The sequence below is a fragment of the Pseudomonas sp. NBRC 111123 genome, assembly GCF_001320205.1.
Taxonomy (GTDB): Bacteria; Pseudomonadota; Gammaproteobacteria; order Pseudomonadales; family Pseudomonadaceae; genus Aquipseudomonas; species Aquipseudomonas putida_J.
Genome location: NZ_BCAZ01000002.1, coordinates 56,145 through 112,390 on the forward strand (window position 1 = coordinate 56,145; position 56,246 = coordinate 112,390).

54 protein-coding genes (2 of these 54 cut by a window edge) are annotated in these 56,246 nt (G+C 61.9%); 26 read left to right on the plus strand and 28 right to left on the minus strand.

The genetic code is table 11. The features are described 5' to 3' along the window. Window positions 1-39, minus strand: partial view of a rubredoxin gene (locus APH27_RS01470; RefSeq protein ID WP_027917042.1) — the start only. It extends 129 nt beyond the left edge of the window; only the first 39 of its 168 coding nucleotides appear in the window; its start codon is at window positions 37-39; its stop codon lies off the left edge, out of view. A gap of 113 nt (window positions 40-152) precedes the next feature. On the opposite strand from APH27_RS01470, the gene APH27_RS01475 reads away from it, so the two are divergent. Then, complete coding sequence (locus APH27_RS01475; protein ID WP_060483806.1) at window positions 153-710, plus strand: chorismate lyase; 558 nt, start codon at window positions 153-155, stop codon at window positions 708-710. Continuing rightward, window positions 710-1,600, plus strand: a complete 891-nt coding sequence (gene ubiA, locus APH27_RS01480) for a 4-hydroxybenzoate octaprenyltransferase (protein WP_027917044.1) — start codon at window positions 710-712, stop codon at window positions 1,598-1,600. The genes APH27_RS01475 and ubiA overlap by 1 nt, the downstream gene beginning before the upstream one ends. Before the next feature lie 103 nt (window positions 1,601-1,703). On the opposite strand, the gene APH27_RS01485 is transcribed toward ubiA, so the two are convergent. After that, entirely contained in the window at window positions 1,704-2,072 is a 369-nt protein-coding gene (locus tag APH27_RS01485; RefSeq protein WP_027917045.1) for a hypothetical protein, read from the minus strand. 174 nt (window positions 2,073-2,246) lie between these two features. Here APH27_RS01485 and phoB point away from each other — a divergent pair, with 174 nt between their 5' ends. The 3 genes from phoB (at window position 2,247) to APH27_RS01500 (ending at window position 5,857) form a co-directional block, all read left to right on the plus strand. Further along, a complete protein-coding gene (gene phoB / locus APH27_RS01490) occupies window positions 2,247-2,936 on the plus strand; it encodes a phosphate regulon transcriptional regulator PhoB (RefSeq protein ID WP_003253341.1) in 690 nt (229 codons plus the stop codon). Window positions 2,937-2,981: 45 nt separating this feature from the next. Beyond that, entirely contained in the window at window positions 2,982-4,289 is a 1,308-nt protein-coding gene (gene phoR, locus APH27_RS01495) for a phosphate regulon sensor histidine kinase PhoR (RefSeq protein ID WP_060483807.1), read from the plus strand. A 227-nt stretch (window positions 4,290-4,516) separates the two neighbouring features. After that, window positions 4,517-5,857 carry a hemolysin family protein gene (locus APH27_RS01500; protein WP_027917047.1) on the plus strand — a complete coding sequence of 447 codons (1,341 nt, stop codon included), beginning with the start codon at window positions 4,517-4,519 and terminating at the stop codon, window positions 5,855-5,857. A gap of 2 nt (window positions 5,858-5,859) precedes the next feature. Here the strand turns inward: APH27_RS01500 and APH27_RS01505 are convergent, their stop codons facing one another. From APH27_RS01505 to APH27_RS01540, 8 genes are all read right to left on the minus strand, one after another. Continuing rightward, on the minus strand, window positions 5,860-6,762 hold the full coding sequence (locus APH27_RS01505) for a peptidoglycan DD-metalloendopeptidase family protein (RefSeq protein WP_060483808.1): 903 nt from the start codon (window positions 6,760-6,762) through the stop codon (window positions 5,860-5,862). A gap of 215 nt (window positions 6,763-6,977) precedes the next feature. Beyond that, entirely contained in the window at window positions 6,978-7,877 is a 900-nt protein-coding gene (locus APH27_RS01510; protein ID WP_027917049.1) for a response regulator, read from the minus strand. 164 nt (window positions 7,878-8,041) lie between these two features. After that, the gene (gene phoU, locus APH27_RS01515) at window positions 8,042-8,812 is read right to left on the minus strand and encodes a phosphate signaling complex protein PhoU (protein ID WP_027917050.1); all 771 of its coding nucleotides are present in this window, start codon (window positions 8,810-8,812) and stop codon (window positions 8,042-8,044) included. A 139-nt stretch (window positions 8,813-8,951) separates the two neighbouring features. After that, window positions 8,952-9,785, minus strand: coding sequence for a phosphate ABC transporter ATP-binding protein PstB (gene pstB, locus APH27_RS01520; protein WP_027917051.1), 834 nt, complete (start codon window positions 9,783-9,785; stop codon window positions 8,952-8,954). 73 nt (window positions 9,786-9,858) lie between these two features. Continuing rightward, window positions 9,859-11,529, minus strand: coding sequence for a phosphate ABC transporter permease PstA (gene pstA, locus APH27_RS01525; protein WP_060483809.1), 1,671 nt, complete (start codon window positions 11,527-11,529; stop codon window positions 9,859-9,861). A 17-nt stretch (window positions 11,530-11,546) separates the two neighbouring features. Then, window positions 11,547-13,835 carry an ABC transporter permease subunit gene (locus tag APH27_RS01530; protein ID WP_060483810.1) on the minus strand — a complete coding sequence of 763 codons (2,289 nt, stop codon included), beginning with the start codon at window positions 13,833-13,835 and terminating at the stop codon, window positions 11,547-11,549. Between the two features lie 139 nt (window positions 13,836-13,974). Further along, entirely contained in the window at window positions 13,975-14,973 is a 999-nt protein-coding gene (locus tag APH27_RS01535; RefSeq protein ID WP_027917054.1) for a phosphate ABC transporter substrate-binding protein PstS, read from the minus strand. 235 nt (window positions 14,974-15,208) lie between these two features. Continuing rightward, window positions 15,209-16,498 (minus strand): MFS transporter, encoded by a 1,290-nt coding sequence (locus tag APH27_RS01540; RefSeq protein ID WP_060483811.1) that lies wholly within the window; start codon window positions 16,496-16,498, stop codon window positions 15,209-15,211. Between the two features lie 359 nt (window positions 16,499-16,857). Between APH27_RS01540 and APH27_RS01545 the strand changes: the two genes are divergently transcribed. Together APH27_RS01545 and APH27_RS01550 are read left to right on the plus strand one after the other, a co-directional pair. Next, on the plus strand, window positions 16,858-17,256 hold the full coding sequence (locus tag APH27_RS01545; RefSeq protein WP_027917060.1) for an acyl-CoA thioesterase: 399 nt from the start codon (window positions 16,858-16,860) through the stop codon (window positions 17,254-17,256). 72 nt (window positions 17,257-17,328) lie between these two features. Beyond that, window positions 17,329-18,225, plus strand: a complete 897-nt coding sequence (locus tag APH27_RS01550) for a D-hexose-6-phosphate mutarotase (protein WP_060483812.1) — start codon at window positions 17,329-17,331, stop codon at window positions 18,223-18,225. Between the two features lie 123 nt (window positions 18,226-18,348). Here the strand turns inward: APH27_RS01550 and APH27_RS01555 are convergent, their stop codons facing one another. The 4 genes from APH27_RS01555 to purE form a co-directional block, all read right to left on the minus strand. Further along, window positions 18,349-18,882, minus strand: coding sequence for a DUF3299 domain-containing protein (locus APH27_RS01555; protein ID WP_027917062.1), 534 nt, complete (start codon window positions 18,880-18,882; stop codon window positions 18,349-18,351). A 49-nt stretch (window positions 18,883-18,931) separates the two neighbouring features. Next, on the minus strand, window positions 18,932-19,177 hold the full coding sequence (locus APH27_RS01560; RefSeq protein ID WP_027917063.1) for a GlsB/YeaQ/YmgE family stress response membrane protein: 246 nt from the start codon (window positions 19,175-19,177) through the stop codon (window positions 18,932-18,934). Window positions 19,178-19,286: 109 nt separating this feature from the next. Then, window positions 19,287-20,369 (minus strand): 5-(carboxyamino)imidazole ribonucleotide synthase, encoded by a 1,083-nt coding sequence (locus APH27_RS01565; protein ID WP_027917064.1) that lies wholly within the window; start codon window positions 20,367-20,369, stop codon window positions 19,287-19,289. A gap of 10 nt (window positions 20,370-20,379) precedes the next feature. Then, entirely contained in the window at window positions 20,380-20,871 is a 492-nt protein-coding gene (gene purE, locus APH27_RS01570) for a 5-(carboxyamino)imidazole ribonucleotide mutase (RefSeq protein WP_003253304.1), read from the minus strand. 274 nt (window positions 20,872-21,145) lie between these two features. Here purE and APH27_RS01575 point away from each other — a divergent pair, with 274 nt between their 5' ends. Continuing rightward, window positions 21,146-21,775 carry a hypothetical protein gene (locus APH27_RS01575; RefSeq protein WP_027917065.1) on the plus strand — a complete coding sequence of 210 codons (630 nt, stop codon included), beginning with the start codon at window positions 21,146-21,148 and terminating at the stop codon, window positions 21,773-21,775. Here APH27_RS01575 and APH27_RS01580 read toward each other — a convergent pair. After that, the gene (locus tag APH27_RS01580) at window positions 21,767-22,684 is read right to left on the minus strand and encodes a LysR substrate-binding domain-containing protein (RefSeq protein ID WP_027917066.1); all 918 of its coding nucleotides are present in this window, start codon (window positions 22,682-22,684) and stop codon (window positions 21,767-21,769) included. The genes APH27_RS01575 and APH27_RS01580 overlap by 9 nt on opposite strands. 182 nt (window positions 22,685-22,866) lie before the next feature. On the opposite strand from APH27_RS01580, the gene aspA reads away from it, so the two are divergent. The 4 genes from aspA (at window position 22,867) to APH27_RS01600 (ending at window position 27,908) form a co-directional block, all read left to right on the plus strand. Then, window positions 22,867-24,291 (plus strand): aspartate ammonia-lyase, encoded by a 1,425-nt coding sequence (gene aspA / locus APH27_RS01585; RefSeq protein ID WP_060483879.1) that lies wholly within the window; start codon window positions 22,867-22,869, stop codon window positions 24,289-24,291. A 262-nt stretch (window positions 24,292-24,553) separates the two neighbouring features. Continuing rightward, the gene (locus APH27_RS01590; RefSeq protein WP_060483813.1) at window positions 24,554-25,546 is read left to right on the plus strand and encodes an AraC family transcriptional regulator; all 993 of its coding nucleotides are present in this window, start codon (window positions 24,554-24,556) and stop codon (window positions 25,544-25,546) included. A 215-nt stretch (window positions 25,547-25,761) separates the two neighbouring features. After that, a complete protein-coding gene (locus APH27_RS01595) occupies window positions 25,762-26,805 on the plus strand; it encodes a histone deacetylase family protein (RefSeq protein ID WP_027917069.1) in 1,044 nt (347 codons plus the stop codon). Next, entirely contained in the window at window positions 26,805-27,908 is a 1,104-nt protein-coding gene (locus APH27_RS01600; RefSeq protein ID WP_027917070.1) for a polyamine ABC transporter substrate-binding protein, read from the plus strand. The genes APH27_RS01595 and APH27_RS01600 overlap by 1 nt, the downstream gene beginning before the upstream one ends. A gap of 61 nt (window positions 27,909-27,969) precedes the next feature. Here the strand turns inward: APH27_RS01600 and APH27_RS01605 are convergent, their stop codons facing one another. Continuing rightward, window positions 27,970-29,508: a PLP-dependent aminotransferase family protein gene (locus APH27_RS01605; protein WP_060483814.1), complete on the minus strand. Its 1,539-nt coding sequence runs from the start codon at window positions 29,506-29,508 to the stop codon at window positions 27,970-27,972. A gap of 90 nt (window positions 29,509-29,598) precedes the next feature. On the opposite strand from APH27_RS01605, the gene APH27_RS01610 reads away from it, so the two are divergent. From APH27_RS01610 to APH27_RS01620, 3 genes are read left to right on the plus strand one after another with little or no spacing between them, the layout of a single operon-like run. Then, on the plus strand, window positions 29,599-30,228 hold the full coding sequence (locus APH27_RS01610; protein ID WP_027917072.1) for an FMN-binding negative transcriptional regulator: 630 nt from the start codon (window positions 29,599-29,601) through the stop codon (window positions 30,226-30,228). Window positions 30,229-30,239: 11 nt separating this feature from the next. Then, entirely contained in the window at window positions 30,240-30,686 is a 447-nt protein-coding gene (locus APH27_RS01615) for a GNAT family N-acetyltransferase (RefSeq protein ID WP_060483815.1), read from the plus strand. A 7-nt stretch (window positions 30,687-30,693) separates the two neighbouring features. After that, window positions 30,694-31,365: a GNAT family N-acetyltransferase gene (locus tag APH27_RS01620; protein WP_027917074.1), complete on the plus strand. Its 672-nt coding sequence runs from the start codon at window positions 30,694-30,696 to the stop codon at window positions 31,363-31,365. Between the two features lie 167 nt (window positions 31,366-31,532). On the opposite strand, the gene oadA is transcribed toward APH27_RS01620, so the two are convergent. Continuing rightward, window positions 31,533-33,341: a sodium-extruding oxaloacetate decarboxylase subunit alpha gene (oadA, locus tag APH27_RS01625; RefSeq protein WP_060483816.1), complete on the minus strand. Its 1,809-nt coding sequence runs from the start codon at window positions 33,339-33,341 to the stop codon at window positions 31,533-31,535. A gap of 11 nt (window positions 33,342-33,352) precedes the next feature. Beyond that, a complete protein-coding gene (locus tag APH27_RS01630; protein ID WP_027917076.1) occupies window positions 33,353-34,768 on the minus strand; it encodes an acetyl-CoA carboxylase biotin carboxylase subunit in 1,416 nt (471 codons plus the stop codon). Between the two features lie 204 nt (window positions 34,769-34,972). Between APH27_RS01630 and APH27_RS01635 the strand changes: the two genes are divergently transcribed. Next, a complete protein-coding gene (locus tag APH27_RS01635; protein WP_177326668.1) occupies window positions 34,973-35,920 on the plus strand; it encodes a LysR family transcriptional regulator in 948 nt (315 codons plus the stop codon). On the opposite strand, the gene APH27_RS26735 is transcribed toward APH27_RS01635, so the two are convergent. Continuing rightward, entirely contained in the window at window positions 35,862-36,080 is a 219-nt protein-coding gene (locus APH27_RS26735; RefSeq protein ID WP_082434957.1) for a PA3496 family putative envelope integrity protein, read from the minus strand. The two genes, APH27_RS01635 and APH27_RS26735, sit on opposite strands and share 59 nt — an antisense overlap. A 190-nt stretch (window positions 36,081-36,270) precedes the next feature. Then, window positions 36,271-37,137 carry a transcriptional regulator HexR gene (gene hexR / locus APH27_RS01640; RefSeq protein WP_027917078.1) on the minus strand — a complete coding sequence of 289 codons (867 nt, stop codon included), beginning with the start codon at window positions 37,135-37,137 and terminating at the stop codon, window positions 36,271-36,273. Window positions 37,138-37,240: 103 nt separating this feature from the next. Between hexR and zwf the strand changes: the two genes are divergently transcribed. Then, complete coding sequence (gene zwf, locus APH27_RS01645) at window positions 37,241-38,683, plus strand: glucose-6-phosphate dehydrogenase (protein ID WP_027917079.1); 1,443 nt, start codon at window positions 37,241-37,243, stop codon at window positions 38,681-38,683. Between the two features lie 12 nt (window positions 38,684-38,695). Here zwf and APH27_RS01650 read toward each other — a convergent pair whose 3' ends face one another. Further along, window positions 38,696-41,056, minus strand: coding sequence for a bifunctional diguanylate cyclase/phosphodiesterase (locus APH27_RS01650; protein ID WP_060483817.1), 2,361 nt, complete (start codon window positions 41,054-41,056; stop codon window positions 38,696-38,698). Window positions 41,057-41,275: 219 nt separating this feature from the next. Here APH27_RS01650 and APH27_RS01655 point away from each other — a divergent pair, with 219 nt between their 5' ends. The 4 genes from APH27_RS01655 to APH27_RS01670 all read left to right on the plus strand — a co-directional run bounded on the left by APH27_RS01655 (window position 41,276) and on the right by APH27_RS01670 (window position 45,439). Next, the gene (locus APH27_RS01655) at window positions 41,276-41,593 is read left to right on the plus strand and encodes a hypothetical protein (protein WP_060483880.1); all 318 of its coding nucleotides are present in this window, start codon (window positions 41,276-41,278) and stop codon (window positions 41,591-41,593) included. 142 nt (window positions 41,594-41,735) lie between these two features. Continuing rightward, the gene (gene uvrD / locus APH27_RS01660) at window positions 41,736-43,922 is read left to right on the plus strand and encodes a DNA helicase II (protein ID WP_027917082.1); all 2,187 of its coding nucleotides are present in this window, start codon (window positions 41,736-41,738) and stop codon (window positions 43,920-43,922) included. Window positions 43,923-44,062: 140 nt separating this feature from the next. Next, the gene (locus APH27_RS01665) at window positions 44,063-44,917 is read left to right on the plus strand and encodes a Tim44 domain-containing protein (protein WP_027917083.1); all 855 of its coding nucleotides are present in this window, start codon (window positions 44,063-44,065) and stop codon (window positions 44,915-44,917) included. 114 nt (window positions 44,918-45,031) lie between these two features. Further along, window positions 45,032-45,439, plus strand: a complete 408-nt coding sequence (locus tag APH27_RS01670) for an SMI1/KNR4 family protein (protein WP_027917084.1) — start codon at window positions 45,032-45,034, stop codon at window positions 45,437-45,439. 127 nt (window positions 45,440-45,566) lie between these two features. On the opposite strand, the gene APH27_RS01675 is transcribed toward APH27_RS01670, so the two are convergent. Beyond that, the gene (locus APH27_RS01675) at window positions 45,567-47,327 is read right to left on the minus strand and encodes a cation:proton antiporter (protein WP_027917085.1); all 1,761 of its coding nucleotides are present in this window, start codon (window positions 47,325-47,327) and stop codon (window positions 45,567-45,569) included. A gap of 331 nt (window positions 47,328-47,658) precedes the next feature. Between APH27_RS01675 and APH27_RS01680 the strand changes: the two genes are divergently transcribed. Then, a complete protein-coding gene (locus APH27_RS01680) occupies window positions 47,659-48,144 on the plus strand; it encodes an acyl-CoA thioesterase (RefSeq protein WP_027917086.1) in 486 nt (161 codons plus the stop codon). Here APH27_RS01680 and pdxY read toward each other — a convergent pair. Continuing rightward, window positions 48,141-49,013, minus strand: a complete 873-nt coding sequence (gene pdxY, locus APH27_RS01685; protein WP_060483818.1) for a pyridoxal kinase PdxY — start codon at window positions 49,011-49,013, stop codon at window positions 48,141-48,143. The two genes, APH27_RS01680 and pdxY, sit on opposite strands and share 4 nt — an antisense overlap. Before the next feature lie 120 nt (window positions 49,014-49,133). On the opposite strand from pdxY, the gene APH27_RS01690 reads away from it, so the two are divergent. Beyond that, window positions 49,134-49,526: a DUF3301 domain-containing protein gene (locus APH27_RS01690; RefSeq protein WP_027917088.1), complete on the plus strand. Its 393-nt coding sequence runs from the start codon at window positions 49,134-49,136 to the stop codon at window positions 49,524-49,526. A gap of 128 nt (window positions 49,527-49,654) precedes the next feature. On the opposite strand, the gene APH27_RS01695 is transcribed toward APH27_RS01690, so the two are convergent. From APH27_RS01695 to zigA, 3 genes are read right to left on the minus strand one after another with little or no spacing between them, the layout of a single operon-like run. After that, on the minus strand, window positions 49,655-50,626 hold the full coding sequence (locus tag APH27_RS01695; protein ID WP_060483819.1) for a GTP-binding protein: 972 nt from the start codon (window positions 50,624-50,626) through the stop codon (window positions 49,655-49,657). A 39-nt stretch (window positions 50,627-50,665) separates the two neighbouring features. Next, a complete protein-coding gene (locus APH27_RS01700) occupies window positions 50,666-51,292 on the minus strand; it encodes a DUF1826 domain-containing protein (RefSeq protein ID WP_060483820.1) in 627 nt (208 codons plus the stop codon). Then, complete coding sequence (gene zigA, locus APH27_RS01705) at window positions 51,289-52,497, minus strand: zinc metallochaperone GTPase ZigA (RefSeq protein WP_027917091.1); 1,209 nt, start codon at window positions 52,495-52,497, stop codon at window positions 51,289-51,291. The genes APH27_RS01700 and zigA overlap by 4 nt, the downstream gene beginning before the upstream one ends. 112 nt (window positions 52,498-52,609) lie before the next feature. Between zigA and APH27_RS01710 the strand changes: the two genes are divergently transcribed. Both APH27_RS01710 and folE2 read left to right on the plus strand, forming a co-directional pair. Beyond that, window positions 52,610-52,990: a hypothetical protein gene (locus tag APH27_RS01710; RefSeq protein ID WP_060483821.1), complete on the plus strand. Its 381-nt coding sequence runs from the start codon at window positions 52,610-52,612 to the stop codon at window positions 52,988-52,990. 21 nt (window positions 52,991-53,011) lie between these two features. Beyond that, entirely contained in the window at window positions 53,012-53,902 is an 891-nt protein-coding gene (folE2, locus tag APH27_RS01715) for a GTP cyclohydrolase FolE2 (RefSeq protein WP_027917093.1), read from the plus strand. Between the two features lie 3 nt (window positions 53,903-53,905). Here the strand turns inward: folE2 and APH27_RS01720 are convergent, their stop codons facing one another. Next, window positions 53,906-54,433, minus strand: a complete 528-nt coding sequence (locus APH27_RS01720; RefSeq protein ID WP_060483822.1) for a DUF3617 domain-containing protein — start codon at window positions 54,431-54,433, stop codon at window positions 53,906-53,908. 130 nt (window positions 54,434-54,563) lie between these two features. Between APH27_RS01720 and cls the strand changes: the two genes are divergently transcribed. Next, window positions 54,564-56,003 carry a cardiolipin synthase gene (cls, locus tag APH27_RS01725; protein ID WP_027917095.1) on the plus strand — a complete coding sequence of 480 codons (1,440 nt, stop codon included), beginning with the start codon at window positions 54,564-54,566 and terminating at the stop codon, window positions 56,001-56,003. Between the two features lie 47 nt (window positions 56,004-56,050). Here cls and cfaB read toward each other — a convergent pair whose 3' ends face one another. Further along, window positions 56,051-56,246: the final stretch of a C17 cyclopropane fatty acid synthase CfaB gene (gene cfaB / locus APH27_RS01730; protein WP_060483823.1), read on the minus strand. The gene runs 989 nt beyond the window's last position; only the last 196 of its 1,185 coding nucleotides appear in the window; its start codon lies off the right edge, out of view; its stop codon occupies window positions 56,051-56,053.

The window sequence follows — 56,246 nt, forward strand, 5'->3', positions numbered from 1 at the left end:
ATAGATCAGGCCACAGACAATACACTGCCACTTTTTCATCTGGTCTTCTTCCTCGGTGTCGCTCAGGCTTTGTTGTAGCCCGGCATTATGCAAGCACTCAGGGCAATCATGCTAAGCTCGCCGCCTCTCTGGCTGTAATCAAGCATACCGACGTGTCGTACGAATCCCCGCAAGCAGCCGCTGTCGCGTGGCTGCCGTATTCACAGCTGGCCTCTGAAACCGACCAGCCAACCCTGGACTGGCTGTTCGACGAAGGCTCCCTGACTCGCCGCCTTACACAGCTGTCCCAGGACCACTTCAGTGTCACTCCCCTGTTCGAAGGCTGGCAACCGCTGCGCGAAGACGAGTGCCTGGCCCTGAACATCGCCCAGGGCGCCGAAGGCTGGGTGCGGGAGGTGTACCTGCGTGGGCATGGCGAGCCTTGGGTGTTCGCCCGTAGTGTGGCCAGTCGCAGCGCCCTGGAACGTGGTGGCCTGGACCTGGAAACCCTCGGTAGCCGTTCGCTGGGCGAGTTGCTGTTCTGCGACCAGGCATTCATCCGCCACCCGATCGAAGTGTGCCGTTATCCACAAGCCTGGCTGCCGGCCGATGCCGCACGCGACGGCCTGTGGGGGCGCCGCTCGCGCTTCGCGCGTGACGGCCTCGACCTGCTGGTGGCCGAGGTGTTCCTGCCTACACTGTGGCAAGCGGCCAAGGAGGAGAACCGCTGATGTACCTGCAACTGCTCAAGTCACTCAACCGCTTGCACCCGCGGGCCTGGGACTTCGTCCAGCTCAGCCGCATGGACCGGCCGATCGGCATCTATCTGCTGCTGTGGCCCACCCTGACAGCGGTGTGGGTCGCCGGGCAAGGCTCGCCAACCCTGGCCAACGTGCTGATCTTCGGCCTGGGCGTGGTGCTGATGCGCGCCGCCGGCTGCTGCATCAACGACTTCGCCGACCGCAAGGTCGATGGCCACGTCAAACGCACCGCGGACCGCCCGCTTGCCAGTGGTCGGGTCAAGTCGCGCGAGGCGCTGGCGTTGTTCGCCATCCTGGTCGGGGTGAGCTTCCTGCTGGTGCTGTGCACCAATAGCCAGACCGTGTGGCTATCGTTCGGCGCGGTGGCACTGGCGTCCTGCTACCCGTTCATGAAGCGCTATACCTATTACCCGCAGGTCGTGCTGGGTGCAGCGTATTCCTGGGGCATCCCCATGGCCTTTACCGCTGCCGGCGGCGAGCTGCCGGCCAGTGCCTGGCTGCTGTACATCGCCAACCTGTTGTGGACGGTGGGTTACGACACCTACTACGCCATGGTCGACCGCGATGACGACCTGAAGATCGGCGTGAAGTCCACTGCGATCCTGTTTGGCGAGGCGGACCGGACGATCATCCTGACCTTGCAGCTGTTGTCGTTGGGCTGCCTGCTGCTGGCGGGCAGCCGCTTCGAGCTGGGTGGCTGGTTCCACCTTGGGTTGCTGGGGGCTGCGGCATGCTTTGCCTGGGAGTACTGGTCGACGCGCAAGCTGGACCGCGAGTCATGCTTCAAGGCGTTTCTGCACAATCACTGGGCGGGGATGCTGGTGTTCATCGGGGTGGTGCTGGATTACGCCTTGCGCTGACCCTTGCCTCCCCCTGTGGGAGCGGGTTCACCCGCGAATGCGATGGTGGCTCCACCGCAGCATTGGCGGGTGAACCCGCTCCCACAGGGTCAAGTGTCCGCCTTTACGGCTTGGCGACGTGCCAGACGTCCTTCATGCCGTCACCGGTCATGTCCCCGGCCTTCTTGTCCTTGACGAAGGTGTACAGCGGCTTGCCGTCATAGGCCCACTGCATCTTGCCGTCGTCACGCTTGATCTGCGTCCACTTGCCTTCGGCCTTCTCACCGTCCTTGACCATCAGTGGAGGCCAGTTCGTCGCACAATCGCCGTTGCACATCGACTTGCCGTTGGCGTCCTTGTCGAAGGTGTACAACGTCATCCCGGCATGATCGACCCACATGCCGTCTTTCTCCATGGCATGGTGGGCGGACGCCACCCCCGGCAGCGCCAGTGCAGCGAAAAGGGCCATCCAGCTCAGCGTATGTCGTGTCATTGGAATCACCATGAATTCGGGGGTGGATTGCATTCTGTTTACCGCCGCAGCGGCCCTGTGAAGCCTAGCCCAGTCATGGAATGTCGCCAGAACGGCCAACGCCCTGTCACACAGCTGCAATAATTCCGTTATCTAATGCGGGCCAAGACACGATTCCTGGGAGAGGTTTTAAGCATGGTTGGCAGAAACATTCTGATCGTCGACGACGAAGCGCCTATTCGCGAGATGATCGCCGTTGCATTGGAAATGGCCGGCTATGACTGCCTGGAAGCGGAGAACTCCCAGCAGGCCCACGCGATCATCGTCGACCGCAAACCGGACCTGATCCTGCTCGACTGGATGCTGCCCGGCACCTCTGGCATCGAGCTGGCACGCCGCCTCAAGCGCGACGAGCTGACCGGCGACATTCCGATCATCATGCTCACCGCCAAAGGCGAAGAGGACAACAAGATACAGGGCCTGGAAGTCGGCGCCGACGACTACATCACCAAGCCGTTCTCGCCACGCGAGCTGGTAGCCCGCCTGAAGGCCGTGCTGCGTCGCACTGGCCCGAGCGACAGCGAAGCACCAATCGAAGTCGGCGGCCTGCTCCTCGACCCCATCAGCCACCGCGTGACCATCGACGGCAAGCCGGCCGAGATGGGCCCCACCGAATACCGCCTGCTGCAGTTCTTCATGACTCACCAGGAGCGTGCCTACACCCGCGGCCAGCTGCTTGACCAGGTATGGGGCGGCAACGTGTATGTCGAGGAGCGCACCGTCGACGTGCACATCCGTCGCCTGCGCAAGGCACTGGGTGAAGCCTACGAAAATCTGGTACAAACCGTCCGGGGCACTGGCTACCGCTTCTCGACCAAGAGCTGATCGAGCCAAGCGCCAAGCTGCACGTCGTTGTACAAGGACCGTCAATTGAACCAGAACTGGCACGCGACCCTGATTCGCCACCTGTTGCTGCTGATCACCGTCTGCCTGATCGGCGGCCTGGTCAGCGGCTATTACGGCTGGAGCCTGGCCATCGGTCTGGCGCTCTACCTGGGTTGGACCCTCAAGCAGCTGTTGCGCCTGCATGACTGGCTGCGCAACCACCAACCCGATGAAGCACCACCCGACGGCTACGGCCTGTGGGGCGAGGTGTTCGACAGCATCTACCACCTGCAACGCCGCGACCAGCGGGTGCGCGGGCGCCTGCAGGCAGTGATCGACCGGGTGCAGGAGTCCACTGCGGCGCTGCGAGACGCGGTGATCATGCTCGACAGCGACGGCAACCTGGAGTGGTGGAACCGCGCCGCAGAGACGCTGCTGGGCTTCAAGACCCCACAGGACGGCGGCCAGCCGGTGACCAACCTGGTGCGCCACCCACGCTTCAAGGAGTATTTCGAGGCGCAGAACTACGTCGAACCGCTGGAAATCCCCTCGCCGATCAACGACCGCCTGCGAGTGCAGCTGCACATCACCCGCTACGGCAACAACGAGCACCTGATGCTGGTGCGCGATGTGACCCGCATCCACCAACTCGAGCAGATGCGCAAGGACTTCGTCGCCAACGTCTCCCACGAGCTGCGTACGCCGCTGACGGTCATTACCGGCTACCTGGAAACCCTGCTGGATAACGTCGAGGACGTGAACCCGCGCTGGGCCCGGGCACTGCAGCAGATGACCCAGCAAGGCTCGCGCATGCAGACCTTGCTCAACGACCTGCTGCTGCTGGCCAAGCTGGAAGCCACCGACTACCCGTCGGACAACCAGCCAGTAGCGGTCGATGCCCTGCTCACCGCGATCAAGAACGACGCCCAGGCACTGTCCGGGCCGCGCAACCAGAAAATCACCCTGGAAGCCGCGCCGGACCTGCGCCTGAAAGGGAGCGAGTCGGAACTGCGCAGCGCCTTCTCCAACCTGGTGTTCAACGCGGTGAAGTACACCCAGGATGAAGGCAACATCCGCATCCGCTGGTGGGGCGACGAACACGGCGCGCATCTGTCGGTACAGGACTCCGGGGTCGGTATCGACGCCAAGCACCTGCCACGGCTGACCGAACGCTTCTACCGGGTCGACTCCAGCCGTGCTTCGAATACCGGCGGCACCGGGCTGGGCCTGGCGATCGTCAAGCACGTGCTCATGCGCCACCGCGGCAAGCTGGAAATCAGCAGCGTGCCAGGGCATGGCAGCACCTTCACCTGTCACTTTGCTCCGGCACAATTGGCCAACGGCAAGGCCTGAGGCACCGGGGGCTGCTTTGCAGCCCTTTCGCGACACAAGGCCGCTCCTACAAGGGATCGCGTGTTCCTGTAGGAGCGGCCTTGTGTCGCGAAAGGGCCGCAAAGCGGCCCCAAAGCAGCAGCACCCTTTGCTTTTATGGCCCCAGCCGCTACATTGGATCCCCTGTGCCAGCAAGAGCTGGCACTTTTTTTCTCTCTCTCAAAGACGGACCCCGTAAAAACTCCATCATGGACCCTTCCCCTGGTATCAGCCTCACCTCGTTATTCGCCGATTTCGGCATGATCATCTTTGCCTTCCTGCTGGTGCTGCTCAACGGCTTCTTCGTTGCCGCCGAGTTCGCCATGGTCAAGCTGCGTGCCACCCGCGTAGAGTCCATCGCCGAACTGCATGGCTGGCGTGGCAGCATCCTGCGTAAAGTGCACAACCAGCTCGACGCCTACCTCTCGGCATGCCAGCTGGGCATCACCCTCGCCTCGCTGGGCCTGGGCTGGGTCGGTGAACCGGCCTTCGCCCACCTGCTCGAACCGCTGCTGGCCTACCTGGGCGTGGAAAGCGCCGAACTGGTCAAGGCGGTGTCCTTCTTTGTCGCCTTCTTCGTCATTTCGTACCTGCACATCGTGGTCGGCGAACTGGCGCCCAAGTCGTGGGCAATCCGCAAGCCCGAGCTGCTGTCGCTGTGGACCGCAGTGCCGCTGTACCTGTTCTACTGGACCATGTACCCGGCCATCTACCTGCTCAACGCCAGCGCCAACACCATCTTGCGCATTGCCGGCCAGGGTGAGCCCGGCCCGCACCATGAGCACCACTACAGCCGCGAAGAGCTCAAGCTGATCCTGCACTCCAGCCGTGGCCAGGACCCGAGCGACCAGGGCATGCGCGTGCTCGCCTCGGCCGTGGAAATGGGCGAGCTGGAGGTGGTGGACTGGGCCAACTCACGTGAGGACATGGTCAGCATCGACGCCCATGCGCCGCTCAAGGAGATCCTGGCGCTGGTACGCCGGCACAAGTTCAGCCGCTATCCGGTGTATGACGCCGAGCGCGAGGAATTCACCGGCCTGCTGCACATCAAGGACTTGCTGCTGGAGCTGGCCGAGCTCGAACACCTGCCCGAGACCATCGACCTGGACGACCTTGCCCGCCCGCTGGAGCGCGTATCGCGGCACATGCCGCTGTCTCAGCTGCTGGAGCAGTTCCGCAAGGGCGGCGCACACTTCGTGCTGGTGGAGGAAGCCGACGGCAAGGTCATCGGCTACCTGACCATGGAAGACGTGCTCGAAGTGCTGGTGGGTGACATCCAGGACGAACACCGCAAGACCGAACGCGGCATTCTCGCCTACCAGCCGGGCAAGCTGCTGGTGCGGGGGGATACTCCGCTGTTCAAGGTCGAGCGCCTGCTCGGTGTCGACCTCGACCACATCGAGGCAGAAACCCTCGCCGGCCTGGTCTACGAGACCCTCAAGCGCGTGCCTGAGGAAGAGGAAGTGCTGGAAGTCGAGGGCCTGCGCATCATCATCAAGAAGATGAAAGGGCCGAAGATCGTTCTGGCCAAGGTGCTCAAGCTCGACTGACCCTATGGGTTGCCGGCGGTGAAGTCCGGCAACCCGCCAAGCGGCCGGTCGAACTGGAACGGTATCGACTCCAGCGCCAGCCCCACATTGCGCTGCACCACAAAATGCAGGTGGGGCCCGGTGCTGTTACCCGTATTACCCGACTTGGCCAGGGCCTGCCCGACCACCACCTGCTGCCCTTCGCGCACCACCACCGAACCACGCATCAGGTGCAGGTACACACCCATGGTGCCGTCAGGGTGCAGGATCCGCACGAAATTGCCCCCTGGGTTGGTGCCCCGACCACTCTGGCCATTCTCGACCTTCACCACCATCCCGCCCCGCGCAGCAATGATCGGCGTGCCCTCTGGCATGGCGATGTCCATCGCATAGCGGCTCCTGGGGCCGAAGTGGCTGAAGCGGCCGTTGGGTCCTTGGGTCAGGCGAAATGGCCCGCCCTTCCAGGGAAACGGATAGCGATAGGCCAATGAGTGCTGGCCGGGGTCGCCCATGGCGTACTGGAAGCTGGTGGCGTATAGCAACTTGCCGCCGGGCGCAGCCAGCACGGAGCTCAGCACCTTGCTCGAACGCGGGCCTACCACGGTACGGATATTGCGCGGCTGATTGCCACCGAAGGCATTGCTCAGCTTGTCGATGCGCAGTTCAACCTGCATCGGCACGTACAAGTCGTTACGCACCATGAAGCGCACACCGCCAGGGAAGGTTTCGGCCTGCAGGCGCACCTTGCCATCGACGCGATCGAGGATCGGCTCACTGAGTTCGAAGGTTTTTGCCCCCGGGCTGTAGCGATCGGAGTACGAGACCACGCCGGTGTTGTCGACGGTCTTGTAGATAGTCATGCCCATGCTCGACGCCGAGGCCGAAAGCAAGGCACACAAAAGCAGCAAGCGGGCGGCGGCGGGCATGATGGTGGCTATTTGACAGTTATGGTCTGTCGAAGACTAGCAGCGGGATTGGCGGGCAGTATTGCAGTTGGTCGGAACGACCTGTAGGAGCGGCCTTGTGTCGCGAAAGGGCTGCGCAGCAGCCCCTCGATTCGTGCTTTAACACCGATATCCTGGGGCCGCTCTGCGGCCCTTTCGCGACACAAGGCCGCTCCTACAACAGAACGGTGGGCTCATCAGGCGCCGGGGGTGAAGTGCTTCTGCTGGGTACCACGCGCAATCAGGCGCGACAGGTAGTCGAGCTTCTGCGCATCCTGGTCGACGAACTTGAAGGTCAGCTGCAGCCAGTCACTTTCGGGCTTGGGCTCCAGCGCGGCGATGGCGTGCAGGTAGCCGTTCAGGCGTGCCACTTCGGCGTTCTCACCCTGCTCCAGGTCGAGCACAGCGCCCTCAAGCACCTGTGGCAGCGCTGCGCTGCGACGCACCACCAGCAACGCTTCCTTGAGGCTCAACGCCTTGATCACGCAGGGCTGGGTACCACTGGACAGGCGCAACTGGCCCTGCCCACGCCCGGCCTGGGCCGCAACCGCCGCAGTCTGCGGCTTGGGTGCATTGATCAATGGCTTGGACGGTGCAGCAGCAGGCGCCGAGACCTTGGCCGTTTCAGGTTTGCCGCCGGTCAACGCACTCAGCGAGTCGTTGGCGAATGCCGAATTCACCCGTGCCGGTGCACCGGCTACCAGGCTTTCCAGCTTGCCGATCTTGGTCAGGGCTTTCTTGACCTTGGTCAGCAGTTGTTCGTTGGTGAAGGGCTTGCCGACGAAGTCGGAGACGCCGGCCTGGATGGCCTGGATCACATTCTCCTTGTCACCACGGCTGGTCACCATGATGAACTGCATGTCCTTCATCTCGGGCTGCTGACGGCACCAGGTCAGCAATTCCAAGCCGGACATCTCCGGCATCTCCCAGTCGCACAGCACCAGGTCGAACCGCTCCTTGCCCAGCATGGCCATGGCCTTGCGACCGTTGACCGCGTCTTCGATGACCATGCCCGGGAAGGCATTGCGCAGGCACTTCCTTACCAGGTCACGAATGAACGGCGCGTCGTCCACGACCAGCACATTGACTTTACTCATCGAAACTCCTCTTGAACCCGACTAGCCTACCGCGCAATGGTGGCCACTTGCCAACTCTAGGGTCACGCCGGGACTTCTTCGCATCGTTCGCGGGTGCCTGCTGATTGCTCTGCCACCAACGAAAACGCCCGGCACAGGCCGGGCGTCGATGCTCGCGAGCAATCTTATTTATCGTCAGGTTTCGCCGGAACATTAGCGTTTTCGGCCGCGTCACCCGCGGTGCCTTCGACTTCGGCCTTCATGCGCTTGAGGCCCATGTGACGGACATCGGTACCGCGCACCAGGTAGATCACCAGCTCCGAGATGTTGCGCGCGTGGTCGCCGATCCGCTCCAGCGAACGCAGCACCCAGATTACGCTGAGCACACGCGAGATCGAACGCGGGTCTTCCATCATGTAAGTGACCAGTTCGCGCAGCGCCGTCTTGTACTCACGGTCGATGGTCTTGTCGTACTGAGCCACCGCCAGCGCAAGGTCGGCGTCGAAGCGTGCGAAGGCATCAAGGGCATCGCGCACCATGTTGCGCACCTGATCACCGATGTGCCGCACTTCGACGTAGCCACGCGGCGACTCGCCCTCCTCGCACAACTGGATGGCGCGGCGGGCGATCTTGGTCGATTCGTCGCCAATACGCTCGAGGTCGATCACCGACTTGGAGATGCTGATGATCAGGCGCAGGTCGGAGGCCGCAGGCTGGCGGCGGGCGAGGATGCGCAGGCATTCCTCGTCGATGTTGCGCTCCATCTGGTTGATCTGCTCATCGACTTCCCGCACCTGCTGGGCCAGGCCCGAGTCGGCCTCGATCAGCGCGGTAACGGCATCGTTCACCTGCTTTTCAACCAGGCCGCCCATGGCCAGCAGGTGGCTGCGCACCTCTTCCAGCTCGGCGTTGAACTGCTGTGAAATATGGTGCGTCAGGCTTTCTTTGTTGATCATCGTTTTGTCCTTTGGTAGCGCGTCCGTGTAGGGGCGGGATTACCCGCGAGCACCGGCGAAGCCGGTGCCAGGCACCTAGGCGTCTGCTTCGCGGGTAAACCCGCTCCTACAGGGGCCAGGTGCTCATCACGCGCAGCGCTTAGCCGTAACGACCGGTGATGTAGTCTTCGGTCTGCTTCTTAGCCGGGTTGGTGAACAGGGTGTCGGTATCCCCGAATTCGACCAGTTTGCCCATGTACATGAACGCGGTGTAGTCCGAAACACGGGCCGCCTGTTGCATGTTGTGGGTCACGATAACGATGGTGTACTTGGATTTCAGTTCGTAGATCAGCTCTTCGACCTTCAGCGTCGAGATCGGGTCCAGTGCCGAGCAGGGTTCGTCCAGCAGCAGCACTTCAGGCTCGACCGCGATGGTACGGGCAATCACCAGACGCTGCTGCTGGCCGCCTGACAGGCCCAGGGCAGACTCATGCAGGCGGTCCTTGACCTCGTCCCACAGGGCCGCGCCCCTCAGCGCCCACTCCACGGCTTCATCGAGCACGCGCTTCTTGTTGATGCCCTGGATGCGCAGGCCATAGACCACGTTCTCGTAGATGGTCTTGGGGAAAGGGTTGGGCTTCTGGAACACCATGCCCACCCGGCGACGCAGCTCGGCCACGTCTTCGCCCTTGCGGTAGATATTGTTGCCATACAGGTTGATGGCGCCCTCCACACGGCAGCCGTCGACCAGGTCGTTCATGCGGTTGAAAGTGCGCAGCAAGGTCGACTTGCCGCAGCCGGACGGGCCGATGAAGGCGGTCACGCGCTGCTTGGGGATGTTCATCTGCACGTCGAACAGGGCTTGTTTGTCGCCGTAGAACAGGCTCAGGCCCGGCACTTCGATGGCCACGGTTTCCTCGGCCAGGCGCAGGCTCTGCTTGTCGCGACCCAGGGCAGACATGTCGATGCCGTGGGTATGGGATTCATGCTGCATGGTCAACTCCATACGCTATCAATTCGTTTCAAAGGGCCGCCCGGCAGGCAGGCGGCACGCTTGCAGATCAGGCTCAGCTGTCGAGCGCCTTGTACTTCTCGCGCAGGTGGTTACGGATCCACACCGCCGACAGGTTGAGGGTGGCGATCACCAGCACCAGCAGCAGCGCGGTGGCGTACACCAGCGGCCGCGCGGCCTCGACGTTCGGGCTCTGGAAACCGACGTCGTAGATGTGGAAGCCCAGGTGCATGATCTTCTGGTCCAGGTGCAGGTACGGGTAGTTGCCGTCCAGCGGCAGCGAGGGCGCCAGCTTCACCACACCTACCAGCATCAGCGGCGCCACTTCACCGGCGGCGCGGGCCACGGCGAGAATCATGCCGGTCATCATGGCCGGGCTGGCCATCGGCAGGACGATCTTCCACAGGGTTTCGGCCTTGGTCGCCCCCAGGGCCAGGGAGCCTTCGCGCACCGTACGCGGAATGCGCGCCAGGCCTTCCTCGGTGGCCACGATCACCACCGGCACGGCCAGCAGCGCCAAGGTCAGCGAAGCCCACAGCAACCCCGGGGTACCCAGGGTCGGTGCCGGCAGCGCTTCGGGGAAGAACAGGCGGTCGATCGAGCCACCTAGCACATAGACGAAGAAGCCCAGGCCGAATACGCCGTAAACGATCGCCGGTACGCCGGCCAGGTTGTTCACCGCAATACGGATCAGGCGGGTCACCGGGCCTTGCCTGGCGTACTCACGCAGGTAGACCGCAGCCAGCACGCCGAACGGCGTGACGATCACGGCCATGATCAGGGTCATCATCACGGTACCGAAGATGGCCGGGAAGATCCCACCCTCGGTGTTGGCTTCACGCGGGTCGTCGCTGAGGAACTCCCAGACCTTGGCGAAGTAGGTGCCCATCTTGCTCAGGCCGGACATGCCGTTCGGCTGGATGGCGTGCACCACCTTGCTCAGGTTGATTTCCACTTCACGGCCATTGCCGTCACGCGCTACCAGGCTGTCGCGGGCGAAGGCCTGGTGCAGGCCCAACAGGCGCTCCTCGATGGCCTTGTAGCGGCTGTTCAGCTCAGCGCGTTCGGCGTCCATGTCGGCCTGGGCAGCGGCGTCCAGCTTGCCGTCCAGTTCCAGCTTGCGACCGTGCAGGCGCAGGCGCTCAAGGCCATGGTTGATGGCACCGATGTCCTTCTTTTCGAGGGTTTGCAGTTCGCTGTTGAGCTGGTTGGCACGCTTCAATCGCGCCTGCAATTCGTTCCAGGCCGCCGGGCCTTGGGCCACCACGCGGCCTTCTTCCTTGACGCTGACCAGGTAGCCATAGAAGTTGCCCCACTCTCGGCGCTCCAGGGCAATCAGGTCGGCCGGGCGTTGCTCGTCGACCAGCCAGTCGCCGACCACCCAAGTGAAGTCGCTGCCGTTAAGGTCGCGGTTACCCACCTTGACCAGCTCGCGGGTCATGAACTCCGGGCCGTCCTCCGGCACCGGCAGGCCAGCGCCCTTGAGGCGGGCACGCGGTACTTCTTCCTTCTGCACCACTTCGCCGATGACGACGTGGTCGGCTTGCCCCGGCACCTTGTAGGTGGCCTGGATCAGGTCGGCCGGCCAGAAGTGGCCCAGGCCGCGCACGGCGATCACCGCCAGCAGGCCAACGGTCATGATTACCGCCATGGCCACCGCGCCACCGCTGATCCAGACGCCTGGAGCGCCGCTCTTGAACCAGCCTTTGAGGGAATCCTTTTTCACGGATCTCTACCTTTCTATCAAAGCGACGAGTATTTCTTGCGCAGACGCTGGCGAATCAGCTCGGCCAAGGTGTTCATGACGAAGGTGAACATCAGCAGCACGAGGGCGGCGAGGAACAGCACTCGGTAGTGGCTGCCGCCGACTTCCGATTCAGGCATCTCCACCGCCACGTTGGCGGCCAGGGTGCGCATGCCTTCGAACAGGTTCATCTCCATCACCGGAGTGTTGCCGGTGGCCATCAGCACGATCATGGTCTCGCCCACCGCACGGCCCATGCCGATCATCAGCGCCGAGAAGATGCCCGGGCTGGCGGTAAGGATGACCACGCGGGTCAGGGTCTGCCATGGCGTCGCCCCCAGGGCCAGGGAGCCCAGCGTCAGGCTGCGCGGCACGCTGAACACGGCGTCTTCGGCGATCGAGTAGATGTTCGGGATGACCGCGAAGCCCATGGCGATACCGACCACCATGGCGTTGCGCTGGTCGTAGCGGATACCCAGGGTGTCCGTGATCCACAGGCGCATGTCGCCGCCGAAGAACCAGCTCTCGAGGAACGGGCTGACAGCCAGGGCGAACCAGCCGATGGCGAGAATCACCGGAATCAGGATTGCCGCTTCCCAGCCATCTGGAATACGCAGGCGGATCGACTCAGGCAGGCGGCTCCAGCTGAAGCCCGCCAGCAGGATGCCGAGCGGCATGATCAGGAACAGGCTGAACACGCCAGGCAGGTGGCCTTCCAGATACGGCGCGAGGAACAGGCCGGCGAAGAAGCCGAGGATCACCGTCGGCATCGCTTCCATCAGCTCGATCACCGGCTTGACCTTGCGCCGCATGCCCGGGGCCATGAAGTAGGCGGTGTAGATAGCGGCGGCAATGGCCAGCGGGGCCGCCAGGATCATCGCGTAGAACGCGGCCTTGAGGGTACCGAAGGTCAGCGGCGAGAGGCTCAGCTTGGGTTCGAAGTCGGTATTCGATGCGGTCGACTGCCAGACGTACTTGGGCTCGTCGTAGTTTTCGTACCAGACTTTGCCCCACAACGCGCTGAAGGAGACTTCCGGGTGCGGGTTGCGCAGGCTCAACGGCAACAGCTTGCCGCCTTCTTCGATGATGATGCGGTTGGCTCGAGGCGACAGGGCCAGCATGCCCGCGCCTTCGGCCGCCGGCTCAACCAGCAGGGTGCGGTGTGCGGTGCTGTGGAACACGCCGAGCTTGCCTTCGGTGTCCAAGGCAATGAAGCCCTTGCGGCGCTCTTCTGCATCGATCTGGGCGATTGCGGCCTTGCCCATCTGGAAGGTACGGATCTGTTTGAAGCGCTGCTCGCCATCCGGGTCGCGGGCCATGAACCACTGGGCCAGGCCGCCCTTGGAGTCACCGATGATCAGCGAGATGCCACCCACCAACTGGGTTGCGGCCGTGATTTCAGTATCGGCACTTTCGGAAAGCTTGTAGCGGCCATTGAGGCTCTTGTCACGCAGGCTGAACACGTCGGCGGTGGCGCGGCCGTTGATCACGTACAGCCATTGCTGCCGCGGGTCGATGAAGATGCCCTTCACCACCTCGGTCATCTGCGGCAGTTCGATGCGGTTCTGCTCGGTGGTGACCTCTTCGGTCATCATGTTTTCAGTACGGGTCAGCTCGAGCACCTGCAAGTGCGCGCCGGTAGAGCCGGCGAGCATCAAGCTGTCGCCATTGACGTTGACGCTCACGTGCTCCAGCGCGCGGCCTTGGTCATCGAGCACGAACGGCTGTTCACCGTAGGGGTAGTCGATGCCGGGGGTGATGGTCTTCTTGTTGTCCGGGTAGGTGATCTTGTAGGTGTGGTGGAACACCAGCGCCTGACCATTGGACAAACCGAGTACGACCAACGGGTTGCCCGGCTGGTCGGTGCTGATCGAACTGACCTGGGTGCCAGCCGGCACTGGCAGGTCGACCCGCTTGAGTTCGTTACCGCTCTTGGTGTCGAAGAACAGCGCCTGACCCTTGTCCGAAACGCGCATGCCAACCAGATTCTGCTCTTCAAGGGCGATCATCAGTGGCTTGCCGGCATCCTGTTGCAGCCAGGTCGGCTCCAGCGCCTTCTTGCTGGTCAGCTCGGCGCCCTGGAACAGTGGCAGCACCACATAGGCCAGGTAGAAGAAGATCAGCGTGATAGCTGCCAATACGGCAAGCCCGCCCACCAGTACATACCAGCGGGTCAGGCGATCCTTGAGGGCGCGCATCCGGCGCTTGCGTTGCAACTCGGGCGTATTGAAGTCAATCCGCACGGGAGGGGAATTCGGGGTCATTGTGGAATTGGCCAGATCATTCATGCGCACACCCTAGCGGTCCCGTATGACAAAAACATGACAGTGAGTTGACGCAAAAAAGCCCGCCGCTCAGGAACCCTGGCACCGGACTTGAAAGGCGTGGAAGAGGCCGGGCATCAGCGCCGGCCTCATCCTCAGTTAATTACTTCTTTGCAACGTTACCCGCGTGGGACAGGCCCAGGTCAGCCAGGGTCTTGTCGACCACCTTGGCCGGCAGCGGGATGTAGCCATCCTTCACCACTACCTGCTGGCCAGCTTGCGACAGTACCAGCTTGACGAACTCGGCTTCCAGCGGGGCCAGAGGCTTGTTCGGCGCCTTGTTGACGTAGACGTACAGGAAGCGCGACAGCGGGTAGGTGCCGTTCAGGGCGTTGGTTTCGTTGTCTTCAACGAATTCGCCGCCTTCTTTCTTGGCCAGGGCCACGGTCTTGACGCTGGCGGTCTTGTAGCCGATGCCCGAGTAGCCGATGCCGTTCAGCGAGGAGCTGATCGACTGCACGACCGAAGCCGAGCCCGGTTGTTCGTTGACGCTAGGCTTGAAGTCGCCTTTGCACAGGGCTTCTTCCTTGAAGTAGCCGTAGGTGCCCGATACCGAGTTGCGGCCGAACAGCTGCACCGGCTTGTTGGCCAGGTCGCCGGTCACGCCCAGGTCGCCCCAGGTCTTGACGTCGGCCTTGGCACCGCACAGGCGGGTGGACGAGAAGATGGCGTCGACCTGGGCCATGGTCAGGCCTTTGATCGGGTTGTCCTTGTGCACGAACACGGCCAGGGCGTCTACGGCGACCGGGATGGCGGTCGGCTTGTAGCCGTACTTCTGCTCAAAGGCCTGCAGCTCGACGTCCTTCATCTTCCGGCTCATCGGGCCAAGGTTGGCGGTGCCTTCGGTCAGCGCGGGTGGCGCGGTCGAGGAGCCGGCCGCCTGGATCTGGATGTTTACGTTCGGATATTCCTTCTTGTAGGCCTCGGCCCACAGAGTCATCAGGTTCGCGAGGGTGTCGGAACCGACGCTGGAGAGGTTGCCCGAAACACCGGTGGTCTTGGTGTAGGTCGGGATCGCAGGGTCGACAGCGGCTACCGCGTTGGCGGTCGCAACGCCAGCGGCGGCAAACGTGAGGGCCGCCATCAAACGCTTCAGTTTCATGCCTTGCTCCTAGCAGGAATATGGGGGTGTTAGATGGAACGGGGCCAAGTATCTGCAGGCCGCATGAATACGATATGACTCAATTGTGACAAATGGATGAAAGGCCATCACCAAAAACAGGTCCGGCCTCTTCGCGGCTAAAGCCGCTCCCACAGATCTGGCACAGCCTCAAGGCTTTCGCAGTACCTGTAGGAGCGGCTTTAGCCGCAAAGAGGCCGGGTAGCCTTGTTGCAGATCAGCGTTTGTTGGCGAGCAGGTACAGGCCAACGCACAGACCGACGGCACACAGCCCTGCCAAATAGTAGGCCGGTGCCATCGGGCTGACCTTGAGCAGCGCCGTCACCACCATCGGCGTGAGGCCGCCGAAGATGGCGTAGGCAACGTTGTAGGAGAACGACAGTCCGCTGAAGCGCACCACGGCCGGGAATGCCTTGACCATCACATACGGCACCGCACCGATCACACCCACGCAGAGGCCGGTCATCGCATACAGCGGGAACAACAGCTCAGGGTGGGTCGGCAGGCTGTGATAGAAGGTCCAGGAGCTGGCCAGCAGCAGCAGGCTCCCGATCACGAACACCCGCCCCGCACCGAAGCGGTCGGCCAGGCTGCCGGCGCCGATGCAGCCGATGCTGAGCAGCACGATCGCCAGGCTGTTGGCCTTGAGCGAGTCGGTGGGGCTGACGTGGTAGAGGGTCTGCAGCAGTGCCGGGGTCATCAGGATCACCACCACGATGCCGGCCGACAACATCCAGGTCAGCAGCATCGACAGGATGATCGGGCCGCGATGGTCACGCAGCACCGCGCGCAGCGGCAATTCTTCTGCCAGGGCCTTTCGCTGCTGCATCTCGGCGAACACCGGGGTTTCGTGCAGCCAGCGGCGCAGGTACACCGAGAACAGGCCGAACACACCGCCGAGCAGGAACGGAATACGCCAGGCGTAATCAGCCACTTCTTCGGCGCTGTAGAGGGTGTTGATCAGCGTCGCCACCAGCGAGCCGAGCAGGATGCCCGCCGTAAGGCCGGCGGTCAGCGTGCCACAGGCGTAACCCGTGTTGCGCGCTGGAACGTGCTCGGAGACGAACACCCAGGCACCCGGCACTTCACCGCCGATGGCCGCGCCCTGGATCACCCGCATCAACAGCAACAGGATCGGCGCCAACAGGCCGACCTGTGCATACGTCGGCAGCAGCCCCATGATCAGGGTCGGCAGGGCCATCATGAAAATGCTAAGGGTGAACATCTTCTTGCGCCCCAGCAGGTCGCCGAAGTGGGCCATGACGATGCCACCCAGCGGCCGCGCCAGGTAACCGGCGGCGAAGATGCCAAAGGTTTGCATCAGGCGTAGCCATTCAGGCATGTCGGCGGGGAAGAACAGCTTGCCGACCACCGTGGCGAAGAACACGAAAATGATGAAGTCGTAGAACTCCAGGGCTCCGCCCAGGGCGGACAGTGAAAGGGTCTTGTAGTCACTGCGGGTGAGTGGCCGCGAGGGCTGCTCGATACTGCTCGGCACGGAGGTCATCGCTCGTCGTTCTCTTAGAGGGCATGCAGGCCGCTTGGCACGCGGCTTCTGGATTAGGGCGAGGAGCGAAGATAGCAAATTGCCGAGCTACGCTGAAAGCGATACAAAATCTATACAGATATTCATTAATACGCAGTCGTCGCTGGGCAATTGGCTATATATACTGGCCGTTCGTAGGAAAAGGTTGCTTTAACCGTGGGAAATTGTGCGAAAACGCCGGTCTTGATGTCAGACGGTTTCGCAGAGTTTCCCTATGGCCGCCCAGCGAAACGGAATCGGCGTAGTATGTTGTCGGCTGAATCGTTTTCCCGGCCTTGCGCCACACCAACGAAAGCGTCACGGGTCAGAGGCCCCATCGCATGATTGAGCTCGAACAAGAAGATCCTATCCCGCAAGGCGATCTGGCCTTGCAGATCACCGCGCTGCCGCGCGAAACCAACGGCTTTGGCGACATCTTCGGCGGCTGGCTGGTCGCACAGATGGACCTGGCCGGCACCGCCATGGCCAGCCGCGTCGCCGGTGGCCGGGTGGCCACGGTGTCCATCGACCGCATGGCGTTCCTGGTGCCGGTGGCCGTGGGCGCGCAACTGTCGTTCTACACCCAGACCCTGGAAATCGGCCGCAGCTCGATCCGCATGATGGTCGAAGTGTGGAGCGACGACCCGCTGTCCAGCGAATGGCGCAAGGTAACCGAAGCGACGTTCGTGTTCGTTGCCATCGACGGCAGTGGCCGAACCCGCTCTGTGCCTCGTCGCTGAGCCTGGCGAGCGGTAAACTCATTGCACGTCATCGGGTCCAAGGGCCCACAGGCAATCAATGAGACGAGCGCAATGGCTACCTTCAAGGTCGAATCCGAGCAACACGGCGAACTCAACTGCTGGCGCATCAGCAGCGACCGCGCCGAACTACTGATCGCCCAGCAGGGCGCGCAGATCCTCAGCTACCAGCGTGTTGGCGAGCCACCGCTGCTGTGGCTGAGCGACCAGGCCATCTTCCGCCAAGGCAAATCGGTGCGTGCCGGTGTGCCGGTGTGCTGGCCGTGGTTTGGCAACCTGCAGCGCAATCCCTCATCGGTACAAGCGATGTTCCATGGCGAGCAGGCGCCCGCCCATGGCCTGGCGCGCACGCGTGACTGGCAGTTGCTGGGCATCGAAGAGACGGGCAGTTCGCTGCGTATCGAATTCGGCCTGCCCGAGGCGCAAGGCGCCCTGCCGGATTGGCCGCATGCGGTTGAACTGAAGTTGTTGGTGGTGCTGGGCGATGAGCTCGAACTGAGCCTGACCAGCCGCAACATGGGCAACAGCCCCGTTACCATCAGCCAGGCGCTGCACAGCTATTTCGCCGTCAGTGACGTGCGCCAGGCGCGCGTCGAAGGGGTCGAGGGGCTGCAGTACATCGAGACCCTGGCCGACTGGGAACAGCGCCAGCAGGAAGGCGCATTGGCGTTTGCCGGGGAAACCGACCGGATTTACCTGGATACGCCGCAGAAGCTGAGCATCGTCGATCCACACTGGGACCGGCGGATTACCTTGAGCTGCAGCGGCTCGCGCTCGGCGGTGATCTGGAACCCGTGGACCGAGCGGGCCAAGGAGCTGGCAGACATGGCCGATGACGGCTGGCAGCGGATGCTGTGCATCGAGACGGCGAATGTCTGGGATGATGTGGTGGAGCTCAAGCCCGGGGGCAGCCGATCTCTGCAGGTGAAGATCGGTAGCGTAGTGATCTGAATCCTGCTTTAGCAAGTCTGGCCCTTTCGCGGGTAAACCCGCTCCCACAGGATCATCACAGGCCCGAGGCTTGCGCTGTACCTGTGGGAGCGGGTTTACCCGCGAAGAGGCCAGCACGGGAGATCAGAGGTCGGCGTCTTCCACCACCCTCACCTTCCCCGCATCCAGCGCATAGGCCGCATCGGCCAGGTCATTGCTGACCTTCTCCACCTTCAGCTTGCCGCTGACCCAAAGCGGTGTGTAGATGTCATCGATCTTCAACCCCTTCGGATAACGCACCAGCACCAGTTGGTTGGGCGGTGGCGGCGGCACGTGGATACAGGCGCCAGGGTAAGGCACGAGGAAGAACAAGGTGCTGTTGCCCTTGGCATCGCTCTCCAGCGGCACCGGGTAGCCGCCGAGGCGGATGTCCTTGCCGTTCATGGCTGCCACGGTCTTGGTCGAATACATCACTGCGGGCAGGCCCTTGCTCTGCTTGAGCCCCCCCTTGGCAGTGAAGGTGCCATTGGCTTCCGGCGAGTTGTGGTCGATTTCGGGCATTTCTTCAAGCGCCTTCTGGTCCGACTTGGGCATCAGCTCCAGCCAGTCGGTTTCGGGCAATTCGGCATGGGCCAGGGCACTGGCCAGGAGCAAGGGAACGAGGAAAAAGGCACGCATGGAAATGCTCGGCAACTCGGGATGAATTGCCGGGCATTCTAACCAGAAATCAGCGTTTCCTGATCAATCCGTAGATCACCAGAAGGATGATCGCACCTATCAGCGCACCTATGAATCCTGCGGCCTGGCCCGCCTGGTAGATCCCCAGTGCCTGGCCGCCGTAAGTGGCGAGCAGCGAACCGGCGATACCCAGCAGAATGGTCATGATCCAGCCCATGCTGTCGTCGCCCGGCTTGAGGAAGCGGGCCAGCAGGCCGACGATGAGGCCGATGAAGATGGTTCCAATGATGCCCATGGCAGTCCCTCTGAAATGAAGATGGAGCAAGCCAAAGCCTAGACAGCGCTTTGGCTTGTTGCCATTTCAGAGGGCAAGCCGCTGGCAGAAGTTCGATCGAGCGCTTCGATCAGTTGCTGATCAACGCCTCTACTTCAGCGATCCTGGCCTTGAGGGTGGCCATGTCCGGGCAGCGCAGGGTGGCGTGGCCGACCTTGCGCCCGACCTTGAAGGCCTTGCCGTAGTGGTGCAGGTGGCAGTCGTCGATGGCCAATACCTTGTCCACCGCCGGTACTTCGCCAATGAAGTTGAGCATGGCGCTTTCACCGACCTTGGCGGTCGAGCCCAGCGGCAGGCCGGCAATGGCACGCAGGTGGTTTTCGAACTGGCTGCACTCGGCGCCTTCGATGGTCCAGTGCCCGGAGTTGTGCACACGCGGGGCGATTTCGTTGGCCTTCAGGCCACCGTCGACTTCGAAGAACTCGAAAGCCATCACGCCGACATAGTCCAGCTGCTTGAGCACGCGCCCGACGTAGTCTTCGGCCAGGCCCTGCAGGGGGTGCGCCTCGCTGGCCACCGACAGACGCAGGATGCCGCTCTCGTGGGTGTTGTGCACCAGCGGGTAGAAGCGAGTTTCGCCATCGCGGGCACGCACAGCCACCAGCGATACTTCGCCGGTGAACGGTACGAAGCCTTCCAGCAGGCAGGGTACGCTGCCCAGTTCGGCGAAGGTGCCGACCACATCTTCAGGCGTACGCAGAACCTTCTGGCCCTTGCCGTCGTAGCCCAGGGTGCGGGTCTTGAGCACGGCCGGCAGGCCGATGCTGGCGACCGCCGCATCCAGGTCTGCCTGCGAAAGGATGTCGGCGAACGCTGGGGTCGGAATACCCAGGTCGCGGAACATGCTCTTCTCGAACAGGCGGTCGCGGGCAATGCGCAGGGCTTCGGCGCTCGGGTAGACCGGGACGAATTGCGACAGGAAAGCCACGGTCTCGGCCGGGACGCTTTCGAATTCGAAGGTCACCAGGTCGACTTCGTCGGCCAGCTGGCGCAAGTGGTCCTGGTCGCCGTAGTCGGCACGCAGGTGCTCGCCCAGCGGGGCGGCACAGGCGTCCGGCGCAGGGTCGAGGAAGGCGAAGTTCATGCCCAGCGGGGTACCCGCCAGGGCCAGCATGCGGCCCAATTGGCCGCCACCGATTACACCGATCTTCATGGGTTCAGCCTCAAGCCTGGCGCGGGTCTGGATTGTCCAGCACGGTGTCGGTCTGCTCGGTGCGGAACTGCTTGAGTGCCGCGTGATACTGCGGGTACTTGGCGCCCAGGATGCTCGCCGACAGCAGTGCGGCGTTGACGGCGCCGGCACGGCCGATCGCCAGGGTGGCAACCGGCACACCGGCAGGCATCTGCACGATCGACAGCAGCGAGTCGACGCCCGACAGCATCGACGACTGGACGGGTACGCCCAGCACCGGCAGGTGGGTCTTGGCGGCACACATGCCTGGCAGGTGGGCAGCGCCACCGGCACCCGCAATGATCACCTCGATACCACGCCCTTCGGCCTCTTCGGCGTACTGGAACAGCAAGTCCGGGGTGCGGTGGGCGGAAACCACCTTCACTTCGTAGGGAATGCCGAGTTTTTCCAGCATATCGGCGGTGTGGCTAAGGGTGGACCAATCGGACTTGGAGCCCATGATCACGCCAACCAGTGCACTCATCGTCGAGCCTCTCCTGCAAGCGCCTTCTGGCGCGCTAAAAGCAACAAGCCACGCAGGTGGACCGGCGTGGCTCGTCATACGGATTCTGAATCGACCGGGTCGGCCGAAGGCGCGGGATTGTAGCGTATTTCTGGGCGGGCCGCCCACCCCCACAAGCACATGTCGGATCAAAGGGCAAGCTGTCTCGCGGGACAACTTTTCCTCCTGACCGACGGTGAGACTGCTCCGGACAATTCGCCCCCTTTCGACCCGGTCGTCATCGAAGGACGCAAAGATGCTCAATGCCCGCTACATCGCGCTCGCCATCAGCCTCGTTTACAGCCTTTTCCTACCGTCAGCCTGGGCTGCCAGAACGCTGGTGATCACGGTCTATCCACATGATGAACTGGCAGGCATCAGCGATCAGCAGCTGCATGATGACTTCTTCCAGCATTGGCTGGACGAAATGCGCTCCTTCACGCAGCACCCGATCGAAGTGATCTTTCAACGTGCCATTCCAGGGCTCACAGACATTGATTATGGTGCGATGACAGCCACACAGGTACTTGACGCTTTCACCCAGGAAATTGATGTCCAGCGCTCTGCTCGGCCCTTTTCTTTCATGAACAAGGACCTGCTGCTCACTATGGACAGTTATGATCGAAGTGGCCTGACTTTCGTGGCGGGCCTTGCCCACCCCAGCGGTACCACCGCAATAGCTTCGATGACCACCTATGCGGTACCCGGCCATGAAATCGGCCATATGCTTTCTGCCACCCACGAAAATGCCAGGACCGACTTCAACGGCTGGTTCTGCGAAACCTACATGTTTCCCGCGCGCATCGTGCTGCGCTCAAACTGCTACCGCTACAGCGAGCAAAACCGAGCGGCCATTGCCGACTACCTCAAGAACAACTCAAACTGATGCCTCGCCCGGGCCGCCTGCCGACTCCAGCTTGCGCCACAGCAAGCGCACGTTGGCCTTGCGCACCAGTGCACAGCGGTAAAGGCGGATTTCCAGCGGCACATGCCATTGGCTGCCCCCGCAGACCACCAGTTCACCGCGCTCCAGTTCACCGCGCATCGACAGGCGCGGCACCCAGGCTATCCCCATACCCTCAAGCGCCATGCTCTTGAGGCTGTCAGCCATGGCCGTTTCATAAACGGTGGTGTAGCGCAGGTTGCGCTGGCGCAGCAGCAGGTTCACAGAACGCCCCAAAAACGCACCGGCACTGTAGGCAAGCAATGGCACGCTGGCATCGCCTTCCAGGTCGAACATGGGCTTGCCGTCGGCACCCACCGCACACACCGGCAGCATCTCGGTGGTACCCATGTGCAGAGACGGGAAGATTTCGGCGTCCATCTGCAGCGCCGCATCGGGGTCGTAGAAAGCCAGCATCAGGTCGCAGCCTCCTTCACGCAGGGCATGCACCGCATCCCCGACGTTAGTCGCAACCAGGCGGGTGGCGATGTTCAGACCATCGTTGCGTAACTGGGCCACCCAGCGTGGGAAAAAGCCCGATGCCAGGGAGTGCGCGGCAGCCACTTGAATCACCTCCCCCTGACCGCCTTCAAGGTGGTGCAAGTGACGCAGAACTTCGCTCAACTGGTCGACAACGGTACGCGCGGTGACGAGAAACAGCTGACCTGCTTCGGTCAGTTCTATAGGCGTGCGGGAACGATTCACCAAGGTCAGCCCAAGCGCCGCCTCCAGGCTGCGTATGCGCCGGCTGAAGGCGGGTTGCGTAACGAAACGCCGCTCTGCCGCCTGGGAAAAACTGCGGGTGGAGGCCAAGGCACTGAAGTCCTCCAGCCACTTGCTTTCGAGGTTCATGAAGCAGATCTCCCGGCGTGCACCAAAATGGAACACGCTCGAATGTCAATTGGCGTCACATGAAACACTATGCCGTTTGTGCATAGGTTAGCGTGCAACAGCATTGGCCGCAAAATCCCCTTCAGGCCTAGGATTGGCGCCATTCCGGCATGTGCCGGGTCAAAATCGAGATGATATCCATCATGTCCTCCGCTGCATCGTTCCGCGTCGAAAAAGATCTGCTTGGTACCCTTGAAGTCCCTGCCGATGCCTACTACGGCATCCAGACCCTGCGCGCTGCCAACAACTTCCATCTCTCCGGTGTTCCGCTGTCGCACTACCCGAAGCTGGTCGTGGCCCTGGCCATGGTCAAGCAGGCTGCTGCCGACGCCAACCGTGAGCTGGGTCACCTGAGCGATGCCAAGCACGCTGCCATCAGTGCAGCCTGCGCCCGCCTGATCAAAGGCGAATACCACGACCAGTTCGTGGTGGACATGATCCAAGGTGGTGCCGGTACTTCCACCAACATGAACGCGAACGAAGTCATCGCCAACGTCGCGCTGGAGGCCATGGGCCACCAGAAGGGTGAGTACCAGTACCTGCACCCGAACAACGACGTGAACATGGCGCAGTCGACCAACGATGCCTACCCGACCGCCATCCGCCTGGGCCTGCTGCTGGGCCATGACGCGCTGCTGGCCAGCCTCGACAGCCTGATTCAGGCCTTCGCTGCCAAGGGCAAGGAATTCGACCACGTACTGAAGATGGGCCGTACCCAGCTGCAGGATGCCGTGCCGATGACCCTGGGCCAGGAATTCCGCGCCTTCGCCACCACCATGACCGAAGACCTGCAGCGCCTGCGCTCGCTGGCTCCGGAACTGCTGACCGAAATCAACCTGGGTGGTACCGCCATCGGCACCGGCATCAACGCCGACCCGGGCTACCAGGCCCTGGCCGTACAACGCCTGGCCACCATCAGCGGCCAGCCGCTGGTACCGGCTGCCGACCTGATCGAAGCCACCTCCGACATGGGCGCCTTCGTGCTGTTCTCCGGCATGCTCAAGCGTACCGCGGTCAAGCTGTCGAAGATCTGCAACGACCTGCGCTTGCTGTCCAGCGGCCCGCGCACCGGCATCAACGAGATCAACCTGCCAGCGCGCCAGCCAGGCAGCTCGATCATGCCAGGCAAGGTCAACCCGGTAATTCCTGAGGCCGTCAACCAGGTGGCCTTCGCCATCATGGGCAACGACCTGGCCCTGACCGTCGCCGCCGAAGGTGGCCAGTTGCAGCTGAACGTGATGGAGCCGTTGATCGCCTACAAGATCTTCGACTCGATCCGCCTGCTCCAGCGCGCCATGGACATGCTGCGCGAGCACTGCATCGTCGGCATCACCGCCAACGAACAGCGCTGCCGTGAACTGGTCGAGCACTCGATCGGCCTGGTCACCGCCCTGAACCCGTACATCGGCTACGAAAACGCCACCCGTATCGCCCGCGTTGCCCTGGAAACCGGCCGCGGCGTACTGGAACTGGTGCGTGAAGAGAAGCTGCTGGACGACGCGATGCTCGACGACATCCTGCGTCCGGAAAACATGATCGCCCCACGTCTGGTTCCGCTGAAGGCGTAACTCAGGCCGCTGCAAACCGTCTCACCAGGTCGAGGGACTAGACACCTCTCAACCTTTCAAAGGCCCGAGCGCACGCTCCGGGCCTTTTTTTTGGCCTGGCGTGAGGTATTTGGCGCCAGGGAGATCCAGGGCCGCCCGCGCGGCGCATCGCGAATAAATTCGCGCCTACAATTGTTTCGGGCCAGTCATGCCTGAGTGCTTCTCTCATGCCCGGCACGCAACTTGCTCCATAATGCCTCCCAGGCCCACGGGATGACCGAGCATGCTGCACAGCCACCTGACCACCCTCAACGCGGTTTCGCTGATCCTCAACCTGTTCCGGGAAGAAGGCTGCGAGGCAACGACGCTGCTCGCCGGCAGCGGTATAGGCCCGGCCGACCTTGGCCATAGCGACGCACGTATCACCACCCAGCAAGAGCTGCAGGTATGCGCCAATGCGGTAGCCCGGCGCGAGGAGATCGGCCTGGAACTGGGCAGGCGCATGCATGTGTCGTGCTACGGCATGCTCGGTTACGCCCTGCTCTCCAGTGCCACTTTGGGTGACGCCCTGCGCCTGGCGCTGCAATATCCGGCACTGCTGGGAACAGTCTTCAAGCTGCGCCTGGTCGACGATGGCCAACGCGTCTGGTTCAGCGCCAGCGAATACCACGACAGCCCTGCCCTCGCCGCCTTCAATGCCGAATTCTGCCTGGTGTCGTTGAAAGTGATTTGCGATGACCTGCTCGGTCGCACGCTGCCGCTGCTCGGCGCCCGCTTCGAGCACGCGCGGCCCGGCTACCACGGCCTGTACACCGGGGCCTTCCAGTGCCCGCTGGCCTTCGACGCCGAGGACAACGCCTTTGCCTTTGAACGGCGCTGGCTGGATATTCCATTGCCGCTGGCCGACCCGATTACCCACAAGGCCATGAGCGAGCGCTGCCGGCGCCTGAACCTGGAGTTCACCGGGCGCCAGGCCTGGCTGGGGCGTATACGCGAGCTCCTGCTGCAACAACTGGATGCGGCGCCGGGGCTGGAGGGGCTGGCGCGGCAGATGAACTGCTCGTCGCGGACCTTGCGTCGGCACCTGCAGGCGCTGGGCTGCAGTTATCAACAATTGCTGGATGAACTGCGCTTCGATCGGGCCAAGCAATTGCTGGCCGATGAGCAGATGCCGATCTACCTGATTGCCGAGACCCTGGGGTTCAGCGAGACCGCGAGTTTCCGCCATGCCTTCCAGCGTTGGAGCGGTGTGGCGCCCAGCCATTTCCGCGGTTGATCTGTACCGGCCCCTTCGCAGGCAAGCCCGCTCCCACAGTAACTGCGCCGCTTAGAGGGCGGTGCAGTACCTGTGGGAGCGGGCTTGCCCGCGAAAGGGCCAGTGCAGGCCAACGAGCTTGGCCACATCGATCCCCTTTTGGCCGTTTGCGTCGTTCTCCGCCACCTGGCGGCCCGTGAAAATGGGCCCACGCCAGTACCACCGGAGAACAACAAATGCTGACGATCTATTCCGATGATCACCGCCTGCACCATGGCCGCTGCGAGCTGATCGATGGCAAGCTGATGCCTTGCTTCGAAATGCCCTCACGCGCCGACCACGTCCTCGAGCAAGTAAAAAAGCGCAACCTCGGCGATGTCCAGGGCCCGACCGACTTCGGCCGTGCGCCGCTGCAACGCATCCACAGCGCCGACTACCTCGACTTCTTCCAAGGTGCCTGGGCTCGCTGGGCCGCGCTTGGCCACGACGGCGACCTGCTGCCCTTCACCTGGCCGGCGCGTACCCTGCGCCAGGTCAAGCCAACCGGCCTGCACGGCGAACTGGGCTACTACAGCTTCGACGCCGGCGCTCCGATCACTGCAGGCACCTGGCAGGCCGCCTATAGCGCTGCGCAAGTCGCCCTCACCGCCCAGGCTGCCATCCAGCAAGGCGCTCACTCGGCCTTCGCCCTGTGCCGTCCACCAGGGCACCACGCCGCCGCTGAAGTCATGGGCGGCTATTGCTACCTGAACAATGCCGCGATTGCTGCCCAGGCCTTCCTCGATCAGGGCCGTGCCAAGGTGGCCATCCTTGATGTCGACTACCACCACGGCAACGGCACTCAGGACATCTTCTACCAGCGTAGCGATGTGTTCTTCGCCTCGATCCACGGCGATCCACAAGATGAATTCCCGTTCTTCCTCGGCTATGCCGACGAAACCGGTGAAGGCGCAGGCACTGGCTGCAACATCAACTACCCGCTGCCTGCCGGCAGTGACTGGGCAGCCTGGAGCGCTGCACTGGAAGACGCCTGCCAGCGCATTGCCGCGTATGACGCCGACGTGCTGGTGATCTCCCTGGGCGTGGACACCTTCAAGGACGACCCGATCTCCCAGTTCAAGCTGGACAGCCCGGATTACCTGGAAATGGGCCAGCGCATCGCCCAGCTCGGCAAGCCAACCCTGTTCGTGATGGAAGGCGGCTACGCTGTGGAAGAAATCGGTATAAACGCGGTCAATGTGCTGGAAGGCTTCCAGCGCGCCCAGCCAGGAGCCCGGTAATGGTCCGACTCAAGCGTCTGCTCGCCCCGTTCATCGCGGCCACCCTGTTCACCGGTGCCCTGCACGCTCAAGCCGAGCAGCGCACCCTGCGTGTGTATAACTGGTTCGATTACATCACTCCGCAGACCTTGAGCGACTTCCAGAAGGACAGTGGCGTCAAGCTGATCTACGACATCTTCGACACCAACGAAGCACTCGAAGCCAAGCTGCTCACCGGCAACTCCGGCTACGATGTGGTAGTGCCGTCCAACGTGTTCCTTGCCAAGCAGATCGAAGCCGGTGTGTTCCAGCCACTGGACCGCAGCAAGCTACCAAACTGGCAACACCTGGACCCGGCGCTGATGAAGCTGATCGAAGCCAACGACCCGGGCAACAAGTTCGCCGTGCCGTACATGTATGGCACCATCCTGATCGGTTTCAACCCAGACAAGGTCAAGGCCGTGCTCGGCGACCAGGCCCCGGTCGACAGCTGGGACCTGATCTTCAAGGAAGAGAACATCGCCAAGCTCAAGCAGTGCGGCGTCGCGCTGCTCGACTCGCCGTCGGAGATCCTGCCACTGGCGCTGCAGTACCTGGGCTTGCCACCCAACAGCGACAATCCGGAGGACTACAAGAAGGCCGAGGCGCTGTTGCTGAAAATCCGCCCCTACATCACCTACTTCCACTCTTCCAAATACATGGCTGACATCGCCAATGGCGACATCTGCGTGGCAGTGGGCTACAGCGGTAGCTTCTCGCAGGCCGCCAACCGCGCCAAGGATGCGAAGAACGGCGTGGTGGTGGACATGCGCCTGCCCAAGGAAGGTGCACCGATCTGGTTCGACATGCTGGCGATTCCGAAGAACGCGGCCAACCCTGAGGATGCCCACGCCTTCATCAATTACCTGCTGCAACCCAACGTGATTGCACCGATCAGCGACTTCGTCGGCTATCCGAACCCCAACAAGGACGCCACCGACAAGGTCAGCCCGGCGATTCGCAATAACCCGAATCTGTACCCGACGGCGGAGGCGATGGCCAAGCTGTATACCCTCAAGCCCCTGTCGCGTGAGGCTGAACGGGCGCGGACTCGGGCCTGGACCCGAATCAAGTCCGGTACCTGAGTCGCCTTCTCGCGGGTAAACCCGCTCCCACAGGGTCCGCGCCGTACCTGTGGGAGCGGGTTTACCCGCGAAGAGGCCTCCAAGCCATACGCAATTTCAGCAGAGCCTCGGCGATTTGCCCTTCCGCCACCGCCGCAAACCCCAACACCAGCCCTGCCCGCTTATCCACAGGCACCTCGCTATCCTCCAGCCAGTAACTGCTCAGCGGATTCACCTCAACGCCCACCGCTTCCGCCCTGGCCACCAGCTCCTGCTCCCGCGCAAAGTTATCCACATCCACCTTCACATGCAGCCCAGCGGCCACCTCCGGCATCGCACCAAGCCCCGGCACATCCACAGGCCATCCCGCCTTGAGCACATTGCGACGGCTCAACGCTGCCTTGCGCATGCGCCGGATATGCCGCTGGAAGTGCCCTTGGGCCATGAACTCGGCCATGACGCACTGGGTGCCCACCTCTGAATGCCGTACCGCCAGCGCGCGGCCCTGGCTGAACGCCTGCACCAGCCGTGGCGGCAGCACCAGGTAACCCAGACGCAACGCCGGGAAGGCGATCTTGCCGAAGGTACCCACGTACAACACCCGCCCCTGGCGGTCGAGCGCTGCCAGCGGGGCCAAGGGAGCACCGCTGTAGCGGTACTCGCCGTCGTAGTCATCCTCGATGATCCAGCTATCGTTGCGCTCGGCCCAGGCCAGCAACGCCAAGCGCCGCGGCAAGCTCATGGTCACGCCGGTCGGGTACTGGTGCGCCGGGGTGACATAGGCCAGCCGACAGTCCGACAACTGCTCCAGTCGCTGGCAATCCATGCCCTCCTCGTCCACAGGCACACCGGTGACCTTGGCACCGGCCACAGCAAAGGTATGCCCCGCGGCGCGGTAGCCCGGGTTTTCCACAGCCACGCCATCGCCCGGCTGCAATAGCAACTGTGCACAAAGGCTGATGGCCTGCTGCGCGCCACTGGTGATCACAATTTGTTCAGCCGTGCAGGTAAGGCCGCGCGAACGGCGCAAGTAGGCGGCAATGAGCTCGCGTAATACGAGCTCACCCGCCGGGTCGCCATAACCCAACTGCGCAGGAGACGGATTACGCCAGAAACCCGCCTGCAGCTTGGCCCAGACGTCAAACGGGAATAGATCGAATGCCGGAATACCGACACGAAATGCCTTGGGCGCACCGCTTTTTGGGGGCGGCAGGTGGTTACTTTTCAGACGCCGCAGCGGCCCGGTGGAACACCCGCTGCTGGATAAATCCTCAGTATTTTCAACAGTAAATGTGGATAAGTCTGTTGATAAACCCCGGGATAACCCTGTGGACAGTTGTGTGGATAGTTTTGCCCGCCGGCTGACATAGGTGCCATCGCCGACCCGGCTTTCGATGAAGCCCTCGGCATACAGCTGGTCATAGGCACGCACCACGCTGTTGCGCGACAGCGCCAGCACCTTCGCCAGGTCACGCGTGGCGGGCAACCGGGTGCCGCTGCTCAGGCGGCCATCCAACACCCGCGCACGCAAGGCCTGGTACAGCTGCTGACTAAGCCCGCGACGCCGATCGAGCACGATACCGGCAGGGTCGAAAGGCAATACGAGGGGGCGCTCGCTCATGGCATTGGACCTATCAAAACAGTCAGTAATGGCTCTTACATAGAGCCAATAGCCTGCCTAGGATGGAGCCATTCGACAAGGACCCAGCGTATGTACAACAGCAAACCCCATCAGGAACATGACCTTGAGCGCTTGCACCAGCACATGCGCGACACCCGCCTGGCCGTGCTGATCAGCCACGGGCAACAGGGCTTGCTGGCCACCCACCTGCCGGTATGGCTCGACACCCGCGAGGGCGAGTTCGGCACTGTCTACGCACACCTGGCACGGGCTAACCACCAATGGCAGGAACTGGAGCAAGGCGCCGAAGCACTGCTGGTATTCCCGGGTGCCGACGCCTATGTCAGCCCCAGCTATTACCCGAGCAAAGCCGAAAACCCCAAGGTGGTGCCGACCTGGAACTACCTTGCCGTGCACGCTTACGGCACAGCCGAAGTGATTCACGATGCTGCGCCGCTGCTGCAGATCGTCAGCCGCCTGACCGACCGCCACGAACAGGGCCGTAGCGAGCCCTGGAGCGTCGCCGACGCCCCCGCCGACTACCTCGACGGCATGCTCCGCGCCATCGTCGGCATCCGCCTGCCCATTGCTCGCCTGCAAGGTGCGCGCAAGCTCAGCCAGAATCGCTCGGTGCAGGATATCGCCGGTGTGCGCGATGGTCTGGGCGCCAGCCCGGACTACCTGGACAACCAACTTGCGGCGCACATGCGCCAACTCTGAAGGAAAAGCCCATGCCCAGCGTCACCCTGCGCCCTGTCAGCGCCCAAGACCACGCCGCCTGGCTCGCCCTGTGGCAAGCCTACCTGCACTTCTACCAGACCGAACTGGCCGACGAGGTAAGCCTCAGCACCTGGCAACGCTTGCTCGCCCCCAACGAGCCGACCCATTCGACCCTGGCCTGGGTCGATGGCAAGGCGGTGGGCATGGTCAACTTCATCTACCATCGTTCCAACTGGAGCATCGAGGACTCCTGCTACCTGCAGGACCTCTACGTGGACAGCAGCCAGCGTGGCCTGGGCATTGGCCGCCAGCTGATCGAGCACGTGTATGCCACGGCCAAGGCCGCCGGCTGCATCAAGGTGCACTGGCTGACCCACGAAACCAACGCCACCGCCATCAGCCTGTACGAGCAGGTTGCCGAGCGCCCGGGCTTCATCCAATTCCGCAAAGGGCTGTAGGCCGCACATGACTGACGCATTGAACTGGAAACCCGCCGCTACACCCAAGGCCGAGCCCATCGACGGCCGCTTCATCCGCCTGGAAAAACTCGACCCGGCGCGCCACGGCGCCGACCTTTGGGAAGTGTTGCAAGGTCCGGCAGCCGATCCAGTGTTGTGGGACTACCTGCCCTACGGCCCGTTCACCGAGCGCGCGGCCTTCGATCGCTGGCTGCAAGCCAACGCCGCCGGCCACGATCCGCTGTACTACACGGTCATCGACCGCGCCAGCGGTCAGGCCCAGGGTGTGCTCACGCTGATGTCGATCGTGCCCGACCATGGCCGCATCGAGATCGGCCATATCGCCTTCGGCGCCCCCATGCAGCGCACGCCCAAGAGCACCGAGGCTGTCTACCTGCTGGGCAAGCTCGGTTTCGAACTGGGCAACCGTCGGCTGGAATGGAAGTGCAACAACGCCAACGCCCGCTCCAAGCGCGCGGCAGAGCGGTTCGGCTTCACCTTCGAAGGGGTGTTCCGCAAGCACCTGGTGGTGAAGGACCATAACCGCGATACGGCGTGGTACTCGATTACCGATGATGAGTGGCCACAGGTCGCGGCGGGATTCGAGCGGTGGTTGAGTGAGGCGAACCAACAACCGGGCGGCCAGGTAGAGACCCTCGAGGTTTGCCGCAGAGGCTGAACACTGTATCAGGGTTTCTGACGTCTTCGCGGGTAAACCCGCTCCCACAGGCACTGCCTTCTACCTGTAGGAGCGGGTTTACCCGCGAAGAAGCGGGTGAGATACAGCATAAAAAAAGGGGAGCATCCGCTCCCCAGAGGTTAACCGCTTGTAGATGAAGGCTTATCTCAGCCCTCGATCTCGATCAGGATTTCACCCGGCGTCACGCGATCGCCCTTGGCCACATGGATGGCCACGACCTTGCCAGCAATAGCCGCCTGCACTTCGGTCTCCATCTTCATCGCCTCGGTGATCAGCACCGCCTGGCCGGCCTTGACCACATCGCCTTCCTTGACCAGTACATCGACGATGTTACCTGGCATGGTGGTACTGACGTGGCCCGGTGCGCTGGCCTGCTTGCGCTTGCTGCCACCACCGCCGACAAACTCGTTGAGCGGCTCGAACACCACTTCTTCCGGCATGCCGTCGATCGACAGGTAGAAGTGACGCTTGCCTTCGGCCTTTACGCCCACACCGGTGATGTCGACGCGGTAGGTTTCACCGTGTACGTCGATGACGAACTCGGTCGGTACGCCTTCACCACTGTGGGAGGCCACTGCGCCCGCTTCAGGAATCGGCAGCAGGGCTTCCGGGGTCAGGGTGCCGGCCTCACGCTCTTCGAGGAACTTACGGCCAATGTCCGGGAACATGGCAAAGGTCAGCACGTCTTCTTCGCAGCGGGCCAGCGCGCCGATGTCACCACGCAGCTTGGCCATCTCTGGCTTGAGCAGGTCGGCCGGGCGCACGTCGATCACTTCTTCGCTGCCGATCGCCTGGCGGCGCAGCTGCTCGTTGACCACGCCCGGGGCCTTGCCGTAACCGCCTTGCAGATACAGCTTCACCTCGTTGGTGATGGTCTTGTAGCGCTCACCGGCCAACACGTTGAAGAACGCCTGGGTACCGACGATCTGCGAGGTCGGGGTCACCAGCGGCGGGTAGCCGAGGTCTTCACGCACGCGCGGGATCTCTGCCAGCACTTCGTTCATGCGGCTCAGCGCGCCCTGCTCCTTGAGCTGGTTGGCCAAGTTGGAAATCATCCCGCCTGGCACCTGGTTGACCTGCACGCGGGTGTCCACGGCGGTGAACTCACTTTCGAACTGGTGGTACTTCTTGCGCACGGCGTAGAAGTACAGGCCGATTTCCTGCAGCAGCTCCAGGTCCAGGCCAGTATCGAACTCGCTGCCCTTGAGCGCGGCGACCATCGACTCGGTACCCGGGTGGCTGGTACCCCAGGCGAAGCTGGAGATCGCTGTGTCGATGTGGTCGGCACCGTTTTCCACAGCCTTGAGCTGGCACATGGCGGCCAGGCCAGCGGTGTCGTGGGAGTGGATGAACACTGGCAGCGATTGCTCGGCCTTCAGCGCCCTGACCAGTTCACCGGTAGCGAACGGGGTCAGCAGGCCGGCCATGTCCTTGATCGCCACCGAATCGCAACCCATGGCCTCCATCTGCTTGGCCTGGGCGACGAACGCGTCGATGGTATGCACGGGGCTGACGGTATAGGCGATGGTGCCCTGGGCGTGTTTGCCGGCAGCCTTCACCGCTTCGATGGCGACACGCAGGTTACGCACATCGTTCATGGCGTCGAAGATGCGGAACACGTCGATGCCGTTGACTGCAGCCTTGGCGACGAAGGCCTTCACTACGTCGTCGCTGTAGTGACGGTAGCCCAGCAGGTTCTGGCCGCGCAGCAGCATCTGCAGGCGGGTGTTGGGCAGGGCTGCGCGCAGTTTGCGCAGACGCTCCCACGGGTCTTCTTTCAGGAAGCGCACGCAGGCGTCAAAGGTGGCGCCACCCCAGACTTCCAGCGACCAGTAGCCGACCTTGTCGAGCTTGTCGCAGATCGGCAGCATGTCTTCAGTACGCATGCGGGTGGCCAGCAGGGACTGGTGGGCGTCGCGCAGGATCGTGTCGGTTACGTGAATTTTCTTGGACATTATGGGGTTCCTCACAGGCCTGCGTGGGCGGCGATGGCGGCGGCGATGGCCAGGGCCAGCTCTTCGGGTTTGCGCTTGATCGAGTAGTTGGTCAGTTCCGGGTGGCTTTCGACGAAGCTGGTGTTGAACTGGCCGCTACGGAATTCCGGATTGCGCAGGATTTCCTGGTAGTACGCTGCGGTGGTCTTGACCCCTTGCACGCGCATGTCGTCCAGGGCCCGCAGGCCGCGGTCCATGGCTTCTTCCCACGTCAACGCCCAGACCACCAGTTTCAGGCACATGGAATCGTAAAACGGCGGAATGGTGTAACCGGTGTAGATCGCCGTGTCAGTACGCACGCCCGGGCCGCCAGGGGCGTAGTAACGGGTGATCTTGCCGAAACTGGGCAGGAAGTTGTTCTTCGGGTCTTCGGCGTTGATGCGGAACTGCAGCGCATAACCGCGGTGCTGGATGTCTTCCTGCTTGACCGACAGCGGCAGGCCCGAGGCGATGCGAATCTGCTCGCGAACGATGTCGATACCGGTGATTTCCTCGGTGATGGTGTGTTCCACCTGCACCCGGGTATTCATCTCCATGAAGTACACCTCGCCATCGGCGAGCAGGAACTCCACGGTACCGGCGTTCTCGTAGTTCACCGCCTTGGCCGCGCGCACCGCCAGGTCGCCGATGTAGGCGCGCTGCTCTGGGGTGAGTTGTGGGCTGGGGGCGATTTCGATGAGCTTCTGGTTACGGCGCTGGATCGAGCAATCGCGCTCGAACAGGTGCACGACGTTGCCGAAGCTGTCACCGAGGATCTGCGCCTCGATGTGCTTGGGGTTGACGATGCACTTTTCCAGAAACACTTCTGCCGAACCGAAGGCCTTGGTAGCCTCGGAAATCACCCGCGGGAAATTCTGTTCCAGCTCTTCACGGCTGTTGCAACGGCGAATACCACGGCCGCCACCACCGGAAGTGGCCTTGAGCATCACCGGGTAACCAATGCGGTCACCTTCGCTCAGGGCTTCGTGAATGTCGGCAACGTTGCCTTCGGTGCCCGGGGTCACCGGCACACCGGCCTGGATCATGGTGCGGCGCGCTTCGGTCTTGTCGCCCATGCGGCGGATGACGTCGGCGGCCGGGCCGATGAACTTGATCCCGCGCTCGGCGCAGATTTCCGCAAGTTCGGCGTTTTCCGACAGGAAACCATAACCTGGGTGCAGGGCGTCACAGCCAGTTTCCACAGCAAGGTTGACCAGCTTGCGCGGGTTCAGGTAGCCAGCCAGCGGCTCGGCACCAATGCTGTGGGCCTCGTCGGCGCGTTTGACGTGCAAGGCGTGACGGTCGGCGTCGGAATAGATCGCGACAGAGCGAATGCCCATCTCGGCGCAGGCACGCACGATCCGAACTGCGATTTCACCCCGGTTGGCGATCAGGATTTTTTTTATCACTGGAGTCTTCCCAAAGCCGTAGGAACAGACGATCCGGTTTTACCGGTCGGCGCGTGACCAGAGGTTGCTGGCCAGTCGCATATTCACCCTAGCGCTGAAGGACGATAAACAAAAATCAATATTTGTTAGGGGCTGTATTAGCAAAAGCTTATAGTTCGGTAACAAGGTATTGCCGAAGAGCCGATAATAATGCGTAAGTCCTTGATGCGTATGACATTGCGTCAATTGCAGATTTTCAACGAGGTGTGCGATTTGCGCTCGTACAGCCGTGCGGCGGAGGAGATGGCACTGACGCAACCCGCCGTTAGTCTACAGATCCGCCAGCTTGAAGAGCTGATCGGCCAGCCGTTGTTCGAGTACGTCGGCAAGAAGCTCTACCTGACCGAAGCCGCCGAAGCACTGCAACGGGCCAGCCGCGACATCTTCGGGCGCCTGGAAAGCCTCGACATGCAACTGTCGGACATGCAGGGCTCACTGCAGGGGCAGCTGAAACTGGCGATCGAGTCCAGTGCCAAGTACTTCGTGCCACACCTGTTCGCCGCCTTCAAGCAGCGCCACCCGGAGGTCAACCTGACCCTCACCGTGGTCAACCGCGCCCAGGCGATACGTCGGCTTTCCGACAACCGCGACGACCTGATCATCATGTCGATGGTGCCACAGGACATGGGACTGGAGTTTCTGCCGTTTCTCAACAACCCGATCGTCGCCGTTGCACCGCCGGACCATGCGCTGTGCAAGCTTGAGCAACTGCGCCTGCAGGATCTGGAGCCTCATACCTTGCTGGTTCGCGAGCAGGGTTCAGGCACGCGCAAAGCCTGCGAGGAGTACTTCAAGGACAAGCGTGTGCACTTCACCCAAACGCTTGAAGTGGCCTCGGCCGATGCCCAGCGCGAATGCGTGATCGCAGGCCTGGGTATCGCCCTGCTGACCCGCCATGCAGTGAACATGGAGCTGGCGGCAGGCGTGCTCAGGGAATTGCCAGTGGAGGAACTGCCCCTGTATCGCAGCTGGTGCGTGGTGCAGGCCAAGGCCAAGCGGCAGTCGCCTGTCGCCTTGGCCTTTCTGGCATTCATCCGCAGCGAACGTGCGTTGATCAGCGCACTTGTTGAGCGCTTCTCGGGGAAGCTGCCACCGACGCTTGCCAAACCGTGAGCTCTCGCAACTCGGGATAATCCACAAGTTCACGAAGCAGTTGACGTTGGTCGCAATAGCTTTCGATCGCGCGGCGGTATTCCATGCGGCGCTGATCCTTTTCCTGCTGCTTGCGAGCCTTGGCGCTGGGTTGGTACGAACCGTCGAAGTCACGAGCCATTGCCTGTCTCCCAGTTAGGATGCGGGAGTTTCAGACTGGCCTTGAGGGTTTACGGTTTGGCTGTGGAATGGTGACAGAACCGTGAAATTTGCTTTGCCTTTGCGGGCCTCTTCGCGGGCAAGCCCCGCTCCCACAGGAATGGCACCGCCTTCAGTACGCGTAAGCGCGAAAGGGCCGGATCAGGCGGAACTCAGTCGTCGGTAGCCTTGATCGACTTGGGCGATAGCCGCAGGCTGCGCAGGCTGCGTTTGACGCTCTTCAGGTGATTGACCAAGCTCGGCCCGCGGGCCATGGCCACGCCCATGGCCAGCACGTCGATCACCACCAGGTGAGCGATACGCGAGGTCAGTGGGGTGTAGATCTCGGTGTCTTCGTGTACATCGATCGCCAGGTTGACTGTCGACAGCTCCGCCAGCGGTGTCGCGCTCGGGCACAGGGTGATCAGGTTGGCACCACTTTCACGCACCAGGTTGGCGGTGATCAGCAGGTCCTTGGAGCGCCCCGACTGGGAAATGCACACTGCTACGTCGCCTGGCTTCAACGTCACTGCCGACATTGCCTGCATGTGCGGGTCAGAGTACGCCGCGGCGCTGAGCAGCAAGCGGAAGAACTTGTGCTGGGCGTCGGCGGCCACTGCACCGGATGCGCCAAAACCATAGAACTCCACGCGTTGTGCCTGAGCCATGGCACTCACGGCCTGTTGCAGGGCCTGTGGGTCGAGGTGCTCGCGCACTTCCATCAGGGTGTGCAGCGTAGTGTCGAAAATTTTCAGGCTGTAGTCGGCAACCGAGTCGTCTTCATGGATCGCAAACTGCCCAAAACTGGCGCCAGCGGCCAGGCTTTGCGCCAGCTTGAGCTTGAGATCCTGGAAGCCCGAACAACCGATCGCCCGGCAGAAACGCACGATGGTCGGCTCGCTGATGCCCACGCTGTGCGCCAGGTCGGCCATGGAGCTGTGCATCACGGCAGCCGGGTCGAGCAGCACGTGGTCAGCCACTTTGAGTTCCGATTTGCGCAGCAGGTGGCGCGATTGGGCGATATGTTGCAACAGATTCACGGGCTGGACTCGGTTATGATCGGCTGGCCGGGATGTAGCTTTCTTGTAGTTATACTACATGGACGCCAACCCGCCCAGTTAAACGAACGTGGAGAGTGGTGGTTTGACTATTCCTTGCGACATTCTGGTGTTCGGTGGCACCGGTGACCTGGCCCTGCACAAACTGCTGCCAGCGCTCTATCACCTGTATCGCGAGGCACGCCTTAACAACGCGGTACGCATCATTGCCCTCGCCCGCCGCCACATAAGCCGTAACGAGTACCTCAAGCTTGCCGAGCGCCATTGCCGGGCACAGATCGCCCGTAACGATTTCGAGGAAGAAGTGTGGCAGCGCTTTTCCGCACGACTGGACTACTTCCCCATGGACGCTGCGCAAAGCGCCGACTTCAGTCGTCTGGCCCGCTACCTCGGCGAGCCGGGAGGGCTGACCCGCATCTACTACCTGGCCACTGCACCCAACCTCTTCGTACCGATCGCCAACCACCTGCGCATTGCCGGGCTGGCCGACCACGAAGCGCGTATCGTGCTGGAAAAGCCGATCGGCCACTCACTGGCATCCGCCACCGCCATCAACGAGGCGATCGGCGCAGTGTTCGATGAATCGCAGGTGTTTCGCATCGACCACTACCTGGGCAAGGAAACCGTGCAGAACCTGATGGCCCTGCGCTTTGCCAATGCCCTGCTGGAGCCCGTGTGGCGCAACGGTCAGGTCGACCATGTGCAGATCAGCGTGTGCGAAACCCTCGGCGTGGAAAACCGTGGTGGCTACTACGACCGCGCCGGGGCAACCCGCGACATGCTGCAGAATCACCTGCTGCAGCTGCTGTGCCTGGTGGCCATGGAGCCACCCGCGCAGTTCGAGGCCGAAGCCGTGCGCGACGAGAAAGTGAAGATCCTGCGAGCCCTCAAACCCATCACTGGCCAGGACGTGCAAGACAAGACCGTGCGCGGCCAGTACGGTCCCGGGCACATTGGCGGCCAGGAAGTACCGGCCTACTACTTCGAGAAAGACGTCGACAACGACACCGACACCGAAACCTTCGTCGCCGTGCACGCCCACGTCGACAACTGGCGCTGGGCCGGCGTGCCCTTCTACCTGCGCACCGGCAAGCGCATGGCACGGCGCTCGTCGCAGATCGTCATCCAGTTCAAGCCGGTGCCCCACGAGCTGTTCAACGGCGGCCAGGTCAACCAGTTGCTGATCCAGCTGCAACCTGAGGAACGCATCAGCCTGCGCATGATGACCAAGAGCCCCGGCAAGGGCATGCGCCTGGAACCGGTCGACCTGGACCTGAACCTTGCCCAGGTATTCGGCCAGACCCGCCGCTGGGACGCCTACGAACGCCTGCTGCTGGACATTCTGGAGGGCGATTCGACGCTGTTCATGCGCCGCGACGAAGTGGAAGCCGCCTGGGCCTGGATCGACCCGATCATCAAGGGTTGGGAAGAGCACTTCCAGGCGCCCCGCCACTACGCAGCCGGCAACAACGGCCCGGAACAGGCCAACAGCCTGCTGGCCAGGCATGGCAGGCACTGGCACAGCTGAGTGTTGGTGCGCTCAAGGCGCCCACGGACGGGCAAGCATCTGCCTGAACTCAGGCTCCGGGATGGGCCTGCTGATCAGGTAGCCTTGTGCCTCATCACAGGCCTGCTCACGCAGGAACGCCAGTTGTTCTTCCGTTTCTACGCCCTCCGCCACCACCTTCAGGCCCAGGCTCCTGGACATGGTGATGATCGCGCGGGTGATGGCCGCATCTTGGCTGCCTTCGTGCAACCCCCGGATGAATGCCTGATCGATCTTCACGTAGTCCACCGGCAGGCGCTTGAGGTAACTCAATGACGAATAGCCCGTACCAAAATCGTCGATGGCCAGTTTCACGCCCAACGCATGCAATTGCTGGAAGGTCGAGATGATGTGCTCGACGCTGTCCAGCAGCTGGCTTTCGGTAAGCTCCAGCTCCAGCAGATACGGTGCCAACCCGGTTTCCTCAAGCACCTGGCGCACCTGGCTGACCAGCTTGCCCTGACGCAGCTGGTAGACCGACAGGTTGACCGAAACCCGCACCTCCAGCCCTTGGCGTTGCCATTCGCGCGCTTGCCTGCAGGCATGGCGGAGTACGAACTCACCGATAGGGGCAATCAGCCCGGTTTCTTCCGCCAGGCCTATGAACTCCCCTGGCGGCACCATGCCCCACTCTGGATGCTGCCAACGCACCAATGCCTCGGCGGCATGCAAGTACCCGCTGAGCAGGCACAGCTTGGGCTGGTAATAGACCATCAGCTGCTCTTCCTCGATGGCCTTGCGTAGCTGGTTCTCCAGCTGCAGGCGCTCGAGGGAGCTGGCACGCAGGCTCTCGGTATAGAACTGGAAGTTGTCGCCGCCCAGATGCTTGGCATGCTGCATGGCCATGTCTGCCTGGCTGATCAGGGCATCGGCATCGAGCATGGCATCGGACAGCACACTGATGCCCACCGAAGCACTGACCACGACCTCGTGCCCATCGAGCCGCTGCGGCTTGCGCAACTTGTTCAACAACCGGGTGGTGACCCGTACCAGGCTCGACAGGTTGCTGTAGCCATCGAACAGGACGGCAAACTCATCGCCGGAAAGCCGCGCCACGGTATCCGCCTCGGGAACGGTACTCACGATGCGCCGGGCTATCTTGTGAATCAGCTGATCAGCCAGTTCATGGCCCAAGCTTTCATTGAGCAGCTTGAAGCGGTCCAGATCGACATGCAGCAGGGCAAGGCTACGGCCATTGCTGCGCACGCGTTGCGCGGCTTCCTGCAGACGCAGCCGGAACAGTGACCGGTTGGCCAGCCCGCTCAATTCGTCGTAGTGCGCCAAGTAGCGCAGGCGCTCTTCGGACGCCCGACGCGCCGAGAGGTCGGTGAAAAAGCCGACCACCTGGCTCAAGTCGCCCTGGGTATCGCGTACAGCTGTCAATTGCAGCCGTTGCGGATGCAGTTCGCCTAGCTTGCGTGCCTCTACCAGTTCACCCTGCCAGCCACCTTGCTGCGCCAGCGCCAATTCGATCGCCTGGCTGTGCCGGCGCACATCGCTGTGGCACGGTAATTCGAACAACTCGCGCGCCAGCAGCTCGGAGCGGTGGTAGCCGGTCATCTGGCAATAGGCCTGGTTAACTGCAAGCACCACGAAATCGGCACTGAGGATCACCACGCCTTCATTGCAAGCTTCGAACACCGTTGCAGCGAGGCGCTGCTGTTCTTCGAGCACCTTCTGCGCAGAGATCCGTTGCAGGTCCTGGTTCAACGCTTGGTTCTGGAAACGCCGCAGCAGGCTGCGGTCGAGCAGCCGGTTCACCTGCCAGGCCACTACCACCAGCGCCGCCAGCAGTATCAGGCCTAGCCAGCCCCAACCACGTTGCAGCCCCGCCTGGAAGTAGAACAGGAACAGGATGGGCGGCAACAGACAGGGCAAGGCAAAACTGAGAAAGGCCGGCAGGCTGACTGCATAAGCAATGCTCGCACTCAAGCTGGCCATGCCCAACAGGCCGAACACCCAGGCCTGCTGCACGAAGTTGACTTCCGGCACCAGGGCGATCGCGGCACAAGCCAAGGTCAAGCCACTGAATGCCGAGCCGAACAGGAACATGCGACGCCAGCCCGGATTGGCCTGGCGTTGAGCCGAGGCAGCGTCGAACGCCGCAACCTGGATCACCCGAAGGGCTACCAGCGCCAGCAGCCACACCAGCCACACGCCCACCAGCAGATAACGCCCAGGGCTCCACAACAGCCAGGCGCACAGCAGGCCGTGGAGCAGCATGAACAGTGTGGGTAGCAGAGAGCCTTGATACAGCAGACGCGTTCGCTCGACGAAGAGCTGGGTGGCGAACTGCCTGCGCACGTTCCTTGTCATCTCCAGCGATACTCCGATCGCCGTGCAGTCCTGGGTCATAGCGCTGGTTCTTGTGGAGTTCTTGTCATGGTTGGCACTAAACGAGCAGCGATCTTACACAAACAGCAAGCCTGGCCAAACTGCTCAGGGTCATCTTTCACCACATGCAGGTGCAAACATCGGTATACCTGAAATGCTGCCAAATCCTATCGGCGCCCATGGAAAAGGAAAGTAGTGCTGCGCCAGTCGGCGCTACTTTCAATTACCAAGGGCCTCATCATGACCACGATCAAGAACCTGATTGCCTACAACAGCGATGTACCAGGCGAGCCGACTTACTTCGAAGTGCAAGGAACTGTGACGGTTGCCCACCCTGGCATTGAGCCTGTTTTGGTAGAACCGACGGTACGTCATCGCGGAGGCTGGGAAACCCTCGAGCTGCTACTGGTGGAGAAGGAAGGCATTTTCACGCAGGTCGTTACCGAGAAGAATGTGTTCTTCAGGCGCGAAGGCCGTAGTACGTGGGGGTCTCTGGAGGTCATCGAGCCTGCAGGTTCGCAAAGGGTTCGAATCGGCTACCGCCAGGCCATCGAGTAAGCGCCTTGAACGTCAGCCTGATCGCAGCCATGCGGCGATCAGGCAAGCGCTGGCGCCAGATCCCGATGAGCGACAGTGCCCAAGGTGAATATTTATACAGTAGGTGTTTGCCCCATAACCGGCCTCCCCCTAGAATGGCCGGATGCACACAGATGACCTCTCCCTCCTGCTGAATTCCCTCAACGATGCCCAACGCCAGGCCGTCGCGGCCACGCTTGGGCGTCAGCTGGTGCTTGCTGGCGCCGGCTCCGGTAAAACCCGCGTGCTGGTGCACCGCATCGCCTGGCTGATCCAGGTCGAGCAGGCCTCGCCGCACTCGATCCTGTCGGTGACCTTCACCAACAAGGCTGCCGCCGAAATGCGCCAGCGGATCGAGCAGTTGCTGGGCATCAACCCAGCGGGCATGTGGGTAGGCACCTTCCACGGCCTGGCGCACCGCCTGCTGCGAGCGCATTGGCAGGAAGCACGCCTGGTGCAGAACTTCCAGATCCTCGACAGTGATGATCAGCAACGGCTGATCAAGCGCGTCATGCGCGAACTCGGCCTGGACGAGCAGAAATGGCCGGCGCGTCAGGCCCAATGGTTCATCAACGGGCAAAAGGACGAGGGCCTGCGCCCGCAACATATCCAGGCCAGCGGCGACCTGTTCCTGCAGACCATGCGCGATGTCTACAGCGCCTATGAGCAGGCCTGTGAACGCGCCGGGGTCATCGATTTCTCCGAACTGCTGCTACGCGCCCTCGACCTGTGGCGCGACCACCCTGGCCTGCTGGAACACTACCAGCGGCGCTTCCGCCACCTGCTGGTGGACGAGTTCCAGGACACCAACGCCGTGCAATACGCCTGGCTGCGCCTGCTGGCGGGCAAGAACGGCGGCAGCCTGATGGCCGTGGGCGACGACGACCAGTCCATCTATGGCTGGCGCGGCGCCAAGATCGAGAACATTCACCAGTACACCGCCGACTTCCCAGACGCCGAAACGATCCGCCTGGAGCAGAACTACCGCTCAACCGGTGGCATCCTCAAGGCCGCCAACGCGCTGATCGCCAACAACAGCGGGCGCCTGGGCAAGGAACTGTGGACCGACATGGGCGAAGGCGAGCCACTGACGCTGTATGCCGCCTACAACGAACACGATGAAGCGCGCTATGTGGTCGAGACCATCGAGAGCCTGATCAAGCAAGGCAGCGCACGCAACGACATCGCCATCCTTTACCGCTCCAACGCCCAGTCGCGGGTGCTGGAAGAAGCGCTGTTGCGCGAGCGCATCCCCTACCGCATCTACGGCGGTCAGCGCTTCTTCGAACGCGCCGAAATCAAGAACGCCATGGCCTACCTGCGCCTGATCGAAGGCCGTGGCAACGATGCGGCGCTGGAGCGGGTAATCAATGTGCCGCCACGCGGGATCGGCGAGAAAACCGTCGAAGCCATTCGCGAGCATGCCCGCCACAGCCAGCTGTCGATGTGGGAGGCCATGTGCCAGCTGCTGGCCGCCAAGGCGCTGAAAGGCCGCGCCGCCTCCGCCCTGGGTGCCTTCATCGAATTGATCGAGGGCCTTGCCAGCAAGGTCGCCGATATGCCGCTGCACACCATGACCCAAACGGCCATCGAGCAGTCCGGCCTGATCATTTATCACCAGGAAGAAAAGGGTGAAAAGGGCCAGGCACGCGTAGAAAACCTTGAGGAACTGGTCAGCGCCGCGCGCAACTTCGAAACCAGCGAAGACGATGCCGATCTGTCGCCGCTGTCGGCCTTCCTTGGCCATGCCTCGCTGGAGGCTGGCGATGCCCAGGCGGACGAGCACGAAGACAGCATCCAGCTGATGACCCTGCACAGCGCAAAAGGCCTGGAATTCCCCTATGTGTTCCTGGTGGGCATGGAAGAAGGCCTGTTCCCGCACAAGATGAGCCTGGAAGAACCCGGTCGCCTGGAAGAGGAACGCCGTCTGGCTTACGTGGGTATCACCCGCGCCATGCGCCAGCTGATCATGACCTATGCCGAGACCCGCCGCCTGTACGGCAGCGAGACCTACAACAAGGTCTCTCGTTTCGTACGTGAGATTCCGAGTGGGCTGGTACAGGAAGTACGCCTTTCCAACAGTGTCAGTCGACCGTTCGGCGGCTCGACGAGCACCACCAGCAGCCTGTTCGCCAATGCCACTATCCCGCAGACCGCCTTCAACCTTGGCCAGCGCGTGCAGCACGCGGTGTTTGGCGAAGGGGTGATCCTCAACTTCGAGGGCTCCGGCGCCCAGGCACGGGTGCAGGTGAACTTTGCTGAAGGCAGCAAATGGCTCATGCTGGGGTACGCCAAGCTCGAGGCCATCTGAAATCAGACGCGCTCCTACAAGAGCAACAGGCAGGCCTGTCACATTCAGGCAAAAGCTGGAAACATCTTGTCGCTGGTCATGTGCGCAGTAACCTGTGCACCATGGCGCGCGTGCAATCCACAACAGGGGAAATCCCATTTATGCAACGTTTTCTTAGCATCGCACTGGCGCTCTGCGTTGGCCTGACGCTGAGCCTGGACGCCAACGCCAAGCGCTTCGGCGGCGGCAAGAGCTCGGGCGCCGCGCCTATCCACCAGACCCGCCAGGCTACGCCAACCACGCCTGCTGCCGCGCCGACCGCTCCTGGCCGCGCCCCGGCCGCCGCCAGCGGTGCTTCGCGCTGGCTGGGCCCGCTGGCAGGCCTCGCCGCCGGTGGCCTGCTGGCTTCCATGTTCATGGGTGACGGCTTCCAGGGCATGCAGATCATGGACTTCCTGATCATGGGCCTGATCGCCTTCCTGGTGTTCCGCTTCATTGCCGCACGCCGTCGTCAGCAGCAGCCACAAGTGGCCGCTCCAGGCCACGCACCGTTCCAGCGTGAAGCGCATGGCCAGCCTGCCCAGCCATCGATCTTCGGTGGTTCGGCCGCCCCTGCCGCTGCCGCCGCTCCGGCCATCAACGCACCGGCCTGGTTCAATGAGCAGAGCTTCCTTGCTGCGGCCCGTAGCCACTTCCAGTCGCTGCAGCAGCACTGGGATGCCAACGAGATGGACAAGATCGCCGAGTTCGTCACCCCGCAGATGCTCGAGTTCCTCAAACGCGAGCGCGCTGACCTGGGTGATGGCTTCCAGTCCACCTACATCGATGACCTTGATGTGCAACTGGACGGTGTCGACGATCGCGCCGACCGCACCGACGCCACCCTGACCTTCCGTGGCGTGTCGAAGACCTCGCGCTTCGACCAGGGCGAAGCCTTCAGCGAAAGCTGGCACATGGTTCGCGCCCAGGGCGAGAACCAGCCTTGGCTGGTCGCCGGTATCCGTCAAAACGGTTAACAGCCGCACGTTGCACAAAAAACCCTGGGCCTGTCCCGGGGTTTTTGCTTTTGCCAGAGCGGGCTACTAGGGTATAACGCGCAGCGTTGTCATCAAGGTCAGAGGATGTAAACCGTGGAAGAAGTGATTGAACAACTCCGTGAAGCCAATGAACCCGTTCCGGTGCCGCTGGAGCTTCCCGACGAAGACCAACTGGTCGAGATCGAAGAACAGCTGTTCATCAACATTCCGTTCGTGTTCAAAGAGTTTCTGCTGACCGTCAGCGATGTGGTGTACGGCTCGCTGGAACCGGTAACCTGCACCGATCCGCAATCCCACACCTACCTGCCCGACGTCGCTGCCAACGCCTGGGATGCCGGTGTTCCACGTGACCTGATTCCACTGTGCGAAGACGGCAACAACTACTACTGCGTCGAAGAAGACGGCACCGTGGTGTTGTGGGAAGGCGACGAAGAGGCCGTTGCCGAGGAAAGCTGGGAGTCGGTGTGGCACTGGGCACGGGACGTGTGGCTGGAGAGCTGACACACAGGTAAAGCCACGGCTTAGTGCCATCAGTTCAGGTAAAGTCGCCAGGCTTTCAGCGCCTGGCGACATCGTTACCGCTCAATCCCCTCGGACGACGGTGAAATCTTGCGCAGAGGGCATGCCCTCAGTGCGTATGATCGCGACTGTTCTCCAGCGTCTCCAGCAAGGCGATCTGCATCCGTGAATGCACGCGGATAAACCAGCGCCACAGCAACGACACCACCACCGCCGCGACCACAGCTATCACCAGCAACAGTTCGCTGGTCGGCAGAATGCTTGCCGACAATGCCGAAAGCAGCAGAAAGATCACCAGCAGCGACAGCAGCGGAATCACTTCGGCAACTACGCGACGCACGCGCTGGGTGTGCCGCCCGGCCATTTCTGGCTTCACTCCCATTTCTGCCAACAGCATCGACAGCGCCTTGAGCTTGCGATAAGCGGCAATCAGGAACGGCAGCGACAGCAGTAGCGCCGCGCCCCAGATCAGCGCCTTCTGCTGGCTGACATCAGTCACCCACTCGGTGAGCCAAGCGCCGATGCGCCCGGCGAAATATCCGCCACTGAAGAAGATCGCGATCACCAACGCCAGATTGACGCCGACCTGCAGCAGGATGCGCCTGATCATCGCTGCCAGCATGGCGCTTTCACCTTGCGGCTGAATGTTGCGCAACCATTCCCCATAAAGTGACAGCACCCGCGCCAGTCGCCGTGGCACGACGTTGCCAAGCTTCTGCGACAGCGGATCGGCGGCGCGAATCAGGTAAGGCGTCAGCAGCGTGGTGATGGCCGACACCGCCACAGCCACCGGGTAAAGGAAGTCGCTGGTGACCTGTAAGGTCATACCCAGGGCCGCGATGATGAAGGAGAATTCGCCAATCTGCGAAAGACCCATGCCCACTCGCAGCGAGGTACGGCCATCGTTGCCAGCAATGAATGCGCCCATGCCACACGACAGCATCTTGCCCAGCACCACCGCCAAGGTGATGACCACGATCGGCCAGGCATAGTCCACCAGCACCTGCGGATCAATCATCAGGCCGATGGCAACGAAGAAGATCGCGCTGAACAGGTCGCGCACGGGCTCGATCAGGCGTTCGATCTTCAGCAACTGGCGCGACTCGGCCATGATTGCACCGATCAGGAAGGCCCCCAGCACCATGCTGTATTCCAGCTTGACTACCAGCAGGCAGAAGCCGAAGCACAGCCCCAGTACGGTAATCAGCAACATCTCGTTGCTTTCGAATTTCGCGACGTAGGCCAGTAGCCGCGGCACCAGCAGGATACCGATGACCAGCGCGACGATCATGAACAACGACAGCTTGCCGACCGTCGAGAACACTTCGCCGGAACTGACCGAGCCACTGACGGCGATGCCCGATAGCAAGGCGATGATGCCGATGCCGAGGATGTCTTCGACGATCAGCACGCCGAAGATCAGCTGGGCGAAGCGCTCGTTCTTCATCTTCAGGTCGTTCAGTGCCTTGACGATGATGGTGGTCGAGGAAATCGCCAGGATCGCGCCAAGGAACAGCGCGTCCATGGTATTCCAGCCGAACCAGCGGCCGATCTCGAAACCGATCCAGATCATCAGGACGATTTCCAGGAACGCCGCGATGAATGCCGTGGCACCCACCTTGAACAGCTTGCGCAGGCTGAACTCCAGGCCCAGGCAGAACATCAGGAAAATCACCCCCAGCTCGGCCAGGGTCTTGATCGTGTCTTCATCGTGGATCAGGCCGAACGGCGGGGTATGCGGGCCGATGATGAAACCCGCAACGATGTAACCCAGCACCACGGGCTGCTTCAGGCGATGAAAGAGAATCGTCACCACACCGGCGACCAGCATGATCACTGCCAGGTCCTGGATGAAGCTGATGGCATGCATGGCGCGATACTCCTTTTCGACTTTGCTGGATGCCCGGGCAGACCGCTCCTCTGCCAAGGCCAAGCCGAGCGAGCAGCAAGTACATACTGTATTGAATGCAGGAAAGCCCATGTTGCATGGGCGTACTCAGGGTAACATCGCACCCCGCCGCAAAAAGCCGGTGCAATATGTAGAAACAGATCGGCCGATCAGCCACCTCTGATGACGCGATCGGCGTGACGATGGAGCGTCCGGCAACGTCCCGTAACAGGAAGGCAAACCTTCAAGAGGGGAACCAGAAGTGTCAGAAGATACCCGCCCCGATTCAGCGCAACCTCACCGTGAGCACACTATGGAACCTGGAAACGCCCAGCTGAGCATGACCGTCCTGATGACCCCGGACATGGCCAACTTTTCTGGCAACGTGCACGGCGGCACCTTGCTCAAGTACCTCGACGAAGTGGCCTATGCCTGCGCCAGCCGCTACGCCGGCAGCTATGTGGTGACCCTGTCGGTCGACCAGGTGATCTTCCGCGAGCCGGTGCACGTCGGCGAGCTTGTGACCTTCCTCGCCTCGGTCAACTACACCGGCAACACGTCGATGGAAGTGGGCATCAAGGTGGTCACCGAGAACATCCGCGAGCGCTCGGTACGCCACTCCAACAGCTGCTTCTTCACCATGGTGGCGGTCGATGACAACCGCCGCCCCGTGCCGGTGCCACCACTTCAGCCGCACTCCAGCGAAGAAAAACGTCGCTTCCTGCAGGGCCAGCAGCGTCGCCAGATCCGCCAGGAACTGGAAAAGCGCTACCAGGACCTGAAAACCGACGGGATCTAGAACGCCAGACGCTGCGCCTCGAAGCGCACGCGCGGGTGGGCGATGCGATCCTGGGCCCGCACCAGCTGCAGTTCGTAGCTGGCGCAGGCCTGAGTTTCCAGCAGCACCTCATGCACGGCCGCCGCAGTGAACTCAAAGGCCTGCTGCCAGTTGTCTCCCAGCAGCACCCGGGCCAGGAACAACCCCGAAGTCAGATCGCCCACGCCAACCGGTTGCCGCGGGAAGGCCAGCAAGGGCCGGCGCAGGTGCCAACTTTCTTCGCGGGTCACCAGCAACATTTCGAACATGTCTTCAGTACGCCCCGGATACACCAGGTGCTTGACCAGCACCACGTGCGGGCCGCGCTCGAGCAAGCTGCGCGCCATGTTCACGCAGTCTTCGAGGGATTGCGCACGACGGCCGCAGAAGCTGTCGAGTTCCAGCTGGTTGGGGCAGAGGATATCCGCCTTGGCCACTGCTTCATCGAGCAGAAATTCACTGACCTCCTGCGGAACGATACAGCCCTTCTCCGCATGGCCCATGACGGGGTCGCACAGGTACAGCGCCTTCGGGTTTACAGCCTTGATCCGCTCGACGCCAGCGAGGATCGCCCGGCCCTGTTCGGCACTGCCCAGGTAACCGGAAAGCACCGCATCACAGTGACCCAACTCGCCGATGTTGGAAATGCCTTCCACCAACGCAGGAATTTGCGCTGGAGCGAGCACTTCACCCGCCCACTGGCCATACTGAGTGTGATTGGAAAACTGTACTGTATTAAGGGGCCAGACATTGATCCCGATACGCTGCATGGGGAACACCGCAGCGCTGTTGCCGGCGTGGCCAAACACCACGTGGGACTGGATGGCGAGCAGATGCGGGGTACGTTTCATGCGGGCGGTTTCCAAAGCAGTTTCAAGGATTGTGCAGCGCGCAGTATGTACTCGATTGCCACCTGTACGACAGGCCAGGGACGCAGTTAAGCTGGTTCGACTTGTTTGGAGCATACGCAAATGTTGACCCTGGAGAATCTCTTCGTCCTGATGTTGCTGGCCACGGCAGGCGCTTGGTTATGGCACAACCATGGGCTGCGCGAGAAAGCCCTGGAGCGGGTCAAACAGCACTGCGCCAAACTCGACCTGGAGCTGCTGGATGACGCCGTTGCGCTCAAACGCATCGCGTTCATCCGCGATGCCAATGGCAGGAAGCGCCTGGCCCGGGTCTACGCCTTCGAGTTCACCGTGACCGGCGAACAGCGCCACCCCGGCACCGTGACCCAGTTCGGCGCCCACAGCGTACAGATCGAACTGGCACCCTACCCGTTCGAGATCAAGACGCCGCCACGGGCTGACAATGTGATCGAGATGCAGCAGTGGCGCCAGGAACACAATCGCTGGCGCAACTGAACCCTGGCTGATCGCTTGTAGGAGCGGCCTTGTGTCGCGAAAGGGCTGCGCAGCAGCCCCCAAAGTTCAGCACAAACGCATAAATTGCTGGGGCTGCTCTGCAGCCCTTTCGCGACACAAGGCCGCTCCTACACGATCAGGCATTTCGCCAGAGCCGTCTGCAACAGCGGCGCTGGCTGCGCCTGCTCGAAGATCAGCTCGATGCGCGAGTCCTTGCGCCAGTCACTCGGCTGCCACTGCGGCAAGTCACCTTCCAGTCCATTTAATGACTGCCATCCATCAGTGCTGTGGATAACTCCCTTGGCGCGCCGCCATGGCCAGGCTGCGAGAAACGCCCGCAAGCGCGGTGGGTCGAATCGCTGACTAGGATGCCAGCGCCAGCCGATGCTCCAACCACCCTCGCCCTCCTGCGCCGAACAAATTGGCAAAGACGGATCTATCCACAGGGCTGCAGGCGCTGTGGATAGACGTGCCCCAGGCAAATTATTCACAGAACCGTCACCCTTTTGACTTGTGGATGAAACAGGGAGCATTTCGAGATCGACCAAGCCCTGCAAGGTCCAAACCTTGTGGATATTAAAAAACTCTTTATTTATCAACAACTTGATATCTTCATCCACAGCGTCGGCTTTGTTTAGCAGAATCAGCGCCGCCACCTGCAAGGCCTGCTGTTGAGCCTCCGGCAGAGGCTCACCTCGCGCCAGTGCCAGAGCATCCAGCACCATCACCAACGGCTGCACCGCCAGTACTCCAGCCCAGGGAGCCAGACCCAGCTGGTTCAACAACTGTAAAGGATGACCCAGCCCGGAAGGCTCGATGAACAGCCGGTCTGGCCGGGCCTTGCGCAGCAGGCGGCCAAGACCAACCTGGAACGGTGTGCCATTCACGCAGCACAGGCAGCCTCCGGCCACCTCGCCGATGACAATACCGTCTTCGTCTCGGCTCATTAGTGCCGCATCGAGGCCGATCTGGCCAAACTCGTTGACCAGCACAGCCCAGCGTTCGCTAACCGGGCGCTGGGCCATCAGCTGGCGAATCAGGCTGGTCTTGCCTGCACCCAAAGGGCCGGCGATGACGTGGGTAGGGATGTTCTGCAGCATGCCAGGACTTCTAAGCGGAGTTCCCCCCACTATGCCCCGTCATGCCAGCCAGTCAAGGCTGAGCAACAGACGCCGCTGTTCACTGGCAGGTGAGCGGTGGATAAGTCCCGCCCCTTCATTGCCCAACCATTTTTCCCCTTTCAGAACAGCCACCTCACCTGGTTTCAGGCTGCGGATGTTATCCACAGGCGCCGCCGCCAGATGCAAGCCGACCCGCTCAACTACGCCTTCTTCCAGCCATTCGCTACCAGGTCCGACGTAGGTGGTCAGCAGACGCAAGGGCACGTTATCCACATGAAAGCGCGGGCACATGGCGCCTTGCAGCACCCGTAGCCGCAACCCCACCCGCCGTGCGCCGAGCAAGCAGGTATAAGCCGAGACCAGCCATTTCACATCGGCGACAAAGCCCTCGTAACCCTGCAGGTCGGCAGCCTCCTGCAGCAAGCCAGGCAATTGCGGTGGCTCGTGCTCGTTCACATCAAGCACACGCTGGTCAGCCAGAGACTGGCCAAGGCTGACCGCCAAGCTAGCAAAGTCTTCAACCTGTGCTGGCAAACGGCGCTGCCAGACGGCGAGGTTCACGCCATCCTGGAAGATCTCGGTGAGTACCTTGGGTGCCTCCCCAAAGGCCTGGCGAATATCCACAGGCCGCAGCGCCGGGTTCATGCTGCTTCCTCGCCATGCCAGGGGCCGAACGGATCCGGCAAACGTAGCCAGGCCATCGGGCCGAGCGCCATTTCCTCATCCTTCAGCAGGCAGGCATCCAGGTCTGTGGATAACTGCGTGAAATCGATGTTCTGCCCGATGAACACCAGCTCCTGCCGGCAGTCACCCGTTTCGGCATGCCAATGCTTGAGGATGTCCGCAATGCTCTGCTCATCTTGCGGCCAATGCTCACGTGGCACAAAACGCCACCAGCGCCCGGCCAGGCCATGGCGCATCATGCCACCGGCCTGCGACCAGCTGCCGGCTTCCTGGAATTTGCTGGCCAGCCAGAAAAAGCCCTTGGAGCGTAGAAGCCGACCATTACTCCAGGAGTTGTGGATAAAGTCGAAGAAGCGTTGTGGATGCAGGGGCCGGCGGGCTTCCCAGGTGGTCGCCGCAATGCCGTACTCCTCGGTTTCCGGGATGTGCTCGCCGCGCAATTCCTGCAGCCAGCCCGGCGCCTGCGCAGCCTGGTCGAAGTCGAACAGCCCGGTGTCGAGAATCCGCGCCAGCGGCACCTGGCCCATGACCATCGGCACAATCTGCGCGCGGGCGTTGAGGCTGCGCAGAATGGCGGTAAGTTCTTCACGCTCGTGCTGGCTGATCAGGTCGATCTTGCTCAGCAACAGCACATCGGCGAACTCGACCTGTTCGATCAACAGGTCGCTGATGGATCGCTCATCTTCTTCACCCAACGTCTCGCCACGGCTGGCCAGGCTATCGGCTTCCTGATAATCGCGCAGGAAGTTCAAGCCATCGACCACGGTGACCATGGTGTCCAGGCGCGCCATGTCGGACAGGCTACGGCCTTGCTCATCGCGGAAGGTGAAGGTCTCGGCGACGGGCAGCGGCTCCGAGATGCCGGTGGACTCGATCAACAAATAGTCGAAGCGGCCTTCCTCGGCGAGCCGCGCGACTTCCTCCAGCAGGTCTTCACGCAGGGTGCAGCAGATGCAGCCGTTGCTCATTTCGACCAGTTTTTCCTCGGCACGGTTGAGGCTGACGTTGCGCTGCACTTCACTGGCATCGATGTTGATTTCACTCATGTCGTTGACGATCACCGCGACCCGAAGGTTGTCGCGATTTCGCAGCACATGGTTAAGCAAGGTGCTCTTTCCGGCCCCCAGGAAGCCGGAAAGCACGGTGACAGGGAGGCGATTGGACATGGTGAAACCTCTTCAGGCGGACGCACTCGAAACGATGCATTGCATAATGTTATAAAGTAACAATACAATTTCGCCAAGTCGTACTCGTCGGATGCGTGCTTCGGAGATGGAAATGAGCCTGTCACCTGCTGCCCTGTTGCTGCTGCTTCTCGCGCCTGTACCTGCCTTGGCACTGGCGCAAAGCAACTCGCTGGCACTGTGCACCCGCAGTGCAACGCTACTCGCCTGCCAGGACGGCAACGGCAGTTACTACAGCGTGCGCACAGAAGGCAGCCATTTCTACTTGCGCGGCTTCGACACGACGACACGCCGGCTTTGGTCGCAGACCAACAGCCGCTACGGCACGCTGACGTTTTTCACGGGGTTGGCCAGCGATGGTGAAGCCTGGTTCGGCTACAGCCGCCGTGTGGGTTGGACCACCCTGAATCGCGTTTCCAGCTCCAGCGGCCAGCGCTTCAATTTGCATTGCAGCCTGGTCGGCGGATGTCGCTGACCCTATTGCCTGGTATCCCGCATGACTATCCTGACGACGCTTCCGGACATTGCCACACAGCCGCAAGAGCACACTGCCCCGCTTGATTGGGTCGGCATGTGCGGTATCGCCTTGCCCATCCAGCTCGACGGCGGTCATGTATCGGCCATGGCCGATGCCGGTGTCAGCTTGATGGATGGCACTGCGCGGGGCATTCACATGTCTCGCCTTTACCTCGCGCTGGAATCGCTTGAACAACAACCTTTGACGCCGTTGGCCATCCGCCGTCTGCTGGCAGACTTTCTCGCCAGCCACGAGGGGCTTTCCAATGCAGCCTATCTCAACCTGGCTTTCGATCACCTGCTCAAACGATCCGCGTTGATCAGCCCACTCGCCGGCTGGAAGCGCTACCCGATTACCCTCGAAGCCAAGATCGAAAATGAAATGTTCCACGTGGAACTTTCAGTTAGCGTGCCCTATTCCTCAACCTGCCCCTGCTCGGCAGCGCTGGCCAGGCAACTGATTCAACAGCAATTCGAGACCGATTTCGCAGAGCAGCAGTTGGAGCGCAGTGCGGTGCTGGAATGGTTGGGCAGCAGTCAAGGCATCGTCGCAACCCCCCACAGCCAGCGCAGCCAGGCGCAGATCAACGTGCGCCTGCAGAACAACCTGGCGGCTATACCGATTACCGAACTGATCGACCGGATTGAGGACAGCCTGGGTACGGCCGTGCAGACCGCCGTAAAACGTGCGGACGAACAGGCGTTCGCTTTGGCCAACGGGCAAAACCTGATGTTCTGTGAAGACGCCGCTCGACGACTGCATGAGTCGCTACGACGATTGGAGTGGGCGAGCGCTTTCAAGCTACGCGTGGAACATGCAGAAAGCCTGCATGCCCACGATGCTGTAGCCTGTAGCCAGTGGCAGTGGTGAAAGTCAGGTCCGGGGTTTGACTGTTCCACAGTCGTTGCCAAGCCATACGGCCCGGGTGTTCATGCTGCCTTGCTGCTGAACGCCTGAGGCATTGAAAGTGCCGTTGACCTGAGTGGTGAATTCCTTGTCGCTGAGGAAAGTCGCCTGGCCGGTACCCTGGGCTTTCGGGCAGCTGAATTGAAATTTCCAGACATTGCCAGTGCGGTCGGTGATCTTCTGCGTACAGCCGGACTTAGGATCCTGCAATGGAATGTCATTGGTCTGCACCTGTTCAGGCGTCAGGCACGACCGCACGCCGTTGCCGCCGATGGTAACGCCCTGCTTGGCCAACACTCCTTCCATCATGGCCCGCTGTTCCGGCGGCAGGTTCTTCAACTGCCCAAGCATGAACTGCATATCAGGTAACGGCTTGCCATCGACCTGCATGTTGCTGGTAGTCAGCTCCCACAGGCCTGGTTGCAACATCTGCGCGTGCACCAGTGGGCTGCTCAGGCCCAAGGCCAGAGCCAACAGTGGCAGACGAATCTTCATGAACGGACGCTCCTCGAAAAGCCGGCCAACTGGCCGGGCTCAGCCTTAGACGCCAAATCCGCTTTCAGGTTGCAAGGCGGACCTGGAACGTGTTCTGTTATCCGCTGTGTATTCGGCAAGCAGGATGCGTATGGATTACCACAGCCCCTACTTCTTCGGCTACGTGCTCGGCCTGATTCACTTGCTTGGCATGATCGCCGCGTTGCATGCAGTGTTCACCGTGCGTACCGCTCAAGGCGCAATCGCCTGGGCCATGTCGCTGTTCTTCATCCCTTACTTCACGCTGATTCCCTACCTGGTTTTTGGTGCGCGCTCCTTCTACGCCTACATCCAGGCCCGACGCCAGGCCAACCAGGAGATGCACGTGGCCATGGCCAACCTCAACTGGCGGCCCTGGGTAGAGGAAGCCCTTACCGCCAGAGAGTCGGAAAGCTACGCCGCCTTGCGTGCCATGCCGAAACTCGGACGAATGCCTTGCCTGGCCAATAACCAAGTGAAGCTGCTGATCAATGGCAAAGCCACCTTTGACGCGATCTTCGCCGCTATCGAGCAGGCACGCGAAGCCGTGCTGGTGCAGTTCTTCATCATCCATGACGACCACCTTGGCAAGGCCCTTCAGCAACTGCTACTGCGCAAGGCCGCCGAGGGGGTGAAAGTCTTCGTGCTGTATGACCGGGTTGGCAGCCACGCCTTGCCCGCCAGCTACAGCCAGGTGCTGCGTGATGGTGGAGTGCAGATCCACGCCTTTGCCACCCGCCGCGGGTGGTTCAATCGCTTCCAGGTCAACTTCCGCAACCACCGCAAGATCGTCGTGGTCGATGGCTTGCTGGGCTTCATCGGCGGGCACAACGTGGGTGACGAGTACCTTGGCAAGAATCCACTTCTGTCACCCTGGCGCGATACCCACGTGCAGATCGGCGGGCCGGTACTGGCCTGCCTGCAAGAGTCATTCGCCGAAGACTGGTACTGGGCCACGCGCCAGCTGCCGCCTTTGATCCTGCCGGACACCTACCCCGACAATGGCGTACTTTGCCAAGCCCTTGCCAGTGGCCCGGCAGACCCGCAGGAAACCTGTTCGCTGTTCTTCATCGAAGCCATCCAGTCGGCGACCAGGCGGGTATGGATCACCAGCCCTTACTTCATTCCGGATGAAGCGGTGTTCGCCGCCTTGCGCCTGGCTGTGCTGCGCGGGGTGGATGTACGTGTGCTGATCCCATCTCGTCCCGATCACAGGATTGTCTATGCAGCCTCAAGCCTGTTTGCTTTCGAGGCGGTTCGGGCGGGGGTGCGCATGTTCCGCTACCAGCCCGGCTTCCTGCACCAGAAGGTGGTGCTGGTGGATGACGAGGTCAGTGCCATCGGCAGCGCGAACCTGGACAACCGCTCGTTCCGGCTCAATTTCGAGATTACCTTGCTGACGGTGGATCGCCTGTTCGCCGACCAAGTGGAGGCTATGTTGCTGGACGACTTCGAGCAGGCCCGCGAGATCACCGCCGAGGATAGCCGCGATACCCACCGTGTTCAGCAACTGGGGATGCGTATAGCACGGCTGATTTCCCCCATTCTTTGAATGACAAAGGGGCCGCTTTTGCGGCCCCTTTGTCCTTCGCAGAACGCTCAACGGTAAAGGTCTTCCCGCGTCCACGGCAGATCATGATGCCCATCGGCATATGGCTTCACCGCCAGGATCTGATGCAGGTTGATCCAGCCCTTCTGGAACGCATAGGCACAACCGGCCAGGTACAAGCGCCAGATTCGCAGGGTCTTTTCCGGCACCACCGCCGCCGCCTTGTGCAACTGGTTCTCCAGGTTC

Excerpts from the sequence above, each read along its gene's own strand:
- ubiA (WP_027917044.1), top strand. The coding sequence starts at position 710 with ATGTACCTGCAACTGCTCAAGTCACTCAACCGCTTGCACCCGCGGGCC.
- APH27_RS01485 (WP_027917045.1), bottom strand. The coding sequence starts at position 2,072 with ATGACACGACATACGCTGAGCTGGATGGCCCTTTTCGCTGCACTGGCG.
- phoB (WP_003253341.1), top strand. The coding sequence starts at position 2,247 with ATGGTTGGCAGAAACATTCTGATCGTCGACGACGAAGCGCCTATTCGC.
- APH27_RS01500 (WP_027917047.1), top strand. The coding sequence starts at position 4,517 with ATGGACCCTTCCCCTGGTATCAGCCTCACCTCGTTATTCGCCGATTTC.
- APH27_RS01505 (WP_060483808.1), bottom strand. The coding sequence starts at position 6,762 with ATGCCCGCCGCCGCCCGCTTGCTGCTTTTGTGTGCCTTGCTTTCGGCC.
- APH27_RS01510 (WP_027917049.1), bottom strand. The coding sequence starts at position 7,877 with ATGAGTAAAGTCAATGTGCTGGTCGTGGACGACGCGCCGTTCATTCGT.
- phoU (WP_027917050.1), bottom strand. The coding sequence starts at position 8,812 with ATGATCAACAAAGAAAGCCTGACGCACCATATTTCACAGCAGTTCAAC.
- pstB (WP_027917051.1), bottom strand. The coding sequence starts at position 9,785 with ATGCAGCATGAATCCCATACCCACGGCATCGACATGTCTGCCCTGGGT.
- APH27_RS01530 (WP_060483810.1), bottom strand. The coding sequence starts at position 13,835 with ATGAATGATCTGGCCAATTCCACAATGACCCCGAATTCCCCTCCCGTG.
- APH27_RS01535 (WP_027917054.1), bottom strand. The coding sequence starts at position 14,973 with ATGAAACTGAAGCGTTTGATGGCGGCCCTCACGTTTGCCGCCGCTGGC.
- APH27_RS01540 (WP_060483811.1), bottom strand. The coding sequence starts at position 16,498 with ATGACCTCCGTGCCGAGCAGTATCGAGCAGCCCTCGCGGCCACTCACC.
- APH27_RS01545 (WP_027917060.1), top strand. The coding sequence starts at position 16,858 with ATGATTGAGCTCGAACAAGAAGATCCTATCCCGCAAGGCGATCTGGCC.
- APH27_RS01550 (WP_060483812.1), top strand. The coding sequence starts at position 17,329 with ATGGCTACCTTCAAGGTCGAATCCGAGCAACACGGCGAACTCAACTGC.
- APH27_RS01555 (WP_027917062.1), bottom strand. The coding sequence starts at position 18,882 with ATGCGTGCCTTTTTCCTCGTTCCCTTGCTCCTGGCCAGTGCCCTGGCC.
- APH27_RS01560 (WP_027917063.1), bottom strand. The coding sequence starts at position 19,177 with ATGGGCATCATTGGAACCATCTTCATCGGCCTCATCGTCGGCCTGCTG.
- APH27_RS01565 (WP_027917064.1), bottom strand. The coding sequence starts at position 20,369 with ATGAAGATCGGTGTAATCGGTGGCGGCCAATTGGGCCGCATGCTGGCC.
- purE (WP_003253304.1), bottom strand. The coding sequence starts at position 20,871 with ATGAGTGCACTGGTTGGCGTGATCATGGGCTCCAAGTCCGATTGGTCC.
- APH27_RS01575 (WP_027917065.1), top strand. The coding sequence starts at position 21,146 with ATGCTCAATGCCCGCTACATCGCGCTCGCCATCAGCCTCGTTTACAGC.
- APH27_RS01580 (WP_027917066.1), bottom strand. The coding sequence starts at position 22,684 with ATGAACCTCGAAAGCAAGTGGCTGGAGGACTTCAGTGCCTTGGCCTCC.
- aspA (WP_060483879.1), top strand. The coding sequence starts at position 22,867 with ATGTCCTCCGCTGCATCGTTCCGCGTCGAAAAAGATCTGCTTGGTACC.
- APH27_RS01590 (WP_060483813.1), top strand. The coding sequence starts at position 24,554 with ATGCTGCACAGCCACCTGACCACCCTCAACGCGGTTTCGCTGATCCTC.
- APH27_RS01595 (WP_027917069.1), top strand. The coding sequence starts at position 25,762 with ATGCTGACGATCTATTCCGATGATCACCGCCTGCACCATGGCCGCTGC.
- APH27_RS01600 (WP_027917070.1), top strand. The coding sequence starts at position 26,805 with ATGGTCCGACTCAAGCGTCTGCTCGCCCCGTTCATCGCGGCCACCCTG.
- APH27_RS01605 (WP_060483814.1), bottom strand. The coding sequence starts at position 29,508 with ATGAGCGAGCGCCCCCTCGTATTGCCTTTCGACCCTGCCGGTATCGTG.
- APH27_RS01610 (WP_027917072.1), top strand. The coding sequence starts at position 29,599 with ATGTACAACAGCAAACCCCATCAGGAACATGACCTTGAGCGCTTGCAC.
- APH27_RS01615 (WP_060483815.1), top strand. The coding sequence starts at position 30,240 with ATGCCCAGCGTCACCCTGCGCCCTGTCAGCGCCCAAGACCACGCCGCC.
- APH27_RS01620 (WP_027917074.1), top strand. The coding sequence starts at position 30,694 with ATGACTGACGCATTGAACTGGAAACCCGCCGCTACACCCAAGGCCGAG.
- oadA (WP_060483816.1), bottom strand. The coding sequence starts at position 33,341 with ATGTCCAAGAAAATTCACGTAACCGACACGATCCTGCGCGACGCCCAC.
- APH27_RS01635 (WP_177326668.1), top strand. The coding sequence starts at position 34,973 with ATGCGTATGACATTGCGTCAATTGCAGATTTTCAACGAGGTGTGCGAT.
- APH27_RS26735 (WP_082434957.1), bottom strand. The coding sequence starts at position 36,080 with ATGGCTCGTGACTTCGACGGTTCGTACCAACCCAGCGCCAAGGCTCGC.
- APH27_RS01650 (WP_060483817.1), bottom strand. The coding sequence starts at position 41,056 with ATGACCCAGGACTGCACGGCGATCGGAGTATCGCTGGAGATGACAAGG.
- APH27_RS01655 (WP_060483880.1), top strand. The coding sequence starts at position 41,276 with ATGACCACGATCAAGAACCTGATTGCCTACAACAGCGATGTACCAGGC.
- uvrD (WP_027917082.1), top strand. The coding sequence starts at position 41,736 with ATGCACACAGATGACCTCTCCCTCCTGCTGAATTCCCTCAACGATGCC.
- APH27_RS01665 (WP_027917083.1), top strand. The coding sequence starts at position 44,063 with ATGCAACGTTTTCTTAGCATCGCACTGGCGCTCTGCGTTGGCCTGACG.
- APH27_RS01675 (WP_027917085.1), bottom strand. The coding sequence starts at position 47,327 with ATGCATGCCATCAGCTTCATCCAGGACCTGGCAGTGATCATGCTGGTC.
- APH27_RS01680 (WP_027917086.1), top strand. The coding sequence starts at position 47,659 with ATGGAACCTGGAAACGCCCAGCTGAGCATGACCGTCCTGATGACCCCG.
- pdxY (WP_060483818.1), bottom strand. The coding sequence starts at position 49,013 with ATGAAACGTACCCCGCATCTGCTCGCCATCCAGTCCCACGTGGTGTTT.
- APH27_RS01690 (WP_027917088.1), top strand. The coding sequence starts at position 49,134 with ATGTTGACCCTGGAGAATCTCTTCGTCCTGATGTTGCTGGCCACGGCA.
- APH27_RS01695 (WP_060483819.1), bottom strand. The coding sequence starts at position 50,626 with ATGCTGCAGAACATCCCTACCCACGTCATCGCCGGCCCTTTGGGTGCA.
- APH27_RS01700 (WP_060483820.1), bottom strand. The coding sequence starts at position 51,292 with ATGAACCCGGCGCTGCGGCCTGTGGATATTCGCCAGGCCTTTGGGGAG.
- zigA (WP_027917091.1), bottom strand. The coding sequence starts at position 52,497 with ATGTCCAATCGCCTCCCTGTCACCGTGCTTTCCGGCTTCCTGGGGGCC.
- APH27_RS01710 (WP_060483821.1), top strand. The coding sequence starts at position 52,610 with ATGAGCCTGTCACCTGCTGCCCTGTTGCTGCTGCTTCTCGCGCCTGTA.
- folE2 (WP_027917093.1), top strand. The coding sequence starts at position 53,012 with ATGACTATCCTGACGACGCTTCCGGACATTGCCACACAGCCGCAAGAG.
- APH27_RS01720 (WP_060483822.1), bottom strand. The coding sequence starts at position 54,433 with ATGAAGATTCGTCTGCCACTGTTGGCTCTGGCCTTGGGCCTGAGCAGC.
- cls (WP_027917095.1), top strand. The coding sequence starts at position 54,564 with ATGGATTACCACAGCCCCTACTTCTTCGGCTACGTGCTCGGCCTGATT.